Origin of the sequence: Dokdonella fugitiva (assembly GCF_004342425.1) — a bacterium.
GTDB classification, from domain to species: Bacteria; Pseudomonadota; Gammaproteobacteria; order Xanthomonadales; family Rhodanobacteraceae; genus Dokdonella_A; species Dokdonella_A fugitiva.
This window is the reverse complement of the sequence record NZ_SLWQ01000006.1, coordinates 169,752-227,422: the sequence shown is the minus strand read 5'-3', so window position 1 is coordinate 227,422 and position 57,671 is coordinate 169,752. Positions and strand designations below refer to the sequence as shown.

At 68.2% G+C, this 57,671-nt stretch carries 40 protein-coding genes and 1 pseudogene (2 of these 41 cut by a window edge); 19 read left to right on the top strand and 22 right to left on the bottom strand.

Annotated features, from left to right (window positions below; all coding sequences use genetic code 11):
- The 4 genes from EV148_RS19075 to EV148_RS12300 all read right to left on the bottom strand — a co-directional run.
- Positions 1-47 carry the start of a tetratricopeptide repeat protein gene (locus EV148_RS19075; protein ID WP_131998641.1) on the bottom strand. It extends 796 nt beyond the left edge of the window, so the window shows 47 of its 843 coding nt (coding positions 1-47); its start codon is at positions 45-47; its stop codon lies beyond the left edge, outside the window.
- Positions 48-283: 236 nt separating this feature from the next.
- Positions 284-1,891: a carboxyl transferase domain-containing protein gene (locus tag EV148_RS12310; protein ID WP_131998639.1), complete on the bottom strand. Its 1,608-nt coding sequence runs from the start codon at positions 1,889-1,891 to the stop codon at positions 284-286.
- Between the two features lie 301 nt (positions 1,892-2,192).
- Positions 2,193-2,696, bottom strand: coding sequence for a hypothetical protein (locus tag EV148_RS12305; RefSeq protein ID WP_131998637.1), 504 nt, complete (start codon positions 2,694-2,696; stop codon positions 2,193-2,195).
- Between the two features lie 163 nt (positions 2,697-2,859).
- Entirely contained in the window at positions 2,860-4,032 is a 1,173-nt protein-coding gene (locus EV148_RS12300; RefSeq protein WP_131998635.1) for a thiolase family protein, read from the bottom strand.
- A 187-nt stretch (positions 4,033-4,219) separates the two neighbouring features.
- On the opposite strand from EV148_RS12300, the gene EV148_RS12295 reads away from it, so the two are divergent.
- Complete coding sequence (locus EV148_RS12295; protein WP_131998633.1) at positions 4,220-7,987, top strand: two-component regulator propeller domain-containing protein; 3,768 nt, start codon at positions 4,220-4,222, stop codon at positions 7,985-7,987.
- A gap of 175 nt (positions 7,988-8,162) precedes the next feature.
- Here EV148_RS12295 and EV148_RS12290 read toward each other — a convergent pair whose 3' ends face one another.
- The 3 genes from EV148_RS12290 to EV148_RS12280 form a co-directional block, all read right to left on the bottom strand.
- Positions 8,163-9,692: a DUF3369 domain-containing protein gene (locus tag EV148_RS12290; RefSeq protein ID WP_131998631.1), complete on the bottom strand. Its 1,530-nt coding sequence runs from the start codon at positions 9,690-9,692 to the stop codon at positions 8,163-8,165.
- An 82-nt stretch (positions 9,693-9,774) separates the two neighbouring features.
- A complete protein-coding gene (locus EV148_RS12285; protein WP_131998629.1) occupies positions 9,775-10,932 on the bottom strand; it encodes an isovaleryl-CoA dehydrogenase in 1,158 nt (385 codons plus the stop codon).
- 298 nt (positions 10,933-11,230) lie between these two features.
- Complete coding sequence (locus EV148_RS12280; RefSeq protein WP_131998627.1) at positions 11,231-12,334, bottom strand: Glu/Leu/Phe/Val dehydrogenase dimerization domain-containing protein; 1,104 nt, start codon at positions 12,332-12,334, stop codon at positions 11,231-11,233.
- A gap of 232 nt (positions 12,335-12,566) precedes the next feature.
- Between EV148_RS12280 and EV148_RS12275 the strand changes: the two genes are divergently transcribed.
- From EV148_RS12275 to EV148_RS12240, 8 genes and pseudogenes are all read left to right on the top strand, one after another.
- The gene (locus EV148_RS12275) at positions 12,567-13,169 is read left to right on the top strand and encodes a TetR/AcrR family transcriptional regulator (protein WP_131998625.1); all 603 of its coding nucleotides are present in this window, start codon (positions 12,567-12,569) and stop codon (positions 13,167-13,169) included.
- A 19-nt stretch (positions 13,170-13,188) separates the two neighbouring features.
- On the top strand, positions 13,189-14,115 hold the full coding sequence (locus tag EV148_RS12270) for an alpha/beta hydrolase (protein WP_131998623.1): 927 nt from the start codon (positions 13,189-13,191) through the stop codon (positions 14,113-14,115).
- A 271-nt stretch (positions 14,116-14,386) separates the two neighbouring features.
- Positions 14,387-15,268, top strand: a complete 882-nt coding sequence (locus EV148_RS12265; RefSeq protein WP_131998621.1) for an Fpg/Nei family DNA glycosylase — start codon at positions 14,387-14,389, stop codon at positions 15,266-15,268.
- 206 nt (positions 15,269-15,474) lie between these two features.
- Positions 15,475-19,311, top strand: coding sequence for a methylmalonyl-CoA mutase family protein (locus tag EV148_RS12260; RefSeq protein ID WP_131998619.1), 3,837 nt, complete (start codon positions 15,475-15,477; stop codon positions 19,309-19,311).
- A gap of 123 nt (positions 19,312-19,434) precedes the next feature.
- Entirely contained in the window at positions 19,435-19,974 is a 540-nt protein-coding gene (locus EV148_RS12255) for a nucleotidyl transferase AbiEii/AbiGii toxin family protein (RefSeq protein WP_131998617.1), read from the top strand.
- Positions 19,975-19,981: 7 nt separating this feature from the next.
- A complete protein-coding gene (locus EV148_RS12250; RefSeq protein WP_241988075.1) occupies positions 19,982-20,137 on the top strand; it encodes a hypothetical protein in 156 nt (51 codons plus the stop codon).
- A gap of 81 nt (positions 20,138-20,218) precedes the next feature.
- Positions 20,219-22,309: an outer membrane protein assembly factor BamB family protein gene (locus EV148_RS12245; protein WP_158287453.1), complete on the top strand. Its 2,091-nt coding sequence runs from the start codon at positions 20,219-20,221 to the stop codon at positions 22,307-22,309.
- A gap of 322 nt (positions 22,310-22,631) precedes the next feature.
- A pseudogene (locus EV148_RS12240) lies at positions 22,632-22,754 on the top strand (transposase); the annotation flags it as partial.
- A gap of 726 nt (positions 22,755-23,480) precedes the next feature.
- Here EV148_RS12240 and EV148_RS12235 read toward each other — a convergent pair.
- From EV148_RS12235 to EV148_RS12220, 4 genes are all read right to left on the bottom strand, one after another.
- The gene (locus tag EV148_RS12235) at positions 23,481-24,845 is read right to left on the bottom strand and encodes an SdrD B-like domain-containing protein (protein ID WP_158287452.1); all 1,365 of its coding nucleotides are present in this window, start codon (positions 24,843-24,845) and stop codon (positions 23,481-23,483) included.
- 154 nt (positions 24,846-24,999) lie between these two features.
- Positions 25,000-26,874 (bottom strand): DEAD/DEAH box helicase, encoded by a 1,875-nt coding sequence (locus tag EV148_RS12230; RefSeq protein WP_241988074.1) that lies wholly within the window; start codon positions 26,872-26,874, stop codon positions 25,000-25,002.
- Positions 26,875-26,926: 52 nt separating this feature from the next.
- Positions 26,927-30,013: a DUF3427 domain-containing protein gene (locus EV148_RS12225; protein ID WP_131998609.1), complete on the bottom strand. Its 3,087-nt coding sequence runs from the start codon at positions 30,011-30,013 to the stop codon at positions 26,927-26,929.
- Positions 30,014-30,199: 186 nt separating this feature from the next.
- Entirely contained in the window at positions 30,200-30,694 is a 495-nt protein-coding gene (locus tag EV148_RS12220; RefSeq protein WP_241988073.1) for a DUF1801 domain-containing protein, read from the bottom strand.
- A 297-nt stretch (positions 30,695-30,991) separates the two neighbouring features.
- On the opposite strand from EV148_RS12220, the gene EV148_RS12215 reads away from it, so the two are divergent.
- Together EV148_RS12215 and EV148_RS12210 are read left to right on the top strand one after the other, a co-directional pair.
- Positions 30,992-32,119 (top strand): NAD-dependent epimerase/dehydratase family protein, encoded by a 1,128-nt coding sequence (locus EV148_RS12215; protein WP_131998605.1) that lies wholly within the window; start codon positions 30,992-30,994, stop codon positions 32,117-32,119.
- A 348-nt stretch (positions 32,120-32,467) separates the two neighbouring features.
- Positions 32,468-34,717: a right-handed parallel beta-helix repeat-containing protein gene (locus tag EV148_RS12210; protein ID WP_131998603.1), complete on the top strand. Its 2,250-nt coding sequence runs from the start codon at positions 32,468-32,470 to the stop codon at positions 34,715-34,717.
- Between the two features lie 313 nt (positions 34,718-35,030).
- Here the strand turns inward: EV148_RS12210 and EV148_RS12205 are convergent, their stop codons facing one another.
- From EV148_RS12205 to EV148_RS12195, 3 genes are all read right to left on the bottom strand, one after another.
- Positions 35,031-35,282 carry a hypothetical protein gene (locus tag EV148_RS12205; protein ID WP_131998602.1) on the bottom strand — a complete coding sequence of 84 codons (252 nt, stop codon included), beginning with the start codon at positions 35,280-35,282 and terminating at the stop codon, positions 35,031-35,033.
- A gap of 19 nt (positions 35,283-35,301) precedes the next feature.
- The gene (locus tag EV148_RS12200; protein ID WP_131998600.1) at positions 35,302-36,606 is read right to left on the bottom strand and encodes a TFIIB-type zinc ribbon-containing protein; all 1,305 of its coding nucleotides are present in this window, start codon (positions 36,604-36,606) and stop codon (positions 35,302-35,304) included.
- Positions 36,607-36,701: 95 nt separating this feature from the next.
- Entirely contained in the window at positions 36,702-37,853 is a 1,152-nt protein-coding gene (locus EV148_RS12195) for an SPFH domain-containing protein (protein ID WP_131998598.1), read from the bottom strand.
- A gap of 315 nt (positions 37,854-38,168) precedes the next feature.
- Here EV148_RS12195 and EV148_RS12190 point away from each other — a divergent pair, with 315 nt between their 5' ends.
- Positions 38,169-40,184 carry a serine hydrolase domain-containing protein gene (locus EV148_RS12190; protein ID WP_131998596.1) on the top strand — a complete coding sequence of 672 codons (2,016 nt, stop codon included), beginning with the start codon at positions 38,169-38,171 and terminating at the stop codon, positions 40,182-40,184.
- A gap of 662 nt (positions 40,185-40,846) precedes the next feature.
- On the opposite strand, the gene EV148_RS12185 is transcribed toward EV148_RS12190, so the two are convergent.
- The 3 genes from EV148_RS12185 to EV148_RS12175 form a co-directional block, all read right to left on the bottom strand.
- Positions 40,847-42,430 (bottom strand): Na+/H+ antiporter, encoded by a 1,584-nt coding sequence (locus EV148_RS12185; protein ID WP_131998594.1) that lies wholly within the window; start codon positions 42,428-42,430, stop codon positions 40,847-40,849.
- Between the two features lie 97 nt (positions 42,431-42,527).
- Entirely contained in the window at positions 42,528-43,028 is a 501-nt protein-coding gene (locus EV148_RS12180) for a lipocalin family protein (protein WP_131998769.1), read from the bottom strand.
- Between the two features lie 148 nt (positions 43,029-43,176).
- Positions 43,177-44,718, bottom strand: a complete 1,542-nt coding sequence (locus tag EV148_RS12175; RefSeq protein ID WP_131998592.1) for an FAD-dependent monooxygenase — start codon at positions 44,716-44,718, stop codon at positions 43,177-43,179.
- A gap of 385 nt (positions 44,719-45,103) precedes the next feature.
- Between EV148_RS12175 and EV148_RS12170 the strand changes: the two genes are divergently transcribed.
- From EV148_RS12170 to EV148_RS12145, 6 genes are all read left to right on the top strand, one after another.
- The gene (locus EV148_RS12170; RefSeq protein ID WP_131998590.1) at positions 45,104-45,562 is read left to right on the top strand and encodes a DUF1801 domain-containing protein; all 459 of its coding nucleotides are present in this window, start codon (positions 45,104-45,106) and stop codon (positions 45,560-45,562) included.
- 67 nt (positions 45,563-45,629) lie between these two features.
- On the top strand, positions 45,630-46,373 hold the full coding sequence (locus tag EV148_RS12165; RefSeq protein WP_199222772.1) for a DUF72 domain-containing protein: 744 nt from the start codon (positions 45,630-45,632) through the stop codon (positions 46,371-46,373).
- 157 nt (positions 46,374-46,530) lie between these two features.
- The gene (locus EV148_RS12160; RefSeq protein ID WP_131998586.1) at positions 46,531-46,938 is read left to right on the top strand and encodes an SRPBCC family protein; all 408 of its coding nucleotides are present in this window, start codon (positions 46,531-46,533) and stop codon (positions 46,936-46,938) included.
- Positions 46,939-47,753: 815 nt separating this feature from the next.
- The gene (locus tag EV148_RS19100) at positions 47,754-49,802 is read left to right on the top strand and encodes a glycosyl hydrolase family 18 protein (RefSeq protein ID WP_131998584.1); all 2,049 of its coding nucleotides are present in this window, start codon (positions 47,754-47,756) and stop codon (positions 49,800-49,802) included.
- A gap of 224 nt (positions 49,803-50,026) precedes the next feature.
- Positions 50,027-50,920: an RNA polymerase sigma factor SigJ gene (gene sigJ, locus EV148_RS12150; protein ID WP_131998582.1), complete on the top strand. Its 894-nt coding sequence runs from the start codon at positions 50,027-50,029 to the stop codon at positions 50,918-50,920.
- A 40-nt stretch (positions 50,921-50,960) separates the two neighbouring features.
- Entirely contained in the window at positions 50,961-51,416 is a 456-nt protein-coding gene (locus EV148_RS12145) for a carboxymuconolactone decarboxylase family protein (RefSeq protein WP_131998580.1), read from the top strand.
- 229 nt (positions 51,417-51,645) lie between these two features.
- Here the strand turns inward: EV148_RS12145 and EV148_RS12140 are convergent, their stop codons facing one another.
- From EV148_RS12140 to EV148_RS12130, 3 genes are all read right to left on the bottom strand, one after another.
- Complete coding sequence (locus EV148_RS12140) at positions 51,646-53,172, bottom strand: hypothetical protein (protein ID WP_131998578.1); 1,527 nt, start codon at positions 53,170-53,172, stop codon at positions 51,646-51,648.
- A 283-nt stretch (positions 53,173-53,455) separates the two neighbouring features.
- Entirely contained in the window at positions 53,456-54,928 is a 1,473-nt protein-coding gene (locus EV148_RS12135) for a hypothetical protein (protein WP_131998576.1), read from the bottom strand.
- Between the two features lie 91 nt (positions 54,929-55,019).
- Positions 55,020-56,372 carry an alpha/beta hydrolase family protein gene (locus EV148_RS12130; RefSeq protein ID WP_241988072.1) on the bottom strand — a complete coding sequence of 451 codons (1,353 nt, stop codon included), beginning with the start codon at positions 56,370-56,372 and terminating at the stop codon, positions 55,020-55,022.
- A 93-nt stretch (positions 56,373-56,465) separates the two neighbouring features.
- Here EV148_RS12130 and EV148_RS12125 point away from each other — a divergent pair, with 93 nt between their 5' ends.
- Positions 56,466-57,017 (top strand): MarR family winged helix-turn-helix transcriptional regulator, encoded by a 552-nt coding sequence (locus EV148_RS12125; RefSeq protein WP_131998574.1) that lies wholly within the window; start codon positions 56,466-56,468, stop codon positions 57,015-57,017.
- 187 nt (positions 57,018-57,204) lie between these two features.
- Here the strand turns inward: EV148_RS12125 and EV148_RS12120 are convergent, their stop codons facing one another.
- Together EV148_RS12120 and EV148_RS18530 are read right to left on the bottom strand one after the other, a co-directional pair.
- Positions 57,205-57,582, bottom strand: a complete 378-nt coding sequence (locus EV148_RS12120) for a DUF3175 domain-containing protein (protein ID WP_131998572.1) — start codon at positions 57,580-57,582, stop codon at positions 57,205-57,207.
- A gap of 33 nt (positions 57,583-57,615) precedes the next feature.
- A protein-coding gene (locus EV148_RS18530; RefSeq protein WP_158287451.1) for a hypothetical protein crosses the window boundary here: on the bottom strand, positions 57,616-57,671 show its 3' portion. Its footprint extends 121 nt past the window's final position; 56 of the gene's 177 nt are visible here — the last part of the coding sequence; the start codon falls outside the window, past its right edge; its stop codon occupies positions 57,616-57,618.

Sequence of the window (57,671 nt, the reverse complement as noted above, 5' to 3'; positions counted from 1 at the left end):
GCGCTCAGCAGGATGGAACCGGACAGCCACATCGCACGAAGATTCATGGCGCAGCTCCACTGGGTGTTGGAACGAACCCTAGCGCGGCGCCGCCGCCTTGTCAACGAAAGTATTCGTACTACATTCTTCGTCGTAAGCCGCGTGGCGGCGGCGCGGCGATGCGGGCGCGCTCCTGGCGCACGACGTCGCGCAGCGCCCGGCGCCGTTTCCGGAGGTCGAACAGCCAGGCCGAGAGGATCGCCGCGGTTCCGCGAGAGGCAGCACGTCCCCTGACTTCCATGGTTCACATGCGGAATACGCCGAAGCGGCCGGGCTCGACGGGGGCGTTGAGGCTCGCCGACAGCGCGAGGCCGAGCACGCGGCGCGTATCGGCCGGGTCGATGATGCCGTCGTCCCACAGGCGCGCGGTCGCGTAATAGGGATGCCCCTGGCGTTCGTACTGCTCGCGGATCGGCGACTTGAACGCTTCTTCCTCTTCCTTCGACCAGGCCTTTCCGGCCGCCTCGAGGCCGTCGCGGCGGACGGTCGCGAGCACGCTCGCGGCCTGCTCGCCGCCCATCACGCTGATGCGTGCGTTCGGCCACATCCAGAGGAAGCGCGGCTGGTAGCCGCGGCCGCACATCGCGTAATTGCCGGCGCCGAAGCTTCCGCCGATGACGACGGTGAACTTGGGCACGTGCGAGCAGGCGACCGCGGTGACCATCTTCGCGCCGTCCTTGGCGATGCCGGCCTGTTCGTACTTCTTGCCGACCATGAAGCCGGTGATGTTCTGCAGGAACACCAGCGGCACGTTGCGCTGGTTGCACAATTCGATGAAATGCGCGCCCTTGAGCGCGCTCTCGGCGAACAGGATGCCGTTGTTGGCGACGATGCCGACCGGGTAGCCGTGCACGTGCGCGAAACCGGTGACGAGCGTCTTGCCGTAGCGCGCCTTGAACTCCTGCAGTTCCGAGCCGTCGACGATGCGCGCGATGACTTCTCGGATGTCGAACGGGATGCGCGTGTCGCGCGGCACGCAGCCATACAGTTCTTCCGCCGCGTAAAGCGGCTCGCGCGGCTCGCGCAGCGCGAGCGCGACGTCCTTGCGGCGGTTGAGGCTCGCGACGATGCCGCGGGCGATGTCGAGCGCGTGCGCGTCGTTCTCGGCGAAGTGGTCGGCGACGCCGGAGATCGAGGTGTGCACGTCGGCGCCGCCGAGCGTTTCGGCGTCGACGACTTCGCCGGTCGCCGCCTTCACCAGCGGTGGGCCGCCGAGGAAGATCGTGCCCTGTTCCTTGACGATGATCGTCTCGTCGCTCATCGCCGGCACGTACGCGCCCCCGGCGGTGCACGAACCCATCACGACGGCGATCTGCGGGATGCCGAGCGCGCTCATGCGCGCCTGGTTGTAGAAGATGCGGCCGAAGTGTTCCTTGTCCGGGAACACCTCGTCCTGCAGCGGCAGGAACGCGCCGCCCGAATCGACCAGATAGATGCAGGGCAGGCGGTTCTCGAGCGCGACTTCCTGCGCGCGCAGGTGCTTCTTCACCGTCATCGGGAAGTACGTGCCGCCCTTGACGGTCGCGTCATTGGCGATGACGAGCACTTCGATGCCGTGCACGCGGCCGATGCCGGTGATGAGCCCCGCGCAGGGCGCGGCGTCGTCGTACATGCCGTGCGCGGCGAGCGGCGACAGTTCGAGGAACGGCGAGCCGGAGTCGAGCAATGCGCGGATGCGTTCGCGCGGTAGCAGCTTGCCGCGCTCGGTATGCTTCGCGCGCGCCTTCTCGCCGCCGCCTTGCGCGGCCTTCGCCATCTGCGCGCGCAGGTCGTCGACGGTCGCGCGCAGATGCGCGGCATTCGCCTGGAATTCGGGGGAGCGGAGGTCGAGCTGCGAACGGATCTGCGGCATGGCATCGGCGCGGGAACGGAATCATGCGATGAAAGCACAGCGCAGGGGCGCAGGCCAGCCTTGTCGTTCGGGGGGCGAGGGCTGGCTGAGGGTGCGCTTGCAGGCGATACGCGCCGCGTTCGTGTGGGAGCGGCGGAAGCCGCGATCCTCTTGCAAGCGCGGGCACCACGGCGCAGTAGCGTTCGTCGCCATTGCGGCCGGCGCGAACGTGCAGGATGGATAAAGGCAAGCCGCGAAAACGCGACCGGCCGCGCGAGGCGGCCGGTGCGTGTCGATCGTCGCGCGCTGCAGCGCGCGCGGATCACTCCTTCTTCTTCGCGGCTTCCGCGGCGGCGTCCTTCGCGTCCTTCGCGGTCTCGGCGATCTCGTGGCCGACTTCCTTCGCGCCTTCCTTGACTTCGTGGCCGGCGGCCTTCATCGCCGCGCCGGTCGCCTCGGCGCCTTCCTTGATCATCGCGCCGGCGTTCGCGGCTGCTTCCTTGCTCGCCTCGACCGCCTTGGCGGCGGCGTCCTTCGCCTGCTCGGCGGCGCTGTTCGACGCGTCGGCGGCCTGGTTGGCTGCATCGGCGACCGTGGCATTGGCGGTCTCGGCCGCCTGCTTGGCGGCTTCCGTGGCCTGCTGGGCCGCGGCGGCGGTGGCGTCGGCGGCCTTCTTCGCCGCCGCCTGCGCGTCGGCGGCGGCCTGCTTGGCCGCGGCGGCCGCCTTGTCGGCCGCCTCCTGCGCCTGCTTCTGCGAATCGTCGCACGCGGCAAGCGCGGCGATCAGGGCCGTGCCGAGCGCGAGCTTCAGGATCTTGCTGGTCATCTGGTCTGCCTCCTCCCGTTGGCGGCCGTCGGCCTGCGTAGGCAGCCCCTGCGGCCCGAAGATGCGAACGCGATCGTCCGCGCGGTGTAACCGGCGGGATTCTAGCAGGGCATTCAGGTTCGTGAGCGCGGCCGGGCGGCGCCTGCCGCCCGGCCGCGGACGATCAAATCCGTTCGATCGCGATCGCGGTGGCTTCGCCGCCGCCGATGCACAGCGAGGCGACGCCGCGCTTGCCGCCCCGCGCGATCAGCGCGTGCAGCAGGGTGACGACGAGGCGCGCGCCCGATGCGCCGATCGGGTGGCCGAGCGCGGTCGCGCCGCCGTTGACGTTGAGCTTGTCGTGGCTGATGCCGAGGTCCTTCATCGGCGCCATCGCGACGACGGCGAACGCCTCGTTGACTTCGAACAGATCGACGTCGTCGACCTTCCAGCCGACCTTCTTCAGCAGCGCATCGATCGCGCCGACCGGCGCGGTCGTGAACCATTCCGGCGCCTGCGACAGCGTGGTGTGGCCGACAATGCGCGCGAGCGGCTTCAGGCCGCCACGGGTGGCGGCTTCCGCGCTCATGATCACGGTCGCGGCGGCGCCGTCGGAGATGCTCGACGAACTCGCCGCCGTCACCGTGCCGTCCTTGCGGAACGCGGGCTTGAGGGTCGGGATCTTCGCCGGATCGGACTTGCCCGGTTGCTCGTCGGTCGCGACTTCGATCTCACCCTTGCGCGTGGCGACCTTGACCGGAACGATTTCCGCGGCGAACGCGCCGGACGTGATCGCCGCCTGCGCTCGCCGCACCGACTCGATCGCGTACGCATCCTGCGCTTCGCGCGTGAAGCCGTACTTGTCGGCGGTCGCTTCGGCGAATACGCCCATCGCCTGGCCATCGTACGGGTTGGTCAGGCCGTCCCAGGCCATGTGATCGACGAGCTTGGCATCGCCGTAGCGCAGGCCGCCGCGCGCGGACACCATATGTGGCGCGTTGGTCATCGACTCCATGCCCCCCGCGACGACGATCTCGGCGGAACCCGCCTTGATGAGGTCGTGGGCGAGCATGATCGCCTTCATGCCCGAGCCGCAGACCTTGTTGATCGTGGTGCACCCGGTCGACTTGGGCAGGCCCGCCGCGAGCGAGGCCTGGCGCGCGGGCGCCTGGCCGAGGTTGGCCGGCAGCACGCAGCCCATGATGACTTCGGACACGTCGGCAGGCGCGACGCCGGCCTGTTCGATCGCGGCCTGGATCGCCGCGGCGCCGAGCGTCGGCGTCGGCACGCCGGTGAACTGGCCGAGCATGGAACCGATCGCGGTGCGCTTGGCGCCGACGATGACGATATCGGACATGGAAATCCTCCGGGACGGATGGGTCGGCACGTGGCCGGATGAGATCCCGATTATGCGCGTCCTGCTGCGCTGCGACAATTGCACGGCCTGCGCGCGATCCTTGTATTCGGCGCTCGTCGCGGGCTAGCCTCGCCCCAGGCATGACAGGGGGCGCCGCGCGGTGCGACGGGCAGCATGCTGGATCGCGATGGTCGTGCTGGCGGGCGCCGGCGCGATCGCGCATGCGCAGGGTCGCGACAACCACGGCGTCGAGCGCGTCCGCTTCCGCAACATCGGCGTCGAGCAGGGCCTGTCGCAGGCGAGCGGCATCGACGTCGCGCAGGACCGCCACGGGTTCATCTGGGTCGCCACCCAGGACGGCCTCGATCGCTTCGACGGCTACGGCTTCCGCGTCTACAAGCACGATCGCGGCGATCCTTCGTCTCTCGCCGCGAACAACCTGCACCGCCTGCTCGTCGATCGCCGCGGACGGTTGTGGATCGGCACGACCAGCGGCGGCCTCAGCCGCTACGACGAGCAACTCGACCGTTTCGACAACTTCGTGCCCGATGGCTCGCGCGAGGGCGCGATCGGCAGCGAGTACGTCAGCGCGCTGCTCGAGGACGCAACCGGCACGCTCTGGGTCGCCGCGCGCAACCATGGCCTGCAGCGTTTCGACGAAGCGCGCGGCGCGTTCGTGGAGTCGCCGTGCCGTGGCGATGCGCTGCTGCGGACGAATGCGCTCGCCGAGCGCGCGGACGGCCACCTGCTGGCCGGCACCATGGCCGGCCTGTTCGAATGCAATCCGGCCGACGGCACGCTGCGCGAGTGGATGCCGCGCTCCGGCACGCACCTCGTCGTGCGCACGATCGCTACCACCGAAACCGGCGAGGTCTGGCTCACCGCGACCAAGCAGGGCCTGTTCCACTTCGGCGCCGACGGCGAGGAGATCGAACACTACGACGCGCAGACCTCGCCGTCGCTCGACGACACCGACCTCACCGGGCTGCGCATCGATCGCAGCGGCGCGATCTGGTTCGGCAGCGAGAACGCCGGCCTCTCGCGCCTCAACCCGCGCACGCGGCGGCTGGAAACCTTCACCCACGCGCCCGAGCAACCGGGTTCGCTCGCCGGCAACCGCGCCTTCAGCGTGTTCGAGGACCGCGACGGCCAGATCTGGGTCGGCACCTGGAGCAACGGCATCAGCGTGTTCGACCCGCGGGCGGCGGGCTTCGTCTCCGTGCACACCGGCGGTGGCGGCCGCTCGCTGCCGGGCGCTTCGATCCTGTCGGTGCTCGCGGACGACGATGGCACGTTCTGGTTCAGCACGGCCGAGAACGGCGGCCTCAGCCATTTCGATCTCGAGGAGGGCCTGCTCGAACACTACGCCCACGACACGCGCGATCCGACCAGCCTCGCGCACAACTTCGTCGTCTCGACCGTGCGCGGACGAGACGGCTCGCTGTGGATCGCCACGCGCGGCGGCGGCCTCGATCGCCTGCGGCGGCAGGCGCACGCGTTCGAGCACTACCAGCACGATGCGGCCGATCCGCGCAGCATCGCCTCGAACAATCTCCTGCGCCTGTATCTGGACGCGGCGAACACGCTATGGATCGGCACCACCGACACGGGTGTCGATGCGCTCTGCGACGGGTGCAGCGAATTCCGCCACTACGCCCACGCCGAAGGCGTCGCGAACAGCCTCGCGCCCGGCGGCGTGTACGCGATCCTCGAGGCGCAGCATGGCCGGATCTGGCTCGGCACCGAACGCGGCGGCCTCGCCCTGCTCGATCCGGTCAGCGGCCACGTGCGCCATTTCGCGAGCGATCCTCGCAATCCGGCCTCGCTGCCGAGCAACACGGTGACCGACCTGCGCCGTGACCGCCGCGGCGAACTCTGGATCGGCACGCGCGGCGGTGGCCTCGCGCACCTGCTCGCGCTCGACCCGGCCGGTGCGCGCTTCGAGACGATCGACACGCATGCGGGCCTCGCCGCCGACGCGATCGGCGCACTGGCCGAGGATGCCCAGGGGCGCATCTGGATGAGCACGACGGTCGGCATCTCGCGCTACGACCCGCACGACCGCGGCATCGTCAACGTCGGGTCCGACCAGGGCGCCTCGGCGAGCGGCTACTTCATCGGCGCAGCCGACCAGGGCCGCGACGGGCGCATCGTGTTCGGCGGCGCGACGGTCGCGACGATCTTCGATCCCGCGCAGATCCCGGCGCTGCCGGTGCCCGAGCCGGTGCTGACCGAACTGCGCCTGTTCAACACGCCCGTGCTCCCGCGCTGGCGCGATCCGGACTCGCCGCTCGAGCAGGCGCCGTGGAGCGGCGGCAACGTGCGCCTCAACCACCATCAGAGCATGCTGTCGATCAACTACGGCGCGCCGTCCGCGTTCGCGCCGGCGGGCCTGCGTTTCGCCTATCGGCTCGATCCGCACGATGCGGACTGGATCGAAACCGATGCGAGCCTGCGCACGGCGACGTATACGCGCCTGCCGCCGGGCGACTACCGCTTCCGCGTGCGCGCGCGCTACCCGGGCCAGCCCTGGGGCGACGAGGAAGCGACGCTGTCACTGACCGTGCTGCCCGCGCCGTGGCTCTCGCCGGCGGCACTCGCCGCCTACGCGATCTGCGCGGCGATGCTGGCCGCGTTCGTCTGGCTGCGAGCGCGCCGCGCGCGGCGCGAACGCGACGCGGTGCAGGAAACCGTTCGGCAGTCGGAGGAGCGGCTCAAGCTCGCGCTCTGGGGCAGTGGCAGCGAATTGTGGGACATCGACCTCGCCACCGGGCGCATGCACCGCGACAACCAGCTCGAGCACCTCGCCGTCACGCACGAAGTCGGCGAGCACTCGCTGGCGACGTACCGGCCATTCGTGCATCCGGACGACCTCGAGCGCTTCGAGCGGGCGCTCGGCGCGCACCTGTCCGGGCGCGTGCCGACGTTCGAGGCTAGCTATCGCACGCAGGACACGCGGCACGACTGGGTGTGGGTGCTCACGCGCGGGCGCATCGTCGAACGCGACGAGGCCGGTGGCGCCAGGCGCATGAGCGGCACCACCTCCGACATCAACGCGCTCAACCAGGCGCTCGCCGCGCTGCGCGCGCTCAACGAGCAGCTCGAGTCGCGCGTCGAGCAGCGCACCGCGGCGCTGCAGAACGCGAACCTGGAGCTGCGCAGCACGCTCGAACGGCTCACCCTCGCGCAGCGCCAGTTGTTCGAGGCGGAGAAGCTCGCATCGCTCGGCGGCCTCGTCGCCGGCATCGCGCACGAGATCAACACGCCGCTCGGCATCGGCGTGACCGCGGCTTCGCACCTGCAGGAGGAAGCGCAGCGCATCTCGCGCCTGATCGGCGAGGGCGCGCTCGCGAACGCCGATCTCGAGGAGTTCCAGCGCACCGCGCGCGAAAGCTCGGACATGATCCTGCGCAACCTGCAGCGCGCCGACCGCCTCGTGAAGAGCTTCAAGCAGGTCGCGGTGGACCAGTCGAGCGAGGACCGGCGCGTGGTCGACCTCGGCGTCTGCCTCAACGAGATCCTGACCACGCTCGGGCCGACCCTGAAGAAGACCGCGCACCGCGCCGTGCTCGACTGCCCGGCCGGCCTCATCATCGAGACCGCGCCCGGTGCGCTGTACCAGATCGTCACGAACCTCGTCATGAACTCGCTCATGCACGGCTTCGTCGAAGGCGACGCCGGCACGATCCGCATCGAGGTCACGTTCGAGAACCGCATCGTGCAGATCGACTATCGCGACGACGGCCGCGGCATGGACGACGCCGTGCGCGCGCGCATCTTCGAGCCGTTCTTCACCACGCGGCGCGGCCAGGGCGGCTCCGGGCTCGGCATGCACATCGTCTACAGCCTCGTCTCGCAGGTCCTGCACGGCCACATCGACTGCGAAAGCGCGCCGGGGCAGGGCACGCGTTTCGTGATCCGCTTCGGCGGCGAGGTGCTGCAGCAGCGGTCGTGAGGATGGCGGGGCATGCCGGCCGCAGGAGTCCATCCATGGGTGACCGCGGCGTCGCAGTGAGGCGCTACGGTCGCGCACGGGGTGCGCCTACAGAAGGTAGCGCAGGCGCGTTCCGTCGGGGCGGCGGACGGCAGGGTGGATCAAGGCGCGCAGCGCGTGCCGCCGACCGCACGGCTCAATCAGGCAATTCGCGGCGCAACGCGAGCGCCTCGTCCCAATGCTCCAACAGCCGATCGACGACATCCGGATCGAACTTCGTGCCGCGGTGTTCGAGCATGAACGCGCGGATGCGCGCCGAGTCCCACGGGTCCTTGTAGCAGCGCTTGCTGCCGAGCGCGTCGAACACGTCGGCGACCATCGTGATGCGTCCGCCGATCGGGATCGCTTCGCCGGCGAGGCCCCTGGGATAGCCGCTGCCGTCCCAGTTCTCGTGGTGCGAGGCGGCGATCTCCGCGGCCAGGCGCAGCACCGGCCGGCTGGAATTGCCGAGCAGGCGCGCGCCGAGTTCGGCATGGGTGCGCATGACCACCGTTTCCTCGGGCGTGTGCGGGCCGGGCTTGTTGAGGATCGTGTCGGGGATGCCGATCTTGCCGATGTCGTGCAGCGGCGCGGCGTAGCGCAAGGTCTCGGCCATCGCGGGCGGCAGGCCGAGCGCGTGGCCGAGCATTTCGGCGAGCAGGCCGACGCGGTGCACGTGGTTGGCGGTTTCCTGCGACCGCGTCTCGGCGGCGCCCGCGAGCAGGTAGACCATCTCGAGCTGCGACGAGAGCAACTCGTCGTTGAGGTGAAGGTTGTCGAACGCGATCGATACGTTGGTGCAGAACAGCTCGACCAGCTTGTAGTCGAGCGGCGACAGGTTCCACGCCTCGCCGACGAACAGCAGGCTCTCGGTCTGGTGGCTGTCGATGAAGTGCAGCACGTAGTGGTCGCGCGCGAACTGGTGGCGCTTGTCGCGGTACGCGTCGCGCATCGCCGCGACGATCGGCCCCGGCAATGCCTGGGCGGCGTCGTCGTTCTGCAGGCGGCGATAGTCGCCGCTCGTCGCGGCGATGCGGAAGTGCTCCGGCTCGGTCTCGCGGCGCCGATCGATCGTGCAGTACAGCGCGCCGCGCTCGAGCCCGACCAGCTCGACCAGTTGGTCGAGCACGGCATTGGCGAAGTCGCGCGTGTCGCGCCGCGCGAAGATGCGCGCGGAGCTGCGGATCACGTTTTCGAGGCCGATGCGGTGTGCCTCGATCGCGCGCATGTCGCGGTACGCGCGCAGCGCCGAGTACATCGTCGTCGCCAGCCGCGACGCGGTGAGCTCGGTCTTTTCCTTGTAGTCGTTGATGTCGTAGGCGGCGATGACTTCGTGCTCGGGCGCCTGGCCGGCCTGGCCGGTGCGCAGCACGATGCGCACGAAGGGATTGCCGAGTTCTTCGCGGATGCTGCGCACGAGCGCGAGGCCGGCCTGTTCCGATTCCATGACGACGTCGAGCAGCAGCACGGCGATGTCCGGGTGCTGCTCGAGCACGCGCCGCGCTTCGGCCGCGCTGTGCGCGCTGAGGAATTCGAGCTTGCGGTCGGCGAAGCGGAAGCTGCCGAGCACGAGCCGCGTGACGTCGTGCACCTCGGGCTCGTCGTCCGCGATCAGGATCTTCCACGTGGGCGCGGTGTCCCGTGCCTCGATGGAGGTGAACTGCAGATTGTCGTCCGCTCTGCCCACGACGCCCCCCACCAGTGGACGGGGCCAGTGTACTCCTAAGCGACGACGCCGGAAGCCCGGCGGGCGGCCCGGGCCGGGGGCCTCAGGACTTGCCGTGGAACAGCTCGCGGCCGATCAGCATGCGGCGTATTTCGTTGGTGCCCGCGCCGATCTCGTAGAGCTTGGCATCGCGCAGGATGCGCCCGGTGGGATACTCGTTGATGTAGCCGTTGCCGCCGAGCGCCTGGATCGCCTCGAGCGCGACCTGCACCGCGCTCTGCGAGGCGTGCAGCAGGCACGAGGCGGGGTCGATGCGCGACTTCTCGCCCCGGTCGTAGTTCTGCGCGACGAGGTAGGCGTAGGCACGCGACGACTGCAGCGCGGTGTACATGTCGGCGATCTTGCCCTGCATGAGGCCGAACGTGCCGATTGGCGCGTTGAACTGCTTGCGTTCGCGCACGTACGGCATCGCGACGTCGATCGCCGCCTGCATCAGGCCGATCGGGCCGCCGGAGAGCACGAGGCGCTCGGTGTCGAGGCCGCTCATGAGCACGCGCACGCCCTCGTTGACCTCGCCGACGCGCTGGCTGTCGGGGATCTCGCAGTTGTCGAACACGAGTTCGCAGGTGTTGCTGCCGCGCATGCCGAGCTTGTCGAGCTTCTGCGCGGTCGAGAAACCCTTCATGCCCTTTTCGACGATGAACGCGGTCATGCAGCGCGAGCCGGCCGGGCGGTGCGCGGTGCGCATGTAGACGAGCAGCACGTCGGCGTCGGGGCCGTTGGTGATCCACATCTTCGAGCCGTTCGCGACCCAGGTGTCGCCGTGCAGCTCGGCGCGGCAGGTCATCGAACCGACCACGTCGGATCCGGCCCCCGGTTCGCTCATCGCGAGCGCGCCGACGTACTCGCCGCTGCAGAGCTTGGGCAGGTATTTCTGCTTCTGCTCTTCGCTCGCGTTGTGGTAGATGTTGTTGACGCAGAGGTTCGAGTGCGCGCCGTAGGACAGGCCGACCGAACCGGACGCGCGCGAGATCTCCTCCATCGCGACGACGTGCGCGAGGTAGCCCAGTTCCGATCCGCCGTAGTCGGCCGACACGGTGACGCCGAGCAGGCCCATGTCGCCGAGTTTCGCCCACAGGTCGTGCGGGAATGCGTTCTCGCGGTCGATGAGGTCGGCTCGCGGCGCGATCTCCTTGTCGGCGAAAGCGCGCACGCTCTCGCGCAACAGGTCGAGTTCTTCACCGAGGGGGAAAGGGCGCATGGACGACTCGCCGTGGTCGGGAAAAACCGGATAGTAACGGTTGCAGCCGCGACCGCAAACGCGCGGCCCCATCACGGGGGATATCGCCGTTCTCCGCGGTACGGAGAAGCAGGTTGGACGGGTCGGGCGGGTGGGGCGGGTCGAGCGTGAAGCGCGAGTCCCGCCGAGGGTCTTGCGACGGCGGCACGCGCTTTCGCGCGTACCGCCTCGCAGGGCGTGGGTCGAGCGCGAAGCGCGCGTCCCCGCCGCGGCGTCGCGACGGCGGCACGCGCGTTTCGCGCGTACCGCCCTACGACGGTTACTGCCCGCGCATGCGGCCGAGGAAACGCGGGCCGTTGTTGCCCATCGTCGGCAGCTTGATCTTGCCGATCGCGCTGATGCGCTCCTCGGCCATGCGGTCGGCGGCCTTGTAGGTCGGGACGTTGTCGCGCTCGGCGATCTGGAAGATGCGCGACAGGTTGTAGTAGATCGTGCGCATCATGCGCATCGCGCGTTCGCGGTTGTAGCCGTCGATTTCGAGCGACACGTTCATGACGCCGCCGGCATTGACCGCGTAGTCGGGCGCGTAGAGCACGCCGCGCTTGGTCAGCTCGTCGCCGATCGCGTCGGTCGCGAGCTGGTTGTTGGCCGCGCCGCAGACGATCTTCGCCTTGAGGCGGTCGATCGTCTTCTCGTTGAGCGTGCCGCCGAGCGCGCACGGGCTGTAGACGTCGGCATCGACGTCGTAGATCTCGTCGAGGCCGACCGCGGTGCAGCCGTACTCGTCGACTGCACGCTGCACGAGCTCCTTGTTGATGTCGGTGACGAACACCTTCGCGCCCTGTTCGCGCAGCAGCTTGATGAACTCCATGCCGACGTGGCCGGCGCCCTGCACGGCGTAGCTGTACTTGCCGACGTCCTCGTTGCCGTACTTCTTGTTGAGCGTCGCCATCAGGCCCTGCAGGGTGCCGTAGGCGGTGAACGGCGACGGATCGCCCGAGCCGCCGTGCACCTGGTGCACGCCGGTCACGAACTCGGTCTCGCGGAACACCCACTCCATGTCGTTGACGTCGATGCCGACGTCCTCGGCCGTGATGTAGCGGCCGTTGAGCGAGTTGACGAAGCGGCCGAACGCGCGGAACAGCGCCTCGGACTTGTCCTTGCTCGGATCGCCGATGATGACCGCCTTGCCGCCGCCGAGATTGAGGCCGGCGACAGCGTTCTTGTACGTCATGCCGCGCGACAGGCGCAGCACGTCGTTGAGCGCTTCCGCTTCGCTCTTGTACGGCCACATGCGCAGGCCGCCGAGGGCGGGGCCGAGCACGCTGTTGTGGATCGCGATGATGGCCTTCAGGCCGGCGTCCTTGCTGTGGCAGAAGACGATCTGCTCATGGCCGGTCTGCGAGACGGTTTCGAAAATCATGGCTGCTCCTGGCGACGCGGAAAGACTCGTCCGGCCCCGGTGCGCGATCGCGTAGTCGGGCGAAGACGAGCGGCAAGTGATTGAACGGAATTTGGTTTTTTTGCGGATCGCCGGGGCGGGGCCGGCAAAATGCGGCGCGTAGTGTAGTCCCCCCTGCCCGGCGGCGACAGTGGCCGCACCTCCGGCGGGGACAGGGGTTGAAAAACACGAACGATCGTACTATTTTTTCGCCATGGCCAGCCAACCCGCCAGCAGCAAGGGTGCCGCGACGCGCGAGCTCATCATCGATCGCGCGTACGCGATCGCGAGCCGCCAGGGTCTCGAGGGACTTTCCATCGGCGACCTCGCGCAGGCGGTCGGCATGTCCAAGAGCGGCGTGTTCGCGCATTTCGGTTCGCGCGAGGACCTGCAGCTCGCCGTGCTCGACGAAGGCGGCCGCCGCTTCGGCGAGTTCGTGCTGGTTCCCGCGCTGCGCAAGCCGCGCGGCCTCGTGCGCCTGCGCGCGATCATCGACGGCTGGTTCGACTGGGTGCGGGAAAACCAGCACGGTTGCCTCGTGATGTCGGCGATCAGCGAGTACGACTCGCGCCCCGGTCCGCTGCACGACGCGGTCGTCGCGCGCGTGCAGCGCTGGCGCAGCGACACCACGCGCGCGACGCAGATGGCGATCGACAGCGGCGAGCTGCGCGCCGACACCGATCCGCAACAGATTTCGTTCGAGATCTTCGGCATCGCGCTCGCGTTGCACCACGACACCCGCCTGTTCGATCCCAAGCTCGCGCGCACGCAGGCCGAGCGCGCGATCGAGCGCCTGTTCGCCGCCCACTCCCCCTGAGTTTTGATCGAGGTTTGCCATGGCCACCCTTGCTGCCGCCAGAAATAGCACGATCGTTCGTAATATTCGCTTCGCGTTGCTGCGGGCATGCTTCGCCCTCGGCAGCTGGCTGCGCCCGACCGCGACCTTGCGCCGCGCATGGCGCCTGTTCTGCACGCCGCTGTCGATCACGCGCCGGCGCGCACTGGCGACCGACATCGGCGGCGCCACGCTCGGTTCGCTCGCGATCGGCGGCGAGCAGGTCGCCGTCTACACCTGGGGCGATCCTTCGCGGCAACCCTATGTGCTGCTCGCGCACGGCTGGTCGAGCCACGCGACGCGGTTCCTCGCGTGGATCGCGCCGCTGCGCGCGGCCGGCTACGCAATCGTCGGCTTCGACCAGGTCGGCCATGGCCGCAGCAGCGGTCGACGCACGACCTTGCCCGATTTCGCCGCCGTGCTCGCCGAGGTCGCGCGTCGCCACGGTCCAGCCGCAGCGGTGATCGGCCACTCGCTCGGCGGCGCGGCGGCCACGCTCGCGCTCGCCGACGGGGTGGCGGCGGAGCGTGCGATCCTCGTCGCGCCCGCGGCCGATCCGCTCGACGCGGCCTCGCGCTTCGGCCGCTTCGTCGGTCTCGCCGAATACCTGCGCTCGCACCTGTTCGACGAATACGAAGCGAAGCACCCGTTGCGCGTCGCGAGCCTGCAGGCGCATCTCAAGGCGCCCGCGATCGCATGCCCGGCGCTCGTCGTGCACGACCTCGACGACCGCGAAGTGCCGTGGGCGGAAGGCGAGCGCTACGCGCGCCATTGGCCGGCCGCGCGACTGCTCACGACGACGGGGCTCGGCCATCACCGCGTCGTCGACGATGCGGCGGTGATCGACGGCGCGTTGCGCTTCCTGCGCGGCGAGACGGTCGGCGAGCGCGTCGTGTCTTCGCCGAACCTGCCTTACGGTTTCTGCTGAGGCGGCTCGTACACCGCGCGCGTGTCGACGATGCGTAACGCGTCGAGGGCTCCCGTGGGAGCCGGGAGGCGAGATGCTCCTGCCTCGGGTGAAGGGTGGACGGCGGCACGCGCTGCGCGCGTACCGCCCTACACGTGTTCCGGGACTCTACGGGTTCCGTGTAGGAGCGACTTCAGTCGCGGTGCCATCTGGGGGGCCAGCCTGCAATCCCCATGCATCGCCGCTACCATGACCCACCGGCGCAACCGGCCGCGCCGCGGACGAGCGCGCCGTGCCCGAACTGCCCGACATCACCGTCTACGTCGAACGCCTCCGCGACGTGCTGCAGGGTGAGGCGCTGCGCACCGTGCGCATCCTCAACGCCTTCGTGCTGCGCACGGCGGTGCCGCCGGCCAGCGCGCTCGAAGGGCGCGCGGTCGTCGATGCGCGCAACCTCGGCAAGCGCGTCGTGCTCGAGTTCGAAGGCAGCCTGTTCCTCGTCATCCATCTCATGATCGCGGGCCGGCTGCGCTGGCTCGCGCCGCACGCCAAGCTAGCCGGGCGAATCACGCTCGCCGCATTCGCGTTCGATCATGGCCAGCTCGTGCTGACCGAAGCGGGCACGAAACGGCGTGCGTCGATCCATGTCGTCGAGGGAGCGGATGCGCTCGCGGCGCTCGATCCCGGCGGCATCGACGTGTTCGTCGCCGATCTCGCCGCGTTCCGCGAACGGCTCGTGCGCGAGAACCATACGCTCAAGCGCGCGCTCACCGATCCGCGCGCATTCAGCGGCATCGGCAATGCGTACAGCGACGAGATCCTGCATCGCGCGCAGCTGTCGCCGTTCGCGCTCACGCAGTCGCTCGACGAGGCGGTGATCGAGCGCCTCTACATCGCCACGCGCACCGTGCTCGACGAATGGACCGTGCGCCTGCGCGCCGAAGCGGGCGCCTGGCCCGACAAGGTCACTGCGTTCCATCCGGAGATGGCCGTGCACGGCCGCTACGGCCAGCCGTGCCCGGTCTGCGGTTCGCCGGTGCAGCGCATCGTCTACGCGGACAACGAGGCGAACTACTGCGCGCGCTGCCAGACCGGCGGCCGCCTGCTCGCCGATCGCGCATTCAGCCGCCTGCTCAAGGACAGCTGGCCCAAGCACGTCGACGACCTCGGCTGACCGCCAATGCCGCCTATGCCGACGACGGCCCGACGTGGTTGCAGGAGTCACGCTGCGGGCGACCGGTGACGCGGCAAGATTCGGGTGCTGCAGTCGCGCACGGGGTGCGCTCCCACGGCGGTTTCCACATCGCAACGGGGCCGTACGGGCGTCCGCCTGGCGCATGGCGTTACAATTCATCCTCTCTCTCCCAACCGACCGCGCCGATGAGCACGACCGCCCGGAATCTTCCCCTCCACGAGGCTTCGGCCGAGCAGGCGCCGCTGCGCTTCGTCACCGCGGCCAGCCTGTTCGACGGACACGACGCCGCGATCAACATCATGCGGCGGCTGATCCAGTCGCAGGGTGCGGAAGTCATCCACCTCGGCCACAACCGTTCGGTCGAGGACGTCGTGCGCGCCGCGCTGCAGGAAGACGCCGACGCGATCGCGCTGTCGAGCTACCAGGGTGGCCATGTCGAGTACTTCAAGTACATGGTCGACATGCTCAGGGAGCGTGGGGCGAGCCACATCCGCGTGTTCGGCGGCGGCGGCGGCACGATCACGCCGGAAGAGATCCGCGAGCTGCAGGCCTACGGCGTCGAGCGCATCTACCATCCGAACGACGGCATGCACATGGGCCTCGTCGCGATGATCGAGGACGTCATGGCGCGCACGGCGTGCAGCCGGGAATCGGGAGCAGGGAACAGGGAATGGTCGAAAGCGGACTCGGCCGCGTTCGTCGACATCGACGACGAGATCGCCGTGGGCCGAATCCTCACCGCCATCGAGAACGGCAGCTTCAGCGAAGCCGACCTCGCCAAGCTGCGCAAGGAATGGGCTGCCGGGCGTGACCATTCCCGATTCCAAAATCCCCACTCCCGCGGGCGCGGAGCGCCCGTCGTCGGCATCACCGGCACCGGCGGCGCCGGCAAGTCCTCGGTCGTTGACGAACTCATGCTGCGCTTCCTGCAGGCATTCCCGCAGATGCGCATTGCCGTGCTCGCGGTCGATCCGACGCGTCGCCGCTCCGGCGGCGCGCTGCTCGGCGACCGCATCCGCATGAACTCGCTGCGCAGCCATCGCGTGTTCATGCGCTCGATGGCGACGCGCCGCCAGCACGCGGCGACGAGCATCGTGCTCAAGGACTGCGTCGCGTTCCTCAAGGGGCAGGGCTACGACCTCGTCATCGTCGAAACCGCCGGCATCGGCCAGAGTGATTCGGAGATCGTCGACCTCGTCGACTTTCCGATGTACGTGATGACGAGCGACTACGGCGCGGCGAGCCAGCTCGAGAAGATCGACATGCTCGACTTCGCCGAGCTCGTCGTGCTCAACAAGTTCGACAAGCGCGGCGCCGAGGACGCGCTGCGCGACGTGCGCAAGCAGTGGAAGCGCAACCGCGTCGCGTTCCAGCTGAAGGACGAGGACATCCCGGTCTACCCGACCATCGCGAGCCAGTTCAACGATCCGGGCGTGACCTGGATGTTCACGAACCTGTGCCGCCTGCTGCGCACGAAGCTCCACCTCGGCGCCGATGCGTCTCCCGCGGGAGAGAAGAATCGGGGTCAGAGTCATTCTTCCGACCCGGCCGCTTCGAACGCCGACATGGGGAAAAACGACCCTGCCACCCTTTCTTCCCCCCGCATCGACTGGATGCCACGCTTCGACACCTCGCTGAAGGAACCGCGCGCGACCGTGCTCATCCCGGGCAGCCGCGTGCGCTACCTCGCCGAGATCGCCGAGCAGGGGCGCGGCATCAACGCGACGATCGAGAAACAATCGGAGATCGCCGACCGCGCGCAGTCGTACTGGCAGGCGCTGCGCGACCTCGAGGACCCGAAGCTGCCGAAGGCGCTGGACCTCTACGATGCCGACGACCTGCACGTGCCGCGCGATTCCTCGGCGGCGGATTTCCCCGCCTGCGGGGAGCGTCGCGCGAACACGGGTGACCGCCGCAAGCAGAAGTTCAACTGGGAGCTGCGCCGCGAGGAAGAAGAGCGCGCCGCGGCGCACGGTGCCTCGATGGGTTCGCTGCCGACGGTCGACCGCTCGCTCGTGACCTTGCGCCAGCGCTACAACGATGCGGTGCAGTCGCTCTCGTCCGATGCGCAGAAACTGCTGCGCGAATGGCCGCAGCGCCTGAAGTCGATCGTCGACGAGGTCAACGAATACGAAGTGCGCGGCAAGACGATCCGCGTCGAGAACTACCGCGAATCGCTCTCGCACCAGAAGATCCCGAAGATCGCCGCGCCGACCTACCGGAGCTGGGGCGAGCTTCTCACGTTCCTGCAGAAGGAAAACCTCCCGGGCTACTACCCGTACACCGGTGGCGTGTATCCGTACCGCCGCAGCGGCGAGGACCCGATCCGCATGTTCGCGGGCGAGGGCACGCCCGAGCGTACCAACCGCCGCTTCCATTACTTGAGCCAGGGCCTGCCCGCGGCACGCCTGTCGACCGCGTTCGACAGCGTCACGCTGTACGGCGAGGACCCGGCGCCGCGCCCGGACATCTACGGCAAGATCGGCAACTCGGGCGTCAACATCCCGACGCTCGACGACATGAAGAAGCTGTATTCCGGCTTCGACCTCTGCGCGCCGACGACATCGGTGTCGATGACGATCAACGGCCCCGCGCCGATCATCCTCGCGATGTTCATGAATACCGCGATCGACCAGCAGGTCGAGAAGTACCTCAAGGAAGATCCCGCACGCTGGGCGGAAGCCGAGAAGACGATCGCCAAGTTGTTCGAAGGCCGCGTGCGCCCGCGCTACCACGGCGAACTGCCGCCGACCAACAACGGCCTCGGCCTCGGCCTGCTCGGCGTCACCGGCGACCAGGTCGTCGACGCCGACACCTATGCGCGCATCAAGGCCGAAACGCTCTCCACCGTGCGTGGCACCGTGCAGGCGGACATCCTCAAGGAAGACCAGGCGCAGAACACCTGCATCTTCTCGACCGAGTTCGCGCTGCGCATGATGGGCGACATCCAGCAGTACTTCGTCGAGAAGAAGGTGCGCAACTTCTACTCGGTGTCGATCTCCGGCTACCACATCGCCGAAGCCGGCGCGAACCCGATCAGCCAGCTCGCCTTCACGCTGTCGAACGGCTTCACGATCGTCGAGTACTACCTCGCGCGGGGCATGAAGATCGACGACTTCGCGCCGAACCTGTCGTTCTTCTTCTCCAACGGCATGGACCCTGAATACACCGTCATCGGCCGCGTCGCGCGCCGCATCTGGGCGCGCGCGATGCGCGAGCGCTACGGCGCGAACGAGCGCAGCCAGATGATGAAGTACCACATCCAGACCAGCGGCCGCTCGCTGCACGCGCAGGAGATCCAGTTCAACGACATCCGCACGACCCTGCAGGCCTTGTACGCGCTGTTCGACAACTGCAACTCGCTGCACACCAACGCGTACGACGAGGCGATCACCACGCCGACCGAGGAAAGCGTGCGCCGCGCCGTCGCGATCCAGATGATCATCAACAAGGAACTCGGCCTCAATTTCTGCGAGAACCCCTGGCAGGGCAGCTTCATCGTCGACAAGCTCACCGACCTCGTCGAGGAAGCCGTCTACAAGGAGTTCGAGGCGATCAGCGAGCGCGGCGGCGTGCTCGGCGCGATGGACACGATGTACCAGCGCGGCAAGATCCAGGAAGAGAGCCTCTACTACGAACACAAGAAGCACGACGGCAGCCTGCCGCTCGTCGGCGTCAACACCTTCCTGCCGAAGGAACACGCGGGCGACATCGTCACCGAGATCGAACTGATCCGCAGTACCGAGGAGGAGAAGGCGCAGCAGATCGCCAACGTGCGCGCCTGGCAGGCCAACCGCAACGCGCTCGCGCCGAGCGGCGAAACCTCGCACGCGCACACCGCCGGTAGTGACGAGGAAGACAACTTCGTCCACGACGGCCACGGCCTCGCCTACCTGCAGGACACCGCGCGCGACCGCAGGAATGTGTTCGCCGCGCTCATGGAAGCGGTGAAGACGCACAGCCTCGGCCAGATCAGCCACGCGCTCTACGACGTGGGTGGCGAGTACCGCCGCAACATGTAGAGCCATGCGCCACGGCAACCGTCAAAGCGCACGCGCCGCATCTTTCCCCTCTCCTGCTCGCCGGAGAGGGCAAGGTGGGGGCACTTCGCGAAAGCACCCCATGAAGCGAGGCTAGCACTCGCGATGTCCCGCCTCGTCGACCAGATCAAGCAAGCCGTCGGCGCGTTCGCCGAGTGCGAAACGCCGCCGGCGTTGATCGGAGGCCTCGCGCTCGCCGTACACCAGGTCGTCCGCGCCACGCGCGACGTCGACTTCCTCGTCGACGCCCAGGACGCGGACCACGTCCACGCCATCCTGCTCGGCCTCGGTTACCGTTGCGTCCATCGCAGCGAAGACGCCGCCAACTATGTACGCGGCGACGAAGGCCTCGATGTCATCGTGGCGCGCCGGCCGATCGCGCGGCGCCTGCTCGCCGAAGCGAGCGAACGCGCGACGGCGCTCGGCCCCCTTCGCGTGGTGAGCGCCGAAGGCCTGATCGGCTTCAAGCTGCAGGCACTCGTCAATAATCCCGCTCGGACGCGCGACCTCGACGACATCCGCGCACTCTTGCGGGCACAGCGCGGCCGCCTCAATATCGGTGAAGTGCGCGAGTATTTCGCGCTGTTCGATCGCAAGGCCCTGCTCGATGAACTCCTCGCCCAAGCCGACATCGACGAGAACTGATCGTCCCATGCAGCCCATTGCAGGCACCGTCGTGCCTTCAGCACCGCCGCGGAGCGCTGGCGATCTGGCCGACTGGGTCGAGCTGATGGAAGCCGTCGAGGCGCTCTGCCCGGTGTGGCCGGAGCGGTCGGTCCCACGGTCGCACGCGATCTTCCTGCTCTGATCGACTCGGTCGCGACGCACCTCCCCGGAGCGCGGCCGCTTCCTGTATCTTCGCGCCTTCTCCAGAATGGCAAGGATTCCCATGCGCTCCGTCGTGCCCATGACGCTCGCCGCCGCCCTCGCGACCGGCGTTTCCGGCACCGTCGCCGCCGCGACGGCGGTGCCGACGATCCAGGAGCTCGGTCGCCTCTCGCTGAGCTTCGATCCCTTGATGCGCGGGCCGTTCGCGGTGGCGGACTTCGACCATGACGGCGCCGACGACGTCGTGCTCGGCGGCCAGGCGGGCGCAGACCTCCTGGTACAGGTCTACGGCCGGCGCGCCGGCAACTACGTTTCCAAGCAACTGCTCGTGCTGCCGGGCGGTGGCTTTGGTGCACCGCGGATCTTCACGCATGCGCAAGGCGGCCAAACGCATCTGTACGTGTTCAACTCCGATGGCAAGGCGTACGAACTCGCCGGCTGGCCGCTGCAACGGGTGCGTTCATTCGACCTCGGCTTCCCGATCCATGCGGCCGCGATCGGTGACGTCGACCACGATGGCAACGAGGAAATCGTCGCCCTCTCTGCATGGTCGGGAGGCCTGCAGGTGCTCGACCTTGCTACGCTCGCCGTCCGCTGGACGGACTCGAGCATCAGCGCAGGCGACCTGCTGCTGGCGCAGCTCGATGCGGACCCCGCGCTCGAAATCATCGTCGGCGGCGTGCCCGGTCTCATCATCGACGGCGCCACGCACGCGACCGAGTGGACGTACAAGGATGGTTTCGGTGATTACCTTTCCCCCTACCACGGCGGCGCCACGCCGCAGTTCCTCGGCGCGCACGCATGGAACGCGATGGGCGTGTTCCAGAGCGAACCCTACTCGCCGCTCTGGGACGTCTCCGTGTTCAATGTCGGCGCGGTCGCCGCGTACGACTTCAATGGCGACGGCAAGGACGACATCATCGAAGGCGACGCCCAATTCGGCGGAGTGAACATCGTCGACGGCCAGACGCACACGGTCACGCTGAGCATTCCGCATGCTTCCTACTCCAGCGCCGCCGTCGGCGCCGTCGACCTCGATCACGACGGTGTCCGCGAGATCGCCCATGCGGCGATGCAGGCAGACTTCCTCGGCGACGAGATCTTCGCGCTCTACAACCCCGTGGACGGCTCGACCGTGTGGGAGCTCGACCGCGGCCCGTCGGCGCCGTATGTTGGCCCGAGCGCAGCGTCGAGCGGGTCGCCGGGCGTCATGCGCTTCCTGTTCGGCGCGACGGCGCCGTTCTCCGCTGGCCCGGCATGGACGCAACTCGATGGCGCGACCGGTGCCGTGCTGTGGCAGTCCGCCATGGACGACAGTGCGCTTCCGCAAGCACCGGTTGCGTCGATTTCGCTCCCCGACACGGGAGCGGGTTCCGGCTTCATCGTCGCAGGCGAGCGCGCGTACCGCCCGGTCATCGTCGCGATCGACGATGCGACGCATGCGATGCGCTGGCAGATCGACGCAGACCCGGGACATCCGCTCGAGGGCCGTGAAGTGGATACCGTTTCGACGGTACCTCGCGCCGGCGGTGCGCCGGACACGGGCATCGCCTGCCTGCTCGAATCGGGTGGATCGCGCCTGCTCACGTTCGGCCTCGCCGATGGACAATCGTCGTGGATGTCGGTGCTCATGGGCAGCCCGTGCGTCGGCACGATGGCGGGCGACTTCGGCGGCGGCTCGCGCCTGCTGGTCGCCGTGCTCGGCACCACGTTGCGCGCCTACGACGCAACCACGCACCTCCTGGCCTGGTCGCTGCCGATGCAGGAGCCCATCGACGGCGCGACGCTGCTCGACGGCGTGAACGGCCGCGAGTTCGTCGTCTTCAGCGGCGCGCAACTCGTCTTCTACGACGCGACCACACGCGACGTGCTCCGCCAGTTCGACCTCGGCGAGCCGATCGAAGCGGTGCAGGAACTCGGCACCATCCACGCGCTCGCCGTCTCCGTCGGCGGCCGCCTCGTCGTGCTCGACGGCGCCGACGGCCAGGTGCGTGCGAGCAGTGATTTCCTCGGCAGCGACTTCGGCGCCCACAACCAGCTCGCGACGCAGCCCGTCAGCGGCCAATGGTTCGTCGGCGGCGTGAGCTCGGCCGGCGCCTTCCGCTTCCTCATCGCCGTCGACGAGCTGTTCGCCAACGGCTTCGACGGTTGACGCATCGCGCCGCCTGGTTGTCCCCTCTCCCGCTTGCGGGAGAGGGAAGGGTGAGGGCGCCCCGCGACACCGCCCTCAGCAGCGTGTTCCCCTCTCCCGCTCGCGGGAGAGGGCCAGGGTGAGGGAAACCTTGCCTCACCACCCCAACGCTCTCCCCTAAACCCCTCGATCCTTCCATGTAGGAAATTTCCTACCGACGTCCCCCCGATTTTGAGTAGCACGCCGATCTGGAGTCCAATCCCCACCGAAGAGGAGGTTGGACGTGAAGAAGCGATTCAGCGGAGAGCAGATCATCGGCTTCCTGCGTGAGGCAGAGGCCGGCATGGCGGTGAAGGACCTGTGCCGCAAGCACGGCTTCAGCGAGGCGTCGTACTACCTGTGGCGGAGCAAGTTCGGCGGCCTGAGCGTGCCGGAGGCGAAGCGGCTGAAGGAGCTGGAGACGGAGTGGAACAAAGGGAGGAATTATCCGCTTGAATCTTCCGTTTTCTTGCACCAACGAGGTCCGCCGGGACGGGCGCGAAGCGGTTCGGCTGCTTCGAACGTCCGGCAAGCCGGCGGCCGTCGTGGCGCGAGAACTGGTCATTCCTCATGAACACCAGGCCGTTGTCCGAGCGCAGCAGGAACGGTGTGCGCATAGCGCAAGCAGTCCAACGGCTTCGGCGACACCGTGAGGAACTGGACGCCCATCGGTGCCATTACGCTCAACCCCAGAGCGCGACACGGTTGCTGCAACGCGATCGAACGCCATCGACGAATGAACGATAGGCGATCGGTGGCATGAATGAGGCGCCAACTATCTTGACGCGCACCGAAGGCCTCTGTCCCGGGAGCCGTCACGCGCTCAAGTTTGGACTTAATCATCGGAGGACCATGGCCTTGCGATGAGCAGTACCACCAACCAAATCCCTAGCACCCACCATTTTGTGGCAGCTAAACACTCCATCGACAACCATGCTACCGGATGGTACCAAGAATATCTTGCCATCCACGATAGCGAAAGCGCGGTGCAAACAACCGCATAGATAGCGAAATTCACTCGCCTCATACAGGCTCCGGCAAGCCGTCGTTTACCGAGTTCATTTGCGGCATTTTGGAGAAGGCGGATCTTTCCGACTGTGGGTTGATGGGCTTGCGCGTAGGAAAAAGTCGACTCTGCCCCCGGTTTTCGCGCCTACGGATCGAAGCCATCGGCGAACAGCCGGTCGTTGCGCATCGACAGCAGCGCTTCGTTGTTCGCGGGCACGAAGTCGACCTGGCTGCCGAGCACTTCGACGCTCGCGACCTGGGAAATCACGGGGTGGTTGCCGGGCAGGATGACGGCGCTGAAGTCGTAGCGCAGCGCCGAACCGGCGGGCAGGGCGAGCACCTGGTCGATGACGCCGGTGCCCATGGAGGGGCAGGTGGCGCCGCCGGATGGCGTGCATTGCCAGGCCGGGGTTCCGGTACCGTCGGGTGCGCTGACGCCGATGCGGGCGGTGCCGATGGCGGCTCCGAAGCCATGGCGAACCCGGAGTGTCCAGGTGGCGGTGGAGCCCGGAAAGACGATACCTGGCACGTTCTCGTACTCGACGCGCGCATCGACGGCCTGGGGCGCCTGGTAGCCGGCATCGACGCTCGTGACGGAGATCACGTTGCGCGCGAGTTCCAGGATGGTCGTCCAGCCCGTGTCGGCCCCTGCGGCGATCACGTCGCTGTCCAGCAGGTCGTTCTCGCCGATATCACGCGGGGTGAACGTGGTGCCGGCGGGCTGCGAGAACTTCAGGCGATAGCGGCCGTAGCCTGGCGCGGAAACCTGGTAGACGCCGATGGGCGATGAGGTCGCCGTGTCGTAGCGTACGGTCCGGGCCTCGCTCCAGATCTCGACCTGGACATCGGGCATGCCCGGTTCACCAGCATCCTGCAGGCCGTTGGCATTGACGTCCAGCCAGGTGAAATTGCCCACTGCAATATCGATCGGGTCGAGTCCGGCATCGATCGCGGTGGTCGTTCCGCCGGGGAATACGATGATGATATCGGTGAAGCCGGTGAACGCCCCGGAGGTGTTGAAATCACTGTCGATGGCCCCGTTGTCCGTGGTGTGCATCGGCGCCAGCGTGAAGGTGCTCGGGGGGTAGATGACGCGAACCCGCACGCTCCGCCCGCCAGCGACGAAGGTGGAGAGCGCATAGTTCCCGTTCGCATCGGTCACGGTCGAGGACAGGAGCTGGGTGGCATCGTGGTTCCACAACTCCATGGTGATGTCCGAGACGCCTAGCGCGACTTCCTCGTTCTCCCGGATGCCATTGCGGTCCAGGTCGCGCCATACCTTGCCGGCGAGGGTCGTCGTGCCGAATTGCGCCATGGCCGGTCGTGGCGCCAGGACGATCGCGAAGAGTGTCGCCAGCAGCAGCAATGCCGCGGCAAGCAGGCGAAAAAAGCCGCGGCCGTGTCCGGATGCGTGATAGCGAAGGGCGTGTGGGCGAAGCCGGGGCCGACCAACGTTGGCGACAGGTTCGAGCGACAGGATGCACATCCCCCCGGTGATCGATGCGGTCATGCGTCTTCTCCAGCCGATTTCGACCCAATACGCAACTTCGTGCCGCCGGAGGCCATGTTCCCGCACATCCATCCCTCGCGCCCGCCGGTCCCCGTGATGGGTGGAGCGTAGCTTACGCAACTAACGGCCTTGAGCGTGGTGGGGCTCACCGAGGCTAAGCGGCAAGTCGCTCTCGAACTTCGCGGATGGCTGCGTCCAGGCGTTCCGGTATCGGTCCCGCACGATGGTGCAGCATCACGAGCCTGCCGAGGGCGCGTGTCATTCCGACGTAGAGCAGCTTTGCGCCGCTCGCCATCGAATCGGCCGAAGCGGAGCCGAAGCCCGCCACCTCGCAGACGGCCGGGATGAATACCGTTTCAAATTCGAGTCCCTTGCTGGAGTGGATCGTCATGATCTTCACGGCAGGTTCTCCGCTGAAGATATGCCTCTTCATCGCGCCCGATGCAACGATGGACGGAACGTCGTTCTTCGTCAATTCGGCGGAGATGATCCTGGCGATCGACTTCGATGGGCACAGTACGGCGAAGTCGTTCGGTTGCGCGCCACCGCCGAGGGCGTCCTTGATGCGACCGGCGATGCACCGGCCTTCCTCCCGGACGTCCTTGCATGCGATGAGCTCTGGCAGGGGTCCTCGCCGACCGGCGCTTTCCGGGGCAATGAGGGGCACATGGTCCTCGTCGCTCGCGATTTCGGCGATGAGCTCCTGTGCGAAGGCTTTCGCGGTAGCGAGCACTTCGAGTGAGTTCCGGTAATTGAGGCGCAGGATCGTCGTGCGGCCCTGGGCTTGGATCCCAACGCTGGCGAAGCTGAACTTGCGCGCCTGCCGGTTCTCCTCGTATATCTTCTGCGCATCGTCGTAGAGGACGAGCAGGGAATTGGTCTCCTTGTCGACCATTTGCACGATGAGGCGCAGCCATTCCGGTTTGAAATCGTGTCCCTCGTCGATGAGGACGGCCGCATATTGCGCCCTCGGAATCGCATCGTGCTCCACGCCGTCCATGACGGCCTGCACGAGCGCGTCGAAATAGTGCGGCGTGTCGGGTTCGGGCCGCGCTACGGCATACGTGTCCAGTTGCTGTGCACACCAGCCATGGAAGTGCTTGACCGCAACCTTGTCATGAATGCCATGGGCTTGGACGATCTGTTCGAGCCGTGCCGCCAGCGTCTTGTTGAAGCAAAGAACGAGGATCGGCTTGGCATACTTCTGCGCAAGCGCAAGGCATCGATAGCCGAGGATCATCGTCTTGCCGGAGCCGGCGACGCCGTGTATCACGCGATGCCCATCACCGAGTGATCGCGCGAGTTGTTCCTGCTGCAGGTCCATGATGCGGACGATGTCGGGAACATCCTCGGGACGCTCTGAGGTAGCCGCAGGTGCGCCAAACAACGAGCCCTGCTGCGGAAGCCGCAGCTCGGGGAAAAGCGACCAGCGAACGCGGTCGATCTGCGGCTCCGTCAGGCGGCACAGGAACGGCATCAGGTACATGTCGGCAAGCGCCTTCTGGAAGGCATCGGGATCGACGCTTTCGGTCATCTCGTCCTTGCAGATGACGTTTCCCGATGGGATGAAGGTGTCGAGTCCCGCCTGCTCGAACTGGTGTCGCGTGATGTTCGCGAGCACGACGCCCCATCCCCACGGCATGATGAGTTTGCCCGCCTTGGGATGGTCATGCGGCTGTATGAGTGCCGGATCGCGCTCCAATAGCTTGACGACCTCGAGCGCATAGCCACGCGCTTGCTTGAACGGATTGTTCTCGACCACACGTCCGCGCTCCGTGTGCAGGACGGCGCTGTCGCGCGACAGTTCGACGATCGTTTCCAGTTTCCAATCCTTGACCTCCAGTATCAGGAAACCCAGGCTCGGGTGGAGCACGACAAAATCGGGGTGCCGCTGCTGCGGGCCTACGGCGACGTCGTACCAGCAGAGATAGTCGGACCCGAGCTTGTCTTCGAGGCGCAGGGCAAAACGCCGCTCGCCCGAGGTCATCCGGGGCAGGCATGCGCTACGATTGGGAATCAACAGGCCCATGGCGTCAGTGCATTTTTCTGCTTCGGGAAAGATACCTCGATTTCGTCCAAGGTCAGCTCACCGCCGCTGCAAATCTCGCGAACAGGTCGCCTGACAGCGGCTCGACGAGCTTCCAGGTAATCGCCATCGGCCGCTCGCCTTCATGGCTGACGTACGTCGCCGGACCCAGCAGCCAGAAGGCGCGATCGTCGGTCGTCATGCGTGCAAATGGCAGCACGATGCTGCCGCGCCCGGCGTGCTGCTGATAGCGCCGCCCCGTTTCGCTTTCCGCGCGCGTGGTTGACTGGCTCTCCCAATGCAGCAGCTCGCGGCTGATCGCATAGTCGCGGTAGCGCGTGGTCGGCGAGAAGTGGCCGCTGGATTTGTCGAGGGTGATTGCGAGCAGGTCGACCTGCTCGTCGGCCAGCCAGCGCGTGCCTTCGCGCCACTCGGGTGTCTTGAGGCGCGTGCCGTCGCCGAAGGCGGCGAGGATCTCGCGGCGCGTGTAGCGCGCGTGTACGGACAGCGGCACGTCCGGGCGGGTTTCGATGGGACGTGGCACGTGCTCGAGTTGGTCGGCCAATACGTCCATCAGTTGGCCGAGTTCGAGCAGGACCTGGGGATGCTGCCAGATGAGCGCTGCGGCGCTGGGGAGCGTGTCACCCGCGTCGTCCACGCTTTCGGTCAGCATGGTCGCGAGCAGGTGGAACAGCCTTCGATCGTGCAGGCTCATGCTCGCGAGGTCGGGTGGCTCGGAGCGTTGGGCCATGGCCTGGTTGAAGCGGATCCGCAGCGGATCGTCGACATGCACGAGGCGGCGGAGTGCGCGACGAAGCGCGACTTCGGCGGGACCCGCGGGGAGCACCGGCAAGCCGCCCGCGGCGAGCAGGTCCGACCAACAATGCGCGTTCGTGTAGATGTCTTCGAGCGAGAGACCCGACGCATCGAGGAAGCGCTTGAGCGTGATCGCGTCCCCATCCGCAACGCGTTGCAGCTCGCTCGCCTTGGCGGGCCAGGTCGACGGCAAGCTGCTGCGGATGTTGTCGAGCACGGTCCTCGCGGCGACCGCATCGAGCTCCATGTGGCAGCCGCTCGGCAGGAACGGAAAGCCGGCTTCGATCTGCTGGATGAGTTGCTTGCGGCCGCCGGGCAGGAGCGCGCCGAAGCGGCGGTGGAACTGGTATTCCTTGCGATGCTGGCCGACGAAGTCGAGCACGGTGCAGACGGTCTTGCCGGCCTCCAGGCGCAATCCGCGGCCGAGCTGCTGCAGGAACACGGTAGGGCTGTCGGTCGGGCGCAATAACAGCAACGTGTCGACCGAGGGAACGTCGATGCCCTCGTTGAACAGGTCGACCGAAAACACCGCGCGCAGGCGGCCCGCGGCGAGGTCGGTGAGGGCCTGATGTCGTTCGTCGTCGGTCGTATCTGCGCTGACCGCGATACTCGCGAGGCCCGCGTTCCGGAACTGATCGGCCATGAAGCGTGCATGGCCGACTGACACGCAGAAGCCGAGCGCACGCATGCTGGTCGCGTCGGGCACGGTGTCGAGCGTCTTCTGGAGGATGCGCCGCGCCAGCACGTGGTCGCCGGTGACAAGCTTCCCGAGCTCGGCGGCGTCGTAGCCGCGGCCGCGAACCCAACGCACGGTGCGGTAGTCCGCGCCGTCGCTGATGCCGTAGTAGGCGAATGGGCTGAGCCGGTGCTGGTCGATCGCGTCCCACAGGCGCAGCTCGGCCGCGATGCGGTCGTCGAACCAGTGCAGGATCGATTGCTCGTCGCCGCGTTCGGGCGTGGCCGTCAGGCCGAGAAGTTCGCGCGGTCGCAGATGTTTGAGCAGCGCGTCGTACGTGCGCGCCGCCGCGTGGTGGAATTCGTCGATGATGACGACGTCGAAATGGTCCGGCGCGATGTGCTGCGGGCCGGATACGGTCAGGCTCTGGATCGATGCGAACACGTGCTCGAAGTGTCGCGGCCTTTCGCCGCCGACCCAGCGTTCGCCGAAAGCTGCATCGCGTAGCGCATGCCGGAATGTCGCGAGGCTCTGGTCGAGGATCTCACGGCGATGCGCGACGAACAGCAGGCGCGACCGCGGAAGCCGCGCGCGCAGTCGTTGGTAGTCGAGCGCGGCCATTACGGTCTTGCCGGTACCCGTGGCCGAGACGAGCAGGTTGCGATGGCGGCCTTGCAGGCGCGCGAGTTCAATTTGTTCGAGCAGGCGCGCCTGGAACGGTTCCGGGCGGATCTCGATCGGACTCAGGTAGACGCGAGGGCCGCTCGATGCAGACTGCACATGTTCTCGGAACTCGTCGGCATCGAACGCGCGGAACTCGCCGCCGTTCCAGTAGCTGTCGAAGATCGCGGCGAACTTGTCGATGACGTCGGGGTTGCGCGCGCCCGAGATACGCACGTTCCATTCCAGGCCACTGACCTGCGCGGAATGCGTCAGATTGGACGAGCCGATGAACGCGGTCGAGAATCCCGTCGCGCGATGGAACAGCCAGGCTTTCGCGTGCAGGCGCGTGGTCGAGGTGTCGTAGGACACGCCAATCTCCGCGCCGGCGTCACGCAGGCTCGTCAGCGCCGCGAGTTCGGTCGAGCCGGTGTACGTCGTCGTCAGCACGCGCAGGCGCCGCCCGGCGTCGACGTGGCGACGGAGCAGGTCGATGAGCGGCCGTATGCCGGTCTGGCGGACGAAGGCCATCAACACGTCGATGCGATCCGCCGAAGGAATCTCGGTGCGCAACTGGTAGCCGATGCGCGGCTCGCCGGGCGCATTGGTCAGTAGGGTGGTATCGAGCAACGGGGTCGCCGGTTGCGACAATGACTCGGGCGAGCCGTCGGGATTCGTGCCGGCGATCGCGCGCAGCAAGTCGCCGGCCGCGGAGGGCAGGTCACCCGCGTCGACGGCGCGACTCGCATCCTGCAGCAGTGCGCCGATCTCGCGTGCGAGGCGCATGCCGACTTGGGTCCGCTCCTTCGCATCGAGTCCGGTGATGGCGCGGCGGACGAGATGCCCGAGATGGAGCGCGATGCGATCGGGCGCTTCGGCGGGATCGATTGCGCTGCGAACAGGCACGAAGCCAGCCTCGATGCGGCCAAGCCGCTCCTCGAGCGCCGCCGTCACGAGTTGTTCGTACAGCCCACGGACCGGATTCCCCATGCTGCCAGGCTAGCGCCCCGGGGCGTTGCCGCCAAGGGAACGCATGAACAACGCCGGTGCGGAGCGGTAGGAGGTGCGGCTTCTCGCAGGTGCGGTCGCGCATAGGGTGCGCTCCGGCAGGAATACCGCGGTGTCTGCACGAGGCGCCGCACGACCGACGGTCGCCTGCCGCGCACACGTTCGAAATCATGCCTTCTTCTGCGGACGTTTCCCTACGCCCGGCATCGCCGTGATCTGCGTCATCCACGCCGCGATCTGCCGCTCGTCGATGTCGTCGACGGAGGCGAGTTCGACGCCGCGCGTCGCCTTGCCCATCGCCACCGGCGTCACGGGCGGTACCGGGTCGAGCATTACGCCGTTGACGAACATGAGTTTCACGTGGCTCGCGAACGCGCCGCAGCAGAAGCACCAGCCGTCGCCGACGCCGTAGTAGGGCATGCCCCATTTCACGCTGCGCTGCAGGCCGGGAAGGGTGCGGGCGGCGAGGGCGTCGATGCGTTCGGCGATGGCACGTTGCGGCTGCGGCAGGCTGGCGATGTAGGCGAACACGGGTGCGTCGCCGACGGCGGCTTTGGCGGGGCTGGCTTTACCGTTGAGGGATTGGGGCAGCGGCGCGGTGGCTGCGGGATCGGTCGACGCCTTGGATGATTTCCGCGGCGCGGAGGTGGCGGGTGTGGCCATTTTTCGGGTCATCGTGATCGCTCCCTGTGGTTCCGTGGAAAGGCTTCGTGGGTACGACGAGCGGGGACGATGGGGATCGACAGCGGGGGCGCCTCGACAATGTTGGGGCGGGCCGCGGCGGCACGCGCTGCGCGCGTACCGCCCTACGCGCGTACCGCCCTACGCGCGTACCGCCCTACGCGCTTCGGCGTGGGTTGATGCCGATTCGGCGAGAAATCGGTAGGCCATGGCCCATCCTATGGCTCATGATGCCGCCGGCAGGCGCGACCGTGCCGAGCGACCCATCCGGAGGCTTCGATGACCACTCGCCGTGACCTGCTCAAGTTGGGTGCGCTCGGCCCCATGCTGCCGTCCCTCGCGTTCGCGCGCGACGCCAGGCCGGTCGGCAAGGCATCCAAGTCGCTCGACATCCTGATCCTCGGCGGCACCGGCTTCACCGGCCCGTTCCAGGTCAACTACGCACTCGCGCGCGGCCACAAGGTCACGCTGTTCAACCGCGGCAAGCGGCCGTCGCCGGAATGGCCGGGGCATGTCGAGCAGCTGTTCGGTGATCGCAATACGGGCGATCTCGACGCGCTGAAGGGGCGCCGGTGGGACGTATGCATCGATAACCCGACGACGTTGCCGTTCTGGGTGCGCGATGCGGGCAAGGTACTCGCAGGCAAGGTCGCGCACTACCTCTTCATTTCGACGATCTCGGTGTATGCGGATGGCAGCAAGCGCGGCATCGACGAGGGCGACGCGCTCGCCGTCTACCAAGGCAAGGACGCGATGGGCGAGACGCAGGCATCGCTGCGCGCCGATCTCGAACGCCTCTACGGCCCGCTCAAGGCGCTGAGCGAAGCCGAAGCGCGCCGGCAATTCGGCGAGCGCGTGACCATCGTGCGACCGGGCTTCATCGTCGGGCCGCGCGACGAGACGGACCGCTTCACCTACTGGCCGCACCGCGTCGCGCAGGGCGGCGAGATGCTGGTGCCCGGCGACGGTGCCGATCCGGTGCAGTTCATCGACGGGCGCGACCTTGGCGAATGGATGATCCGGCTCGCGGAGGCGGGCACGCCCGGCACGTTCAACGCGCTGGGTCCGGCGAAGCCGACGACGATGGACGCGGTGTTGCGCGCCTGCGAGAAGGCGACGGGCGCGAAGCCGACATATACGCACGTCGCGCCGGAACTCCTCGAGGCACGGCAGGCCGACCTCCCGATCTGGGTGTCGCGCAAAGGCAGCCTGGCCGGCTACGGCGCCGTCAGCAACACGCGCGCGCTCCGCGCGGGCCTCACCTTCCGCCCGCTCGAAACCACCATCACCGACCTCCTCGCGTGGTTCCGCAGCCAGCCGGCCGAACGCCGCGCCAAGCTCCGCGCAGGCCTCACGCGTGAGCAGGAGTCCGACCTGCTCAAGGCTTGGCGGGCACGATCCGCCTGAGCGCGGCGGCACGCCGGCACCGGAGGGCCAGGCGCCGACACGCAGGTGCATGAAGCGTGTTGCCTTTCAGGGCAGACGCAGCCCGCGAGGCGGATCCGCCGCTGCGCGGCTTGGTTCGCCTACGGACCTTGCGCATCGGCGCGACGACGAAGCGTCGGGCGGTTCCGCGCCTGAGGCCGGAGCCGCCGCAGTCGGAGCGCCCCGCGAAAACCTTGGCCCCGGTCTGTCTGCAACCCCGGTCCTTTTTCGTATCGGCTACTGAACCCCGATGGGAGGCGCCCGCGAGCGCTCCCGGGGCCGGGCTCGACGCCCGCGAACCGTTCATTACCCGAAGGAAAAGGACGTGCCATGAAACCGATACGACCCGCGCGCGAGCGCACCGGCCATGTTTCCGAACGCGTGCCGCGCCGTGCGCGCTGGCTGGTGATGGGCCTCCTGGCCGCGATCGCGGCGCCCGCCTGGGCCGACGTCTATACCATCAACTCCAGTGGCGACACCGACCAGGATCCGTCGATCACCGACCACTGCGCCGCGATCGGCGATACCTCGCACTGCACCCTGCGCGCGGCGATCAAGTTCGGCAATGGCCGTTCCGGCAGCCACGTCATCAACATCGGCGTGCCGGCGATCACGATCGTCAATGGCAGCCTCACCCAGATGCGCGCGCCGTTCACCGTCAATGGCAACCACGCCACGATCAACGGCAACGGCCACGGCTGCTTCGATCTCATTGATTCGGGCACGGCTGCGCTCGGCCATGCCGATGGCGCCAGCGGCTCCAAGCTGTTCAACCTCGTGATCGGCAACTGCAGCGGCGCCGGCATCAGCGCCAACGGCCACGACTACGTGTTCACCGGCAATTTCATCGGCGTGAATGCCGCCGGCGTGCTGGCGATGCCGAACAGCGGCCACGGCATCTCGGTGTCGGCCTCGCACGTCTACCCGGACACGAGCTCGAACTTCCTGCTCAACCTGTACCAGAACTTCCCGGTGCAGCCGGTCGACCCGTCCGGCATCCAGGCGTTCTCGAGCAACCTCGCCACCGCGCTCGCCTCGCTGCACCCGGTGCTGATCAGCAACAACGTGATCTCCGGCAATGCGCAGAACGGCATCGAGATCTTCAGCGAGAATCTCGCCGCGGTCACGGTCAGCGGCAACATGATCGGCACCGACGCCAGCGGCAACGTCGCGATCCCCAACGGCGGCGACGGCGTGCACCTGGTCGGCTCGACGTTCGGCAACCTCATCGGCCCGGACAATGTCATCAGCGGCAACGGTGCCAATGGCATCCGCGTCGATGCGGGCAGCGTGTTCCTGCCGAACTTCATCATGGGCAACCGCATCGGCCTCAGCTCCGGACTGCAGGGCGTGCACATCGGCAACACGCTCAACGGCATCGTCGCCAACACCAAGCCCGACACCGACCCGACGAGCTTCAATCCGAGCATGACCTCGCTCGTGATCGGCCCGGGCAACGTCGTCTCCGACAACAAGGGCGCGAACAACAACGGCTTCCCCGATACGCTCGGCAACGACAGCGCGGGCATCCTCATCACCGGCTCGAGCAACGGCGTGAAGGTGCTCCACAACACCATCGGCTTGGCCGAGTTCCCGGCCGGCACGCCGCTCAATTCGAGCGCGTACGGCAACGCCGGCGACGGCATCATCGTGACGTCGACCGGCAACGAGATCACCAACAATGTGATCGCCGCCAACGCGCGCCATGGCATCGTCGTCAAGGGCAGCTCGACCGCGAGCACGCGCATCGCCGGCAACTCGATCGGCGTGAGCCCGGCGTTCGCCGGCAACATGACGCTCGGCAATGGCGTCGACGGCATCCACATCAATGCCGCGAGCGCGACCACGATCGGTGGCGCGACGGCATCGGAAGCGAACACGATCGCCGCGAACAAGCGCAACGGCATCAAGCTGCGCAACGGCGGCGGCGACCAGAACGGCTGGGCCAACCTGTTCCGTCGCAACCGGGTGTTCGGCAATGCGAAGGCGTTCGCCGGCATCGACATCGACCTCGAGCATCCGGAGAACGCGGCCGATGGCCCGCATTCGGAAATCCCGGCGAACTACGCCAACCGCGACCAGGCGCCGCCGCAGATCTGCGCCGGCAATGAAGTCTCGGGCGTGTGCGCGGGTTCCTCGCCGCCGACGAGCGACGGCAGCCTGAGCTTGCAGTGGACGATCAGCACGCATGGCGTGGCGAACTTCCGCATGGAGTTCTTCGTCATCGATGCGCTGACGACGACCGGAGCGACGTCGATGACGCTCCTCGGCGAGCAGCTCGTTACGACGACGGTGGCGGGCACGCCGGCCAACAGCGCCGCCTGCTCCGGCGGGCGCTGCACGGCGACGTTCGGCAGCGTCGCGCCGGGGCGGCGCATCGTGATGACCGCGACCGACATCACGCCGCTGACCGACACGCCTGCGGGCGGCGGTGGCTGGCAGGCGATGCTCAAGTGCTTCGCCGGCAACAACGGCATCATCCTGGCGGCGTGCACGGCGAACAACACGTCCGAGTACTCGAACGCCGTCGGCGTCGTCGGCAACGACCGCGTCTTCAAGAGTGGATTCGAGGCGCCGTGATGTGGCGGCGGCTCCCCTTCCGCGCGGCGGGAGGGGAGCCGTACTCGTGGTACTCGTAGGGCGAACCCGGCGTAAAGCCATATCACCGTTCGCGTTGAGCGCAGCTCGCGCAGCGAGCGGAGTCGAAAACGCCCGCGAGGTCCCCGACCGCCCTCCGACGCCGGCCCTGCGGGCCTGCGCCCAGGCGAACGGAGACGTGTACGTCGTCCGCACGACGCGGAGATGGGTGCGTCGGGCAACCTCGCGACACGCGCGACCATCGGAGCTTCGTCGGCACGCGCAGCGCGTACCGCCCTGCGCGCGATGCCGGCGCCTACGAGGTGTCGCGTTGCACGCGCGTGCGGTACGCGCTCACGTTGTCGCCGCGGATGCGCGTCTCGCGCGTGCCGATGATCTCGTCGATCTTGGTGTCCGTCCCGGTGATGGGCTTCGCCTCGACCTTGGTCTCGCGCTCGAACGCGTGCGACTTGTCGGTGTTGCGGTAATAGCGGTACAGCGCCCAGTACAGGCCGGTCGCGCCGGCCGGGCCGAGGGCGAGCAGCCAGAGGCCGCCGTCGTCGCTCATGACAGGTGCTCCATGATGTTCACGAGTGGGCGAGGATCCACAGCACGATGCTTTCGAGGACGGTGCCGACCGTGAGCGCGGTCGCGAGCAGCTTCCACTGTTGCACCGGCACGCTGCCCATCGTCTCGCCGGTGCGGCCGTTGACGGCGATGTAGTGCAGCATGCCGCCGTTGCTGCCGGGCTGGTGGTAGGAGTACAGCCACACCGGCAGGTACATCGATACCCAGCGCGTGCCGCGCACGTCCAGGCGTTCGCGCTCCCAACGCACGCCGCGGCCGTAGCGTTTCACCGACGGCTCGACTTGCGCGCGCGCGATCGACAGCAACTGGTCCTCGAGGCGCGGACGCAGCGCCTCGACGTCGCGGTCGCGCTTCTCGGACGTGAACCCCGCGAGGTAGGACGCGTTCCACTTCACCGCGTTCTTGGTGTCGAACGGCAGGATCGTATTGATGATGTTGTTGGTGTTGCGGCGCGTGTCGAGGTTGCCGCGCTCGGACGACGACTCCAGCGGCAGGTCGTCGACGGTGAAGTCGACGTGGCGCTCGACGCGATAGACGTCGGCATCGTAGTAGGTCTTCTTGTTGTCGCCGCTGCCCTTGGTGTAGCGGCGCGTCTCGATCTCGCCCTGGCCGCGGATGTCGGCGCTCGCGTTGGCGTCGATGATCATGTACGGCAGGTACACGCCGACGACGTTCTCGGGCGTGAACTGTTCCTTGAATTCCTTCAGCGCGAACAGGCGGCGCTTGTCGACGAACTGGCGGATGCGCGCGACCGCGTCGTCCTTCCTGATATGGAATGGCAGCACCGCGTCCGGCACCGCGCCGTTGGCGATCTGCTCGTTGACGCCGAGCACGTGCCGGCACCAGTGGCAGCGCGCGGTCATCGCGTTCTCGGTGTTGATGGTGACTTCCGCGCCGCAGCCGCTGCACTTGAACGTCATCAGCGCCTTCGCGTCGGCCGCGATGTCGCGCGCGCCGGAGGCGATGACCGTGCCTTCGAGCTGGTCGATGCCCTCGCCGAGGCCGAACTGTTCCTCGACGCGTTCGCTCTGCCACTGGTGGCGGCAGTACAGGCACACGAGCAGGTCGCTGCCGGGCTTGTGGCGGACCTCGGTCGAACCGCACTTCGGGCAGCGGTTGACGCCGTCCTCGAGTTCCTTCGAGGCGGTGTCGATCGCGACGGGGTCGGGTGCCTCGAGTTCCTTGCGGATCGGCTCGGGCATCGTCGCCGGGTCGATGCCGGTCTGGCCGGGTAGGGGCGGTACGTCCTGCGGCGAACCGGGGCCGGTGTAGCGCGGCCCCGATGGCGGGTTGGCGTTGGACATGGTGTCGTGCGGTCCGCGAATTCGGGTAAGCCATCGTGTCGCCGCCATCCCGGCTTTCGCCGGGACGACGGCGGTGGGGGTCGTCTGCCGAATCGCTACAGCCCCAGCGCCTTGCTCTTGAGCGCGTCGTAATCCGCCTGCGTGATGAGGCCGAGGTCGAGCATCTCCTTCGCCTTCTTGAGCTTGGCGACCGGATCGTCCGCGGCCGGCGCGGCCGGTGCGACCGGCTGTTGCAGGCCGCCGAGCCCGCCCATCATGCCCGACGCCATGCCGATGCCCATCATGCCCGCGCCACCGCCGTTCTCGCCCGCGGCCTGCAGGCCCGCGGCGACGCTCGCCTGCAGGTTGGAATTGCCGCGCGCGCCGGACAGCGCATCCGCGCGCTGCACGTTCTTGAGGAGCTCGCGCGTGTTGGCGTCGTACTCGATCGAGACGATCGCGGTCTTGACGATCGCGAGGCCGCGATCGGACTTCCACTGGTACGCCGCTTCCACCGCATCCGACAGGCTTTTCGCGAAACCGATCGAATCCTGCTGGATCTTCGTGATGCGATTGCCCTTCGACGGATCGTTCGTGTAGAGGCTGAACGCCGGCGCGAGCGAACCCACCACTTCATTGAAGAGCTGCGCCGCCGCCGCGTTGTCCATGTCGGTGAAGTCGAACACCTGGCCCGGCTGCAGGTAGGTCGCGGGCACGAAGTTCTTCGCGAACAGGATCGGGTCGACGATCCTGAGCGTGTACGAGCCGCGCGTGATCGCGCCGACCTGCGTATTGAGGAAGCCGTCGTCCCAGTAGATCTCCGACTGCGTGCCGAAGCGGTTGTCCGGCAGCTCCTTCAGCGAGACGAAGAACGCCGCCTGCTGCGAGCCCGGCTGGCCGCCGAACTTGAAGCGCTCCCAGCTCTGCTTGATCAGCGAGTCGACGAGGCCGCCGCCGGTGAAGATCGACTTGGAATTGATGTCGTCCGAGCGCCACTCGTAGCCGCCGGCTTCCGATGCGAAGCCGGTGATCTTGCCGTCCTGGAACAGCAGCAGGCCGTAGCCTTCCGGCACGACGATCTTCGAGCCGTCGGTGATGATGTTCGACGAGCCCTTCGTGTTGGAACCGCGCCCGGCATTCGTGCCGCGCGGCACCGCGGCGAACAGCGCCGCCGTCGCCGGCAAGCCGTCCGGCACCGTGTAGAAGTCCTTCCACTGGTCGGCGAGCGTACCGCCGATTGCCCCCACCGCTGCCTGCACAAGACCCATGACGTCTCCCGCGTTTCCGCGGCCGGCACCGTGCCGGCCTGCGTGTGCAATATACCTTCCCTGAGGGGTGGGGCCAGTGACGGAAGGCGTGGGGCCGGTGTGCGTTGCGTCTCGCTCCGGTTTCCCTCACCCGCGCCTGTCGGCGCGACCTCTCCCGCAAGTGGGAGAGGAGACAGCTGTTTTCCCTGTCCCGCTTGCGGGAGAGGGTCTGGGCGAGGGTCTTCGGAGCGAGACACGCGATTCGCCACCACCGACACTTGCACGACGCATTCCACGTCACCGAGACTCGACCGGCCCCTTCCACCGGAGTCGTCCATGGATCGCTCGTTCAACCTCGGCGCGCTCGCCTTCGCGCTCACGCTTGCCTGCGTCGCGCCGCACGCCTACGCTGACACCAAACCCGCCACGGCGGCGACATCCGCCAGCGCCGCCGCCGACAAACCGTCGAAGACGCCGCACAACGCGACCTTCATCCTCCCCGCCGGCTGGTCGCAGAAGGCGGAAGGGAAGGGCGTGATCCTCACGCCGCCCGAGAACGACGGCTCGCGCATCGCGATCATGGATGCGTCCGCGAAGACCGCCGACGAAGCGGTGGAGCAGGGCTGGAAACTGCTCAAGCTCTCGCCGAAGTTCCTCGTCGCCAACGACGCCGCGCCACGCGACGGTTGGGAGCAACGCCGCTTCTACGACTACGACGTGCCACCGAACGCGAAGCGCGCGGTGTACGCTGGTGCGTTCCGCCGCGGCACGAAGTTCACCGTGCTCGTCGTCGACATGGACCAGGCGCTCGCCGAGAAGCGCGCCTCGCAGCTCGGCAAGATCAACCAGCGCCTGCTGCCCGCCGACTACAAGCGCGAATCGTTCAAGGGCCGCACCGCGCACACGTTCGACGACGCGCGCCTCAAGCAGGTCGCCGACTTCGTCGAGCACATGCGCAGCGAATACGACGTGCCCGGCGTCGCGATCGGCATCGTGCAGGACGGCAAGGTCGTCATGGCGCAGGGCTTCGGCGTGCGCGCGCTCGGCAAGCCGGAAAAAGTCGACGCCGACACGCGCTTCATGATCGCCTCCAACACCAAGGCGCTCACCACGCTCATGCTCGCCAAGCTCGTCGACGCGGGCAAGCTCGACTGGAACGCGCACGTCACCGACGTCTACCCCGCGTTCAAGCTCGGCAATGCCGACACGACCAAGCAGGTGCTCGTGAAGCACCTCATCTGCGCCTGCACCGGCCTGCCGCGGCAGGATTACGAATGGCTGTTCGAGGGCGAGAAGCAGACGCCCGAAAGCGTGATGGCCACGCTCGGCACGATGCAGCCGACCAGCGCCTTCGGCGAACTCTTCCAGTACTCCAACCCGATGGCCGCCGCGGCCGGCTTCATCGGCGGGCAGATCGCCTATCCAGGCAGCGAGCTCGGCAAAGGCTACGACCAGGCGATGCAATCGCTCGTGTTCGATCCGCTCGGCATGAAGGACACCACGTTCGACTACGCCGCCGCGCAAACCGGCGACTACGCCGCACCGCATGGCTACGACATCGACCACGTCGTGCGCGTGATGGGCATGGGCCTAAACGACACGATCCGCGCCTCGCGCCCCGCGGGCGCCGCGTGGAGCACGGTCAACGACCTGCTCAAGTACGTGCAGATGGAAATCCGCAAGGGCCTCCTGCCCGACGGCACGCGCTACATCGGCGAAGCCGCGCTGCTGGAGCGCCGCCAGCCGCAGATCGCGCTCGGCGTCGACCGCGATTATGCGATGGCACTGATGGTCGACAAGAGCGACGGCGTTACCATCGTCGACCACGGCGGCGACATGGACGGCTTCCACTCCAACATGATGTGGTGGCCGGATCAAAAGGTCGGCGCGGTGATCCTCACCAATTCCGACGAAGGCGTGATGCTGCGCGGGCCGTTCAAGCGCCGCCTCAACGAACTCATGTTCGACGGCGAACCGCAGGCCCTCGCGACCGCCGACGCCAATGCCAAAGGCAGCCGCGCCTCGTGGGACGCGCAACGCAAGCTCATCCAGTACCCCGCCGACGCCGCCGCCCTCGCCACGCTCGCGCCGCGCTACCACAGCGACGCACTCGGCGACATCATCGTCACGAAGGAAGGCGGCAAGGCCTGGATGGACGTCGGCGCCTTCAAATCCGAGATCGCCACCAGCCCGCAAACCGACGGCAGCCTCGCCTACGTGATGATCGACCCGATCGCGAGCGGCTTCCTCCTCGTGCGCGCCGACACCGACACCGAACGCCGCCTCATCGCCCGCGACGGCCAGCACGAGTACGTCTTCACCGAAGTGAAGTCGTCCGCCGACAAGGGCTGACGGACCGAGGTCGTCGCACCATCGCACGACCGCCGCCCTCTCCCGCTCGCGGGGGAGGGCAGGGTGGGGTAACCCGACGCCGCCCACCGACGTCATTCCCGCGAAAGCGGGAATCCATTTTGATCTTTATCCCCCGCACGCCTCCCGCCTCACCCACAGCGCTCTGTCTGCCCGATTCGCGGCATGACGCTGATCTCCCTTACCCGGCCGCGCCTCAGCAAACAATGGCTTCAGGGTCGAACAGTCGTCGCGAAAACAGGGCACCGCGAAGCGAAGCGGCTCTCCATGCCTCCATGAACCGGTCCGTGCAGAAGATCCTATTGTTCGGGTCTTGGGGAACGCTGAACAGATCGGAGCCGTCCCATCTTCCTGCGTCGAATGCCGGGGTCTTGATGACGCCGATTCTTCCCTGCAGGCGATGCGGCTGCGGCGAGCTGATCGTGTTCGCTTCGTCTAGGCAATCGACGAAGTTCGTGAGCCACACTTGGAAGAATGTATCTTCTTCCTACCCACGATCACCAGCGGCTTGGTGATGACTCCCCCGCGCGCCGCCTTCCCGAGCGACTCCGGCCCTCCTGGCCTGCGCCGAGGGCGAACGGAGCGGTATGCATCGTTCGTACGAGGCGGAGAACCGAAAGGCATGCGTCGTCGCATGTTCCCGGTCACGACTTCGCCGACAACGCGCCGAGTTCCTCGAGGTCGAGATCGCGTTCGAGTTCGTGCAGCGTGTCGTCATCGATTTCGCCGGCGCGGTGCAGGCGGATGAGTTCGGCGCGGCCGATCGCGACGGCGGCGAGCACGAGGTCGAAGTGTGCGTGCAGCATCGGCGAGTAGTGATCGGGGCGCGCCGCATAGTTGATGCTTGCGCTGGCCCTGCGCTGGTAGCGATCGAGCAATTGTGGATGGACGAGCTTGCCGTCGGCGTCGTAGGCATTGCGCTCGACGATCGCGAGCTGCACCTGGGCCATCGCCGCCTCCGCTTCGTGCATCGTCAGCGGCGGTTTTTCGGACGGCGCTTCCGACAGCCTCGCCCAGGCGATGACGCGATTGAACGTGGTCGCCTGCAGCAGCACGGTGCCGAGGATCACGACCGAGGCGGCGACGAGGATGAAGTCGTGGCCGGGGAACGCGTCCGGCACGCTCAGCGCGAGCGCGAGCGTGACGACGCCGCGCACGCCGGCCCAGCTCAGGACGGTGGATGCACGCGGCCCGATCGGCGCGTGGCGCGTGAGGCCGATGCGCCGGCACGCGAGGATGATCGCGTCGGAGGCGAACATCCATGCGAAGCGTGCGGCGGTGATCGCGGCGAGGATCGCGAGGCTCGGCACGCCCATCGTTTCGATGATCGGCCCGAGGCCGCCGGCGCGCTCGATCACGCCGCGCAGCGACAGGCCAATGAGCATGAACACGCCGGCCTCGATCAGGAAGATCATCGTGTCCCAGAACGAACCGCCGCGCATGCGCGCCGACGCCGAGATCACCGTGTGCGCGTGCCAGCTCACGATGAGGCCGGTGGTGACCGTGGCGATCACGCCGGACACGTGCACGCGCTCGGCGAGCAGGTAGGCGATCCACGACAGCAGCGACGTTGCCGCGATGATGAGGTATTCGTCGTCGAGGCGGCGCGCGAGCTTGACCCAGGTGTAGCCGACGATGCTGCCGATGACCGCGCCGCCGACCGCGAGCAGCACGAACTGGCCGATCGCCGCACCCGCGCTGAACTGGCCCGTGATGCCTGCGGTGATCGCGAAGCGGAACAGCACGAGGCCGGTCGCGTCGTTGAGCAGGCTTTCGCCTTCGAGCAGGATCCTGAGCCGCCGCGGCAGCTTCACGCGCTCGAGCACGGCGCGCGCGGAGACCGCATCCGGCGGCGCGACGACCGCGCCGAGCGCCGCGCACGCGGCCCACGGCAGCGACGGGACCAGGAGGTGCGCGACGACCGCGACCACGAGTGTCGTGAACAGCACCGCACCGACCGCGAGCGCGGCGATGCCGATCGTGTGCCGCTTCAACTGGCCGAGCGCGATCACCCACGCGCTGTCCATGAGCAGCGGCGGCAGGAACAGCACGAGCACGAGTTCGGGATTGATCGGGAACGAACTCAGCCCCGGCGCGAAGGCGAGCGTCGCGCCGCCGACGATCAGCGCGACCGGCGGCGGCAGGCCCGCGCGATGGGCGAGGTAGTGCAGGACGATCATCGCGAGGATCATCGCGATGGTCAGCTGGAACAGGTGGACGAAATCCATGGCGGCGTTCCCGGCATCGATCGGCGAACTGTCGCCGAAATCAGGTCGCCGCGTCGAGATGCCGCGCCGGACCCGCGAACGGTCCGGCGCGTTACCTTCAGGCCGTCACGATGCCCCGGTGCGGCGTCGTGATGAGTCCGTCGAGGTCGTAGCCCTGTTGCACGGCGGTGTCGAGGAACGCGCTGCGCGTGGCCGGGTCGATCGTCGGCGTGCGCGACAGCAGCCAGAGGTGCCTGCGATCGGGCGTGCCGACGAGCGCCGTGTGGTAACCGCCGTCGATGCGCAGCACCCAGTAGTCACCCTTCGTGAAGGGGACCCAGCGCAGGCCTTCGGGCATGAAGCTGACTTCGAGCTTGGCATTGCCGCTGCCTTCGACGACCGTCGCCTTGCCGATGGCCTGCGCGGGTTCGCCTTCGCGGTCGAGCGCGCGGTTGTCGACACGCACGCTGCCATCGTCGTCGAGCGTGTAGGTCGCGGTGATGTCGGTGTAATCGGCGGGCTCATGCCGCTCCGGCAGGCGCGCGATCTCGTACCAGGTGCCGAGATAGCGATGCAGGTCCAGCGAGGGAACGGTGCGCGGTTCGTCGTGCGTGTCCATCATGGGTTTCCCTTGTGGCGGAGCGGCTCGTTGTAGTCGGCGCGGCGTGAATCCCGCGGAACGCCGCGCGCACGGGCGTCGGCGATCGTTCAGCCGCGTTCGGGCATGCGCACGTGACACGGTTCGAACCGCCTATGCAGAGGTGAAGTCAGGGCGCGCTGTCATGGCCACTGCGCATGCGCCGCGAAGACCGGGCCGCGGCGGGCCCGAACCAGGTTGCGAGCGCCTCCGCGAGGCCTTCGTGCGAACCTTCCCCGACCCATGCGACGTAGCCGTCCGGACGCACGAGGACGGAGCCCGGCGCCGGTACCGTGCCGATCGCGGGCAGCTCCCATGGTCCCTCGCACCGCGCAGCGACGTACTGCACGCGATCGCGCCACCCGGCGATGTCGGGGGCCGCGCGTCCACTGAAGTCGAGCAGCAGCGGCCGCGCCTCGTGCAACAGCGTGTATGTGCGCAGCGCGCCGCCTTGGGTGGCGAGATCGAGATCGGGCATGCGCCGCCCGAGCAGCGGGTGGCCTTCGCCGAGGTCGTAGCGGATCGCGAGCCCGCTCATCTCGGCCGCGAACGCGCGCCGCGCATCGTCGGCGCCAAGCAGCTCGACCATCACCGCCGCGAGTGCCTTGGTGCGTTCGTCGCTGCGGCCGAGCGCGACCTGCGCCATCGTGTTGCGCAGCACGCGTGCGCCGACGGCGTGACGCTCTGCATGGTAGGTGTCGAGCAGGCCTTCGGGTGCGGCGCCCCTGACGACCTGCGCGAGTTTCCAGCCGAGGTTGACCGCGTCCTGCACGCCGAGGTTGAGACCCTGGCCACCGACCGGCGGATGCACGTGCGCGGCGTCGCCCGCGAGCAGCACGCGACGGTCGCGATAGGTCGCGGCCTGGCGCGTCGTGTCGTTGAAGCGGGACATCCAGATCGGGTCATGCAGGCCGAAGTCCGTGCCGTAGACCGCGACGAGCGCGTCGCTGATGTCACGCAGGGTCGGCTCGCCCTCCGAAGCCAGCTCGCGTTCGGTCAGTACGAGGCGCACGAAGCCGTCGGTGCCGGACTTGCCGATACCGTGCGTGCCGATCGCATCCTCGCGCATGCCCCATGCCGGTTCGTCGCTCATCCGCGTCTCGGCGATGAGCCAGCTCCTGGTCGCATCCCAGCCCGGGAACCCGATGCCCGCGGCCTTGCGGACGACGCTGCGGCCGCCGTCGCAGCCGACGAGGTAGCGCGCGCGCAACGACGTGCCGTCGCCGAGCCGCACCTCGACGCCGTCGTCGTCCTGCACGAAACCGACGACCTCGCGTCCGCGCAGGATCGGCACGCCGAGCTCGCCGACCCACGCGGCGAGCGTGCGCTCGATGTGGCCCTGCCACAGGCCGAGCGTGTATGGATGTCGCGTCGGCGTGTCGCTGATGTCGAGCTGCGCCGGATGCGCGTGCACGACCGGATGGCGCGTGCCCTGCAGGACGAAACGCTCGGCGATGCCGCGCTGGTCGAGCACTTCGATCGTGCGCACGTGCAGGCCGCCTGCGCGCGAACCTTCGAGTTGCTCGCTCGCGCGCCGCTCGACGATCACGGCGTCGACGCCCGCGAGCGCGAGCTCGCCCGCGAGCATGAGCCCGGTCGGCCCGCCGCCGGCGATGACGACGGCATGCTGGTCGCGCTTGCGCGCGGCATTGGATGATGGCTGGTGATTCATGGCGCCTCCGGCCCGTTCGAGGCCGGCGATTGGGCGCCTTGGGCGGGGGCTTGCCGCAAGCCCCCGATGGTTTAGGATAGTGAAACGGGGAAGGGCGGATTTGCGGCGCATTCGTTCAGCATCGGACGGATGCAAGCGTCGCAAGGCAGATCAAGGCGCGTAGCGCGAATCCGCCGCCGTGCCGGCGCAACGGAACAGCAAGGGCATCGCGACTGATGTCGCTCCTGCATGCAAGCACCCGCGCGCGTTTGTGGAGACCAGGCGCCGCGCGGCACCGGGGCGCGACGGTCGCGCACAGGGTGCGCTCCTGCAGATGGTGTCGCATGCCGCGTTCGTGGGAGCGGCGGAAGCCGCGATGCTTTTCGCAGTGCAGGATTTGCATGAGATGAGCAAACGCACGCGTCGCCTTCCGCTGGATCTGCGCGACCTGACCGGCCGCGAAGACGTCTTTCGCCTGTCCGGAGCGGTGAAGCGCGCTGCGGACGTCGGTGCATGGCTGCGCACCGGCCCGACCGAGCTGCGCTCGATCGCACGCACGTGGTTCGAACGCCTGCGTGCCTGCGGCGACGACGTGCGCGAGCTCATGCACGACGGTCAGCCGACCGCCTGCGTCGGCGACGCGGCGTTCGCCTACGTCGCGACGTTCAAGGCGCACGTCAATGTCGGCTTCTTCCACGGTGCCGCGCTCAGCGATCCTGCGGGTCTGCTGCAGGGAACGGGCAAGGCGATGCGCCACGTCAAGCTTCGGCCCGGCGGGAAGGTCCACGAAGCGGCGTTGCTGGCGTTGATCCACGCGGCCTACGCGGACGTGCGTGGCCGGCTGGACGGCGAAGGCGTTTCGTAGCCGAGCCGACGCTGGCGCGTGCGTGGGAAATCGGCCGTTCATGGTCGAACCGCGACGATGTGTCGCCATGCACACGAGAATCCGCATAGGCTGCGCCGGCTGGTCGATCGCGACGACGCAGGCGGATGCATTCCCACACGAAGGCTCGCACCTCGAGCGCTATGCGCGCGTGTTCGCTGCGGTCGAAATCAACTCCTCGTTCCACCGGCCGCACCGCCCGCAGACCTATGCGAAGTGGGCCGGAATGGTGCCGGCAGGCTTCCGCTTCGCGGCCAAGATGCCGCGCGTGATCAGCCACGACCGGCGCTTGGACGATTGCAGGTCGGAGCTGAAGTCGTTCCTCGGGCAGGTGGATGAACTGGGCCGGAAACTCGGCGTGCTGTTGCTGCAACTGCCGCCGAACCTCGGATTCGATGCGGCCACGGCGCTCGCGTTCTTCAGGCAGTTGCGCAAGCTGCACGAGGGGCCGGTCGCGTGCGAGCCGCGCCACGCGTCATGGTTCACGGCCGCGGTCGACGCAGCCTTGCGTGACCTCGGCATCGCCCGCGTCGCCGCCGATCCCGCGCGCGTCCCGCGCGCGGCGGTGCCGGGCGGCGATCATGCGGTCGAATACATCCGCCTGCACGGCTCGCCGCGCGTGTACTACGACGCGTATGCGGATGCCGCGCTCGGGCGCATCGCGGCGCGCCTCGCGCGACGCAGCGCGCGCACGCGCGAGCGGTGGTGCATCCTCGACAACACGGCCGGGCGTCATGCGACGAGCGATGCGTTGAAGCTGCAGGCACTGGTGAGGGCGCCGGGGCGTGGGTAGGGCGATTCGCGATGGCGAGGGTTGCGCGGAAAAGCCGCGCTCCCGAAGGTCATGTCGTCGCGCGATTCGATGTCGATCGGCGTGTCGCTCGTTCGTCGCATGTGGTGAAGGCCGGAAAGCCCGGCCCTTTTGTCCATCCATCATCGAGGAATGCACCATGAAGATCAGCGTCGAAAGCCACGTCCACGCCCCCGTCGCCGCCGCCTGGCGCGCGTACACGACGCCGGAGGACATCCTGCGCTGGAATGCGGCGAGCGAGGACTGGCACACGACCGCGTCCACGGTCGATCTGCGCGAGGGCGGCGAGTTCTCCTCGCGCATGGAAGCGAAGGACGGCAGCTTCGGCTTCGATTTCGCGGGCACGTACACGAAGGTCGTGCCCAACGAGCGGCTCGAGTTCTCCTTCGGCGATCGCGCGGCCGTCGTCGAGTTCGCGCCCGCCGGCGAGGGCGTCGACGTGCGCGTGACGTTCGACGCCGAGACGGAGAATCCGGTCGAGATGCAGCGCCAGGGCTGGCAGGCGATCCTCGACAACTTCGCGCGATACGTCGAAGGCAAGGGTTGAGCGGAACCGTAGGGCGGTACGCGCACGACGCGTGCCGCCACCAGCGCAGCGCAGGATGCATTGCGACTTCCGCTGCTCCCACATCAACGCGGCGCATATCACCTGCAGGCGCACCCTTGTGCGCGACCGCCGCGCCTCGATGCATCGCGACGTTGCGGTCGCCCCCACAGGGTGGGTTCCTGCAGTCACCGCGCGTGCGACGGGAGACCGTCCGGTCGTCCTGGGGCGCAGGATGACAAGGTTGTCAGCCAACTGACATCGTGATCCCGCGAAGATGCATTGCACAGACGCCACCGACACGTCGGCGCCGGTCGTCGATCATGCGCGATTGGCCCGTTTCAGGCCAAAATCACGCGGCGCCGCAACATCCGGCGCAAAATGTGCGCCCGTCTACAAATTGAGGAAAATCGTTTGACAACGTTGTCAATCCGCGCGCACGCTTCGGGGCGGATTTCCACGTCGGTCGCGGCGCTGCACTTGCGGCCGCCGCAATCGATCACGGAGTCGGTCGCGCGGATCGAATGCCGCGTCCGGTTCCATGGTGACCGCCGCGCGTGCGGCGGCCGATCTGCATTTGCTCGTGACACGTCCGACCGACTACGGCATGGGGTGATCGACATGAGCCACATCGCAAGCCTCGCCTGACCCGAGCCGCGTCGCTCCGCGCGCGGCCTTTCCGTGCTGCCTTCACTGCAGGCGCGTCGCGCGCCTGCCGCGGTTTCGCATTGCCCGCGATCGGGAGAGAGCGATCGCGGGCGGAGAGAGCGGCCGGGCCCTCCCGGCCATTGTTCAACGACGACAACCGGAGCACGACCATGCCCGACTTGATCCGCAGACTTCGATTCCTGCCATGGCTGTTCACGCTCGCGTGCAGCGCCTGCGCGTTCGCGCAGACCGTCAACTGCAACGGCGTTGCCGCATGGAACGCGAGCACGATCTACAACCCCGGCGACCGCATGACCTACCAGGGTCGCCTGTACCAGGCCCTCGTGCCGATCTGGAACGCCGCACCGAACTATTGTCCGTCGTGCGGCTGGTACCAGGACCTCGGCGCTTGCGGTGGCGGTGGCACGAACCAGCCGCCGAGCGTGTCGGTCACCGCGCCGGCGAACGGCAGCACGTTCGCGGCGGGCGCGAACATCACGGTGAGCGCGACCGCGTCCGACAGCGACGGCAGCATCACCAAGGTGGAGTTCTTCCGCGGCACGACCTCGCTCGGCGTCGACACGAGCGCGCCGTATTCGGTCACGTGGAGCAACGCGGCGGCTGGCAACTACAGCCTCACCGCGGTCGCCACCGACAACCAGGGCGCATCGACGACGTCGAACGCCGTGTCGGTCGCCGTGCAGGCCGCGCAGAACGACACCACGCCGCCGAGCGTGCCGACAGGGCTCGCCTCGCCGTCGCAGACGGATACGACGATCAGCCTCGGCTGGAACGCGTCGACCGACAACGTCGGCGTGACCGGCTACGACGTCTATCGCGGGGGCAGCCCGCTCGCGACGGTCAGCGGCACCACCTACACGGCGACCGCGCTTACGCCATCGACCGCATACACGTTCCAGGTACGCGCGCGCGACGGCGCCGGCAACACCTCCGCGCTGAGCGCGCCGGTCAGCGTGAGCACGAAGGCGACGCCGCCGCCCGGCAGCAAGCGCGTGCTCGGCTATTTCGCGCAGTGGGGCATCTACGCGCGCAACTACCGCGTGAAGAACATCGACACCAGCGGTACGGCGGCCAAGCTCACGCACATCAACTACGCGTTCGGCAACGTGCGCAACAACCGCTGCGAAGTCGGCGTGAACATCCCGTCCGACCCGAACACGGGCGCGGGCGGCGACGCGTTCGCGGATTACACCAAGGCGTTCGGCGCGGCGGAGAGCGTGAGCGGCGTCGCCGACACCTGGGACCAGCCGCTGCGCGGCAACTGGAACCAGCTCAAGCAGCTCAAGGCCAAGTACCCGGGCCTCAAGGTGCTGATCTCGCTCGGCGGCTGGACCTGGTCGCGCGGCTTCTCGAGCGCGGCGCGTCCGGAGAACCGCCAGGCTTTCGTCGCTTCGTGCATCGACGCCTACATCCGCGGCAACCTGCCCGCGAGCGACGGGGCGGGCGGGGCGGGCGCGGCCGCGGGCGTGTTCGACGGCATCGACATCGACTGGGAATACCCGGTCGCGTGCGGCCTCAGCTGCGGCAGCGCCGAGGACGGCGCGAATTTCACCGCGCTGCTCGCCGAGTTCCGACGCCAGCTCGACGCGGTGCGTCCGGGCCTGCTGCTCACGATCGCGGCCGGCGCCGGCGTCGACAAGATCCGCGTGACGGACCCGGCGACGTATTCGCAGTCGCTCGACTTCATCAACGTGATGACCTACGACTTCCACGGCTCGTGGGATGCGCAGACCAATCATCACTCGGCGCTGTTCGCCTCGCCGCAGGATCCGTCCACCGGCGACCAGAAGTTCTACAACACCAACGACGCGATCGAGGCATTCCTGTCGCGCGGCGTGCCACCCGCCAAGCTCTCGCTCGGCATCGGCTTCTACGGCCGCGGCTGGACCAACGTGCCGGCCGGCAGCAACCACGGCCTTTACCAGTCCGGCAGCCCCGCGCCCGGCACGTACGAAGCGGGCAACGAGGACTACCACGTGCTGAAGAACCTCAACTACCCGATCTACACCGACAACGCCGCGATGGCGACGTGGGCGTACAACGGCACGACGTTCTGGAGCTACGACACGCCCGCGATGATCCAGACCAAGATGAGCTACGTGAAGACGCAAGGCCTCGGCGGCGCGTTCTTCTGGGAGTTCAGCGGCGACGACGCGCAGGGCACGCTCGCGACCGCGATCAGGAACGGGTTGCAATGACCCGGCGCGGCTGATCCCGCGCGATGGATGCGGGCCGCCCCGGCTTCGGCCGGGGCGGTTCGTACGCAGAAACCGTAGGGGCGGTCGAGCCGCGCACCGGCGCTACGCGCCTTGGTCCGCCCTATCCGATGGGGCGCCGGCGCGACGTGCACGCGAGGGGCTCCACGACTGTCACGTTCCAGCCCGCCCATACGTCCTGGCATCGACTGACGGAGAATACGCCCGTGGATGCCGCCACCACCCTGTTCGAAACCCACCGCTCGCGCCTGTTCGGGCTCGCCTATCGCATGCTCGGCACGCCCGCGGACGCCGAGGACATCGTGCACGAGGCCTGGCTGCGCCTGCACGCGCAGGACCTCGCGGCGCTCGATGATCCCGAAGCCTGGCTCGTCACGGTGACGACGCGCCTCGCGCTCGATCGCCTGCGCCGCGCTAAGGCCGAGCGCGAGCACTACGTCGGCCCGTGGCTGCCCGAGCCGCTCCCCGACGACACCGGGTCGCCGGATGCGACGCTCGAACGCGGGGAGTCGCTGACCTTGTCGTTCCTGCTCCTGCTCGAACGCCTGAGTCCGGAGGAACGCGCCGCCTTCCTGCTGCACGAAGTGTTCGATTACAGCCACGCCGAGGCCGCGGCGATCCTCGACATCGCCGAGGACGCCTGCCGCCAGCGCGTGCACCGCGCGAAAGCGCGCCTGCGCGAAGGGCGGCCGCGCTTCCACGTCGACGGTGCGATGCAGAAGCGCCTGCTCGAACGCTTCGTCGCCGCGATGGCGGAGCCGCGCCTCGATACCTTGCGCGCGCTGTTCGCCGAGGACGCGGTGCACGTCAGCGACGGTGGCGGCGTCGCGCGCGCGACCCTGCACCCGCTGCACGGCGCGGATCGCCTCGCGCGGCTGTACCTGCAGCTCGCGCGCAACCTCGGCGGCGTGCGCTACGAACTGTCCATGCTCAACGGCGAACCCGCGTTGTTCATGTACGACGGCGACGTGCTCGCGAGCGCGATGTGGGTCGAAGGCGACGGCGATCGCATCACCGCGATCCACGCACTGCGCCATCCGGAGAAGCTCGCGCGCATCCACGCTGTCACGAAACCGCGCGCGTCCGCGTCCTTGCATTGAAGCGGCCGATTCCGGCCGCGTGTATCGCAAGGAGTCCGTCATGCGTTTCAACATCCAGCGCCATTACCCGGCGATGCAGCCGCTCATCGACCTGGGTCGCGCCGTCCACGACGCCGGCCGCCTCGAGCCCGCCCTGATCCAGCTCGTGCTCATGCGCGTGTCGCAGATCAACGGCTGCGCGTTCTGCCTCGACATGCACAGCAAGGATGCGCGCGCCGCCGGCGAAACCGAACAGCGCCTGTACCTGCTGCCCGCTTGGCGCGAGACCAAGCTCTACAGCGAACGCGAACAGGTCGCGCTGCAGTGGGCCGAGGAACTCACCGAACTCGCCGGCGCCGAACCCGTCTCCGATGCGCTGTACGAGAAGGCAAAGAACGTGTTCAGCGAGCAGGAACTCGTCGACCTAACCCTGCTCACCGTGACGATCAACAGCTGGAACCGCATCAACATCGCCGCGCGCACGATCGGTGGCTACTACAAGCCGGCGTCGCACTGATCGTCGCGTCGCATCGAGCGGGAGAGGTGATGGACATTCCCCTCTCCCGCGAACGTCAGAGGAATGGACTTTCCCCTCTCCCGCTTGCGGGAGAGGGCAGGGTGAAGCGCAACAGCAACATGGATTCCCGCTTTCGCGGGAATGACGTCCAGGGGTGCAGATCCGTTCGGGTTCTCGCGGCGTCGCCCTGTCCTGTGGCGTCGCGCTCGCGCGCTCACGACCTCGACGGTCACGACCTCGACGGCGGCTCGCGATACCGCTTCGCCGCGTCCGCGTCGCCGCTGCGCTCCGCCGCCTGCTCGGCGCCGGTCAACGCGCCACGCCGCCCCGGCGCTCCCTCCAGCGCCGTCTCGTACTCCCGCAGCGCATCCGCCGGCCTGCCTGCTTCGAGCAGGAGGTCGCCGAGCTGCTCGCGCGCAGGCACGATCGGGCCTGGTGTCACCGGCAGCTTTTCCGCGGCGTCCTCGGTGTCGGCGGCGGCGCGCAGGCGCGCGATCGCGTCGTCGGTCTTGCCGTTCGCGAACAGTTGCCACGCGCGCGCGGAGTCGGCGAGCGCGCGCGTCTGCGTCGCCCAGTAGGCGTTGCCGGCCGCGTCGAGCTTGCCGATGCTCGCGTCGATCGCCGCGATGTCGGCGTCGGCGTCCTTCGGATGCCTGCCGCGCGATGCGCCGACCGCGCGCGCCCAGTAGACGATCGCGGCGACGTGCGGTTCGGAATCGGGCAGCGGTTCGAGCTTTGCGGCCTCGGCCCACTGGCGACGCTCGATCGCGTAGCGCACGGGTATCGCGTTGGCGGCGTAGCCGATCTTGAACTTGCCGGCGCCGAGGCCGTGCATCGCGGCGAGATCGTCGACGACACGCTTCGCGTCCGCGTTGCGGCCGAGCTGCAGGTAGGCGTAGGTGAGGTAGTCCATCGCGTGCAGTTCCTCGCCGACGTCGCCTGCGTGGTGCGCGGCCTTGCGCGCGGCGAGGTTGGAGGCGACCGAGTCGTCCCAGTAGCCGAGCCGCGTGAACACGTGCGAGGGCATGTGCAGCGCGTGCGGCGCGGACGGCGCGATCTTCGCGTACGCGCGTGCAGCGTCGAGGCCGCGCGGCGCGAGCTCGGCGCTGTCGTAGGCATGGATGAGGTAGTGCGCGAGGCCGGGATGCTGCGGGTAGCGGCGATAGAGCGGTTCGAGGATGTCGGCCGCGCGCTTCTGGTTTGCGTGCGAGCGATCCGTCGGCGGCGCGGTCGCGACGAGCGCGAGCGCGTGGAAGATCTGCGCCTCCGGATCATCGGGGAAGCGCGCGGCGACGTCGGCCATCGCCTGTTCGTACGCCTTCGCGCGCGCAGCGGGTGGCACGTGGTCGTAGTCGGTGTAGTAGACCGTCGTCGCGTCGATGAACGCGCGCTCGCGCGTCGATCCCGTGCCGAGCTGGCGCGCCTGGTCGAGCTCGGCGAGTCCCTTCGCGAGATCCGCCGGTGCGGGCGCGTCCCAGAGTTGATGGTAGAGCGACATCGCGACGCCCCAGTGCGCGATCGCGCAGCCCGGATCCGCCGCGGCGATGTCACGGAAACCCTTCCCGGCTTCGGTGTAGGTGAACGAGTGCAGCAATGCGAGCGCGCGCTCGAAGCGCGGCTGCACGCTCGCCGCGCAGGTCGTCGGGAAGATCACCGCACCGAGCACCTCCGGCGCAGGGTGCGAGGCGTGTTCGTGCTCCGCGTGCGCCGTCACGGCGAACGCGCACTGCAGGATGAGAACGGTCGTGCGATTCATGTTCGCTCCCCGGATCCCCGGCCTCGAACCGGTCCCCACTGTAACGCCGTTCGGGCGCTCGTTGTGACACAGGGGCCGCGTACGGAGCGGAAGACTGAAACACGAAGGACACGAAGGAAATGCGAAAGAGAGATAGAGATAAGGCGAGAGAGCATTTCGAAAGGAAAGCTTTCCTCCGTGTACTTCGTGTGCTCCGTGTTTCAACCTTTGAACCGCTTTCCTTCGTGTTCTTCCTGTCCTTCGTGTTTCAGTCTTTCGCTCTTGCCTTGCTCGCTGAACCGAGTCAGAGTTCGAGCCCGTCGCGGAAGATCGCGTCGGACTGCAGGCGCAGCACGCCGAGCGTGTAGGCGTCGGGGAACGGGCCCGGCGGCGTGAGCAGGCCGGCGATGACCGGGCGCTCGCCGGAGAGCGTCATCGCGGTCGCGACCTGCACGTCCGCGGTGCCTGCGCTGAACGTGTAGCGGTTGACGCCGTTGCCGTCGAAGGTGCTGTCGAGCACGCCGTTGAAGTGCATGCGCGCGGCGAAGAAGTTGCGCGTGTCGGCGCCGGCCGGGTCGATCCAGCCGGCGGCGACGATGCGGCGGTCCTGGCGCACCGCGAGCGCGGCGATCTCGGATCCGTCTTCGTATTGCAGCGGCACGAGTCCGCCTTCGCCGAAGCTCGTGTCGAGGCTGCCGTTGCGACGCACGCGGAACACCAGCGTGCCGGGCGTGACACCCGGGGTCGGGTTGATGGTCGCGGCGACGATGATGCCGTCGTTGTACGGATCGATCGCGATCGCGGGCACCGTGTAGCTGCCGAGCAGGTCGATGTCGCGAAAGCCGGTGCCGTTGAAGCTCGTGTCGACGTCGCCGTCGGGCAGCAGGCGCACGAGCATCGGGATGCCCCGGTCGTCCTGATCGTCGTAGTCCTCGCGATGGCCGCCGATGACGATGCGCCCGTGCCTGTCCACGGCGACCGTGGTCGCGACCTCCGGCAGGTAATGGTCGGTCTCGTCGGTGCGGCCGAAGCTGACCCAGCCCGCGTTGCCGAAACCATTGTCGACGCTGCCGTTCGGATGGATGCGCACGACCATGAAATCCTCGAAGCTGCCGTGTCCGCAGTTGCTGCAGTAGCCGTAGGCGAGGATCTTGCCGTCGGGCGCGAGTACCGCGCCGTTGAACAACATGCCTGCGTTCGCGCCGAACGGCTGGCTCGTGATGCTCACCTTGCCGCCGCTGCCGAACGTCGTATCGGGCGAACCGTCCGCACGCAGTTTGACGATGCCGAGCGTCTGGTAGGGGGGCACGATGAGTCGTGTCGCCGCTATGACGAACATGCCGTTGCCGGGGGCAGGCAGGATGCCGATGCAGTTGTCGTCCGACGGCGGTGTGCCGAGGGGCACGAGCTGCCAGCCGCCGAGGCCGAATGTGGCGTCGATCGCGCCGTTCGGCCTGAACTTCGCGACGCCGCAGGCATCGAACCTGCCGTCACCGATCGTCCCCGTGTCGAACGCACCCGCCGCGACCACGCTGCCGTCCGCGAGTGTCGCGACCCCGCGCATCGAAACCTGGAACACGTCCCCGCCGGAATACGTCTCCGGCCACGCGAACGTCGCCTTGCCGTCGCCCGAGAAGGTCGGGTCCGGATCGCCGTCGTCGGCGAGGACGGCCCCGCTCGCCGCGAGCAGGAGCGCGAGCGCTCCGCGGGCAGACAGGCGCGCGTGCGCATGATCGCGGACGGCACGCGCCGCCGGGCTGGTAGCAAAAATGGGCATCGTCCCCTCGCTCGGTAGTCGGCGCCGACGATCGGCGCCTTGCAAGGGTCACGCGAAAGCGCGGCGTGCGGGGCCACGCGCGCCACTCGCGTCATCTTCGGGCTGGCGCGAGCTCGGCGGTGCCGTACGCTGCCTGCAGCGCCTTGCCTTGGATGTAGGCAACCATGAGATCGAAGTAGCCCGCGGCCCGGCGCGTGGAGACGCGCTCGCCGTCGGGCTTCGTTTCGAATTCGACGATGCCGTGGTCGGCGTTCGGGAACACCGCGATGGTGATCGGACGGCCTTCGGCTTGCAGCGCGGCGAGGCGGCGGCGCGTCTCGAACGGCGGCGCGTCGCGGTCCTGGCCGCCGAGCACCCACAGTTGCGGCACGTCGAGGTTGTGCAGCACGGGCATCGGGTCGTAGCGCACGGGAATGCCGGCGACGAGCGCGCGCAGGTCGCGGCGCGCGACCTCGGGCGTCGCGGCGAGCAGGTAGCCGGTGATGTTGCCGCGCACGGAGGTGAACCAGGGCTCGTTCGCATATTGCTTCTTGAGCGCCTCAAGGCGGTCGTAGCCTTCGGTGAAATCCCTCTCGACGATCGCGATGGCGGCATCGGAGATCGTCATCGCCTTCGCTTGCGCGTCGGCGTCGAAGCCCGCGCGCTCGAGGTCGAACGCGACGGCTTCGCGGTCTTCCTCGAGCGGCGAGACGGCGAGGCCGAAGCTGACGATCGCGAAGTCGACCGGTTCGATGCGTGCGGCGAGCGGTACGACCCATCCGCCCTGGCTGCCGCCCTGGTAGCCGACGCGTCCGGCGCGCGCGCCGGCGAGGCGCTTCGCCTCGTGCATCGCATGGATCGCATCGACCGCGAGCGTGAGGTAGTCCTGCGTGTAGCGGCCGCCCGACGCGCCGGTGCCGCGCTTGTCGTAGGCGAACACGCCGATGCCGTGGCTGGCGAACTCGCGTTGCAGGGAATAGTCGTGCAGCGCCGAGGAATGCTCGGCGCCGTGCACGAGCACGACCAGCGGCACGCGCGCGTCGCCGGGCGGCAGCGTGAGGCGGCCGGCGAGTTCGACGCCGCTGCCCTGGAAGCGCGTGTCGGTCTGCACGAGCGGAATGCGCCTGCCTCGGGTGCCGTCGAAGCGGATGCCGGCGCGACCGCAGTCGCGCAACACCACGTGGTGGCCGTCCGGTCGACCGGTCCAGCCGTAGGTGCTCGTCCAGCGCCCGCGACCTCGTGGCTTCAGCACCCCGGTCGTCCCGTCGGGGCGCCGCCAGCGCAACGTGCCGTGGTCGCCCGGTGCGATGTCGAGTGTCGTCCCGTCGGCCATGGCCCAGGCGGCCGCCGGGCAGGGCGGGGCGGCGTCTTCGTGCGTGGAAGCGGAGACGTCGCCCGCGCTGCAGGCGAACATCATGATGCCGAGGAGGCGGAAGGCCAGGGCTGCGCCGGTGCGTACGTCCATCCGATCCTCCATATACGTCAAGATTTACGTAAATGTTGACGGTCGTGGTCACCGCGGTCAATATGCCGCAAGGCACTCGGCGGGAAGGGGAACATGAACGACTTCATCCAGGCGCAGGGAACGGCCTTCCTCGCGCACCTGCTGCGCCGGCTTGCCGACGAGCTCGTGCAGGGCGCGGCGGAGTGGTACCCGACCGTCGGCGTGAACGCGCCGCCGCGCACGCTGTCGACGCTCGTCGCACTCGACGAGCACGGGCCACTCGGCGTCACCGAACTGGCCGGCCGGCTGCGCCAGTCGCATCCGCTCGTGATCGTCTGGATCCGCGAGCTGTCGCGGCTGTCGCTGGTCGAGCAGACGGACGATCCGGTGGATCGGCGCCGAACGGTCGTCCGTCTCACCGCGGCCGGTCGTCGCGAGGTGGTGAAGGCGCGCGCGGCGCTGCAGGTGATGGCGGAGGCGTCGCGCGGGTTGCTCGCGCTTGCAGGGTCGGGAACATGGGATGCGTTGTGGGCGATGGAGCGCGGCTGCCGCGAGCGACCGTTCGTCGAGCGCCTGCGTGCCGCGGCGGCGAAGGGCGAGGCACGGGCATCGAGGAAGCAGGCGGCGACGGCGCCCCGGCGGCGCCCCGCTGCGCGCGCGCGATGAGGCGTTCAGGATCGCAGCCTGTGCGCGACGCGCTCCGGTGCATCGCGACGCTGCGGTCGCCCGCACGGCGGGCTCCTGCAGGCAAGGCCCGTCCATGCTGCGAGGGAGAGCCGGCAGGAGCGCATCCTGCGCGCGACCGTCGCGCCCCGGGCATGGCCGGACACCGCGACGGCTGGCACCCGGTGCATCACCGGCGGCGGGTGCTGCCGTGCCCGGCCTTGGTACGCGGCCTGAGCGCGCGCAGTTCGTCCTTCGCGCGTTCGAGGATGGTGCGTCGGCGTCGGCCGAGGCCGCTGCCGGCGCGATTGATGTAGAACGTGAGCATCGACATCGCGGAGCGGTAGGGTTCGGCCTTGCGCCTTCGGCTCCGCCGCGCCGAGCGGAGCAGCGAGCGCGCGATCGCGGCGGGATCGTCGAGCGTGAACACGCCGTCGCGCAGGTCGAGCGCATTGCTGGTGCGCGTGACGCGGCCCGACCAGCGCGCCCCGGCGGTCGCGTGGGTCTTCTTCGCGCGGCCGCGCTCGTGCGGGCTCGAGTGGCGTGCCTTCTTCTTCGTAGTACTCATCGCAGGTCTCCTCGTCACGCCGGCGCGCAGGCGTCAGCCTTCCCGCAGCGACTGCGGCACGGTACCGGCGCAGCCTTCGTGCACGCAGT

What these genes read in the sequence shown, in the direction of transcription:
- EV148_RS12310 (WP_131998639.1), bottom strand. Translation starts at nt 1,891, where the DNA reads ATGCCGCAGATCCGTTCGCAGCTCGACCTCCGCTCCCCCGAATTCCAG.
- EV148_RS12305 (WP_131998637.1), bottom strand. Translation starts at nt 2,696, where the DNA reads ATGACCAGCAAGATCCTGAAGCTCGCGCTCGGCACGGCCCTGATCGCC.
- EV148_RS12300 (WP_131998635.1), bottom strand. Translation starts at nt 4,032, where the DNA reads ATGTCCGATATCGTCATCGTCGGCGCCAAGCGCACCGCGATCGGTTCC.
- EV148_RS12295 (WP_131998633.1), top strand. Translation starts at nt 4,220, where the DNA reads ATGGTCGTGCTGGCGGGCGCCGGCGCGATCGCGCATGCGCAGGGTCGC.
- EV148_RS12285 (WP_131998629.1), bottom strand. Translation starts at nt 10,932, where the DNA reads ATGCGCCCTTTCCCCCTCGGTGAAGAACTCGACCTGTTGCGCGAGAGC.
- EV148_RS12280 (WP_131998627.1), bottom strand. Translation starts at nt 12,334, where the DNA reads ATGATTTTCGAAACCGTCTCGCAGACCGGCCATGAGCAGATCGTCTTC.
- EV148_RS12275 (WP_131998625.1), top strand. Translation starts at nt 12,567, where the DNA reads ATGGCCAGCCAACCCGCCAGCAGCAAGGGTGCCGCGACGCGCGAGCTC.
- EV148_RS12270 (WP_131998623.1), top strand. Translation starts at nt 13,189, where the DNA reads ATGGCCACCCTTGCTGCCGCCAGAAATAGCACGATCGTTCGTAATATT.
- EV148_RS12260 (WP_131998619.1), top strand. Translation starts at nt 15,475, where the DNA reads ATGAGCACGACCGCCCGGAATCTTCCCCTCCACGAGGCTTCGGCCGAG.
- EV148_RS12255 (WP_131998617.1), top strand. Translation starts at nt 19,435, where the DNA reads ATGTCCCGCCTCGTCGACCAGATCAAGCAAGCCGTCGGCGCGTTCGCC.
- EV148_RS12250 (WP_241988075.1), top strand. Translation starts at nt 19,982, where the DNA reads ATGCAGCCCATTGCAGGCACCGTCGTGCCTTCAGCACCGCCGCGGAGC.
- EV148_RS12245 (WP_158287453.1), top strand. Translation starts at nt 20,219, where the DNA reads ATGCGCTCCGTCGTGCCCATGACGCTCGCCGCCGCCCTCGCGACCGGC.
- EV148_RS12235 (WP_158287452.1), bottom strand. Translation starts at nt 24,845, where the DNA reads ATGACCGCATCGATCACCGGGGGGATGTGCATCCTGTCGCTCGAACCT.
- EV148_RS12230 (WP_241988074.1), bottom strand. Translation starts at nt 26,874, where the DNA reads ATGGGCCTGTTGATTCCCAATCGTAGCGCATGCCTGCCCCGGATGACC.
- EV148_RS12225 (WP_131998609.1), bottom strand. Translation starts at nt 30,013, where the DNA reads ATGGGGAATCCGGTCCGTGGGCTGTACGAACAACTCGTGACGGCGGCG.
- EV148_RS12220 (WP_241988073.1), bottom strand. Translation starts at nt 30,694, where the DNA reads ATGGCCACACCCGCCACCTCCGCGCCGCGGAAATCATCCAAGGCGTCG.
- EV148_RS12215 (WP_131998605.1), top strand. Translation starts at nt 30,992, where the DNA reads ATGACCACTCGCCGTGACCTGCTCAAGTTGGGTGCGCTCGGCCCCATG.
- EV148_RS12210 (WP_131998603.1), top strand. Translation starts at nt 32,468, where the DNA reads ATGAAACCGATACGACCCGCGCGCGAGCGCACCGGCCATGTTTCCGAA.
- EV148_RS12205 (WP_131998602.1), bottom strand. Translation starts at nt 35,282, where the DNA reads ATGAGCGACGACGGCGGCCTCTGGCTGCTCGCCCTCGGCCCGGCCGGC.
- EV148_RS12200 (WP_131998600.1), bottom strand. Translation starts at nt 36,606, where the DNA reads ATGTCCAACGCCAACCCGCCATCGGGGCCGCGCTACACCGGCCCCGGT.
- EV148_RS12195 (WP_131998598.1), bottom strand. Translation starts at nt 37,853, where the DNA reads ATGGGTCTTGTGCAGGCAGCGGTGGGGGCAATCGGCGGTACGCTCGCC.
- EV148_RS12190 (WP_131998596.1), top strand. Translation starts at nt 38,169, where the DNA reads ATGGATCGCTCGTTCAACCTCGGCGCGCTCGCCTTCGCGCTCACGCTT.
- EV148_RS12185 (WP_131998594.1), bottom strand. Translation starts at nt 42,430, where the DNA reads ATGGATTTCGTCCACCTGTTCCAGCTGACCATCGCGATGATCCTCGCG.
- EV148_RS12180 (WP_131998769.1), bottom strand. Translation starts at nt 43,028, where the DNA reads ATGGACACGCACGACGAACCGCGCACCGTTCCCTCGCTGGACCTGCAT.
- EV148_RS12175 (WP_131998592.1), bottom strand. Translation starts at nt 44,718, where the DNA reads ATGAATCACCAGCCATCATCCAATGCCGCGCGCAAGCGCGACCAGCAT.
- EV148_RS12170 (WP_131998590.1), top strand. Translation starts at nt 45,104, where the DNA reads ATGAGCAAACGCACGCGTCGCCTTCCGCTGGATCTGCGCGACCTGACC.
- EV148_RS12165 (WP_199222772.1), top strand. Translation starts at nt 45,630, where the DNA reads ATGCACACGAGAATCCGCATAGGCTGCGCCGGCTGGTCGATCGCGACG.
- EV148_RS12160 (WP_131998586.1), top strand. Translation starts at nt 46,531, where the DNA reads ATGAAGATCAGCGTCGAAAGCCACGTCCACGCCCCCGTCGCCGCCGCC.
- EV148_RS19100 (WP_131998584.1), top strand. Translation starts at nt 47,754, where the DNA reads ATGCCCGACTTGATCCGCAGACTTCGATTCCTGCCATGGCTGTTCACG.
- EV148_RS12145 (WP_131998580.1), top strand. Translation starts at nt 50,961, where the DNA reads ATGCGTTTCAACATCCAGCGCCATTACCCGGCGATGCAGCCGCTCATC.
- EV148_RS12140 (WP_131998578.1), bottom strand. Translation starts at nt 53,172, where the DNA reads ATGAATCGCACGACCGTTCTCATCCTGCAGTGCGCGTTCGCCGTGACG.
- EV148_RS12135 (WP_131998576.1), bottom strand. Translation starts at nt 54,928, where the DNA reads ATGCCCATTTTTGCTACCAGCCCGGCGGCGCGTGCCGTCCGCGATCAT.
- EV148_RS12130 (WP_241988072.1), bottom strand. Translation starts at nt 56,372, where the DNA reads ATGGACGTACGCACCGGCGCAGCCCTGGCCTTCCGCCTCCTCGGCATC.
- EV148_RS12125 (WP_131998574.1), top strand. Translation starts at nt 56,466, where the DNA reads ATGAACGACTTCATCCAGGCGCAGGGAACGGCCTTCCTCGCGCACCTG.
- EV148_RS12120 (WP_131998572.1), bottom strand. Translation starts at nt 57,582, where the DNA reads ATGAGTACTACGAAGAAGAAGGCACGCCACTCGAGCCCGCACGAGCGC.